Origin of the sequence: Sinomonas albida, from assembly GCF_004919045.1 — a bacterium.
Lineage (GTDB): Bacteria > Actinomycetota > Actinomycetes > Actinomycetales > Micrococcaceae > Sinomonas > Sinomonas albida.
On record NZ_SWDW01000006.1, the window covers coordinates 1 to 57,671 of the forward strand.

The 57,671-nt window shown below is 70.3% G+C and carries 50 protein-coding genes (1 of these 50 running past the window's edge); 8 read left to right on the forward strand and 42 right to left on the reverse strand.

Features of this window, described 5'->3' with window-relative positions; genetic code table 11:
• Positions 1-251: 251 nt before the first annotated feature.
• The 5 genes from E6A26_RS07220 to E6A26_RS07240 form a co-directional block, all read right to left on the reverse strand.
• The gene (locus tag E6A26_RS07220) at positions 252-1,715 is read right to left on the reverse strand and encodes an LCP family protein (RefSeq protein WP_234865185.1); all 1,464 of its coding nucleotides are present in this window, start codon (positions 1,713-1,715) and stop codon (positions 252-254) included.
• A 71-nt stretch (positions 1,716-1,786) separates the two neighbouring features.
• Complete coding sequence (gene era, locus E6A26_RS07225; protein ID WP_136610528.1) at positions 1,787-2,761, reverse strand: GTPase Era; 975 nt, start codon at positions 2,759-2,761, stop codon at positions 1,787-1,789.
• Positions 2,754-4,073 (reverse strand): hemolysin family protein, encoded by a 1,320-nt coding sequence (locus E6A26_RS07230; RefSeq protein WP_136610529.1) that lies wholly within the window; start codon positions 4,071-4,073, stop codon positions 2,754-2,756. The genes era and E6A26_RS07230 overlap by 8 nt, the downstream gene beginning before the upstream one ends.
• Positions 4,070-4,543: an rRNA maturation RNase YbeY gene (gene ybeY, locus E6A26_RS07235; RefSeq protein WP_136610530.1), complete on the reverse strand. Its 474-nt coding sequence runs from the start codon at positions 4,541-4,543 to the stop codon at positions 4,070-4,072. Before ybeY ends, E6A26_RS07230 begins: the two co-directional genes overlap by 4 nt.
• On the reverse strand, positions 4,540-5,616 hold the full coding sequence (locus E6A26_RS07240) for a PhoH family protein (protein WP_234865186.1): 1,077 nt from the start codon (positions 5,614-5,616) through the stop codon (positions 4,540-4,542). The genes ybeY and E6A26_RS07240 overlap by 4 nt, the downstream gene beginning before the upstream one ends.
• 214 nt (positions 5,617-5,830) lie before the next feature.
• Here E6A26_RS07240 and E6A26_RS07245 point away from each other — a divergent pair, with 214 nt between their 5' ends.
• On the forward strand, positions 5,831-6,772 hold the full coding sequence (locus E6A26_RS07245; protein WP_136610531.1) for a GerMN domain-containing protein: 942 nt from the start codon (positions 5,831-5,833) through the stop codon (positions 6,770-6,772).
• A gap of 52 nt (positions 6,773-6,824) precedes the next feature.
• Here the strand turns inward: E6A26_RS07245 and E6A26_RS07250 are convergent, their stop codons facing one another.
• Genes E6A26_RS07250 through hrcA form a run of 3 tightly spaced genes read right to left on the reverse strand, consistent with a single transcriptional unit; the run spans position 6,825 to position 9,773 of the window.
• Positions 6,825-7,607, reverse strand: a complete 783-nt coding sequence (locus tag E6A26_RS07250; protein ID WP_136610532.1) for a 16S rRNA (uracil(1498)-N(3))-methyltransferase — start codon at positions 7,605-7,607, stop codon at positions 6,825-6,827.
• A gap of 1 nt (position 7,608) precedes the next feature.
• Entirely contained in the window at positions 7,609-8,739 is a 1,131-nt protein-coding gene (dnaJ, locus tag E6A26_RS07255; RefSeq protein WP_136610533.1) for a molecular chaperone DnaJ, read from the reverse strand.
• Positions 8,740-8,759: 20 nt separating this feature from the next.
• Positions 8,760-9,773 carry a heat-inducible transcriptional repressor HrcA gene (gene hrcA / locus E6A26_RS07260; RefSeq protein WP_136610534.1) on the reverse strand — a complete coding sequence of 338 codons (1,014 nt, stop codon included), beginning with the start codon at positions 9,771-9,773 and terminating at the stop codon, positions 8,760-8,762.
• A 221-nt stretch (positions 9,774-9,994) separates the two neighbouring features.
• Here hrcA and E6A26_RS07265 point away from each other — a divergent pair, with 221 nt between their 5' ends.
• On the forward strand, positions 9,995-10,837 hold the full coding sequence (locus E6A26_RS07265) for a DUF3097 domain-containing protein (protein ID WP_136610535.1): 843 nt from the start codon (positions 9,995-9,997) through the stop codon (positions 10,835-10,837).
• 105 nt (positions 10,838-10,942) lie between these two features.
• On the forward strand, positions 10,943-11,293 hold the full coding sequence (locus E6A26_RS07270; RefSeq protein WP_234865218.1) for a DUF4870 domain-containing protein: 351 nt from the start codon (positions 10,943-10,945) through the stop codon (positions 11,291-11,293).
• 16 nt (positions 11,294-11,309) lie between these two features.
• On the opposite strand, the gene hemW is transcribed toward E6A26_RS07270, so the two are convergent.
• A complete protein-coding gene (gene hemW, locus E6A26_RS07275; RefSeq protein ID WP_136610537.1) occupies positions 11,310-12,569 on the reverse strand; it encodes a radical SAM family heme chaperone HemW in 1,260 nt (419 codons plus the stop codon).
• A 62-nt stretch (positions 12,570-12,631) separates the two neighbouring features.
• The gene (gene lepA / locus E6A26_RS07280) at positions 12,632-14,485 is read right to left on the reverse strand and encodes a translation elongation factor 4 (RefSeq protein ID WP_211129015.1); all 1,854 of its coding nucleotides are present in this window, start codon (positions 14,483-14,485) and stop codon (positions 12,632-12,634) included.
• 306 nt (positions 14,486-14,791) lie between these two features.
• On the opposite strand from lepA, the gene rpsT reads away from it, so the two are divergent.
• The gene (gene rpsT / locus E6A26_RS07285) at positions 14,792-15,052 is read left to right on the forward strand and encodes a 30S ribosomal protein S20 (protein ID WP_136610539.1); all 261 of its coding nucleotides are present in this window, start codon (positions 14,792-14,794) and stop codon (positions 15,050-15,052) included.
• Positions 15,053-15,240: 188 nt separating this feature from the next.
• Here the strand turns inward: rpsT and E6A26_RS07290 are convergent, their stop codons facing one another.
• The 9 genes from E6A26_RS07290 to E6A26_RS07330 form a co-directional block, all read right to left on the reverse strand.
• Positions 15,241-15,723: a PKD domain-containing protein gene (locus E6A26_RS07290; protein ID WP_234865188.1), complete on the reverse strand. Its 483-nt coding sequence runs from the start codon at positions 15,721-15,723 to the stop codon at positions 15,241-15,243.
• Between the two features lie 383 nt (positions 15,724-16,106).
• Entirely contained in the window at positions 16,107-16,787 is a 681-nt protein-coding gene (locus tag E6A26_RS17890) for a DUF6318 family protein (RefSeq protein ID WP_234865190.1), read from the reverse strand.
• A 293-nt stretch (positions 16,788-17,080) separates the two neighbouring features.
• On the reverse strand, positions 17,081-18,103 hold the full coding sequence (holA, locus tag E6A26_RS07300) for a DNA polymerase III subunit delta (RefSeq protein WP_136610541.1): 1,023 nt from the start codon (positions 18,101-18,103) through the stop codon (positions 17,081-17,083).
• A gap of 28 nt (positions 18,104-18,131) precedes the next feature.
• Positions 18,132-20,006, reverse strand: a complete 1,875-nt coding sequence (locus E6A26_RS07305) for a ComEC/Rec2 family competence protein (protein WP_136610542.1) — start codon at positions 20,004-20,006, stop codon at positions 18,132-18,134.
• Complete coding sequence (locus tag E6A26_RS07310; RefSeq protein WP_136610543.1) at positions 20,003-20,824, reverse strand: ComEA family DNA-binding protein; 822 nt, start codon at positions 20,822-20,824, stop codon at positions 20,003-20,005. The genes E6A26_RS07305 and E6A26_RS07310 overlap by 4 nt, the downstream gene beginning before the upstream one ends.
• Positions 20,825-20,936: 112 nt before the next feature.
• Entirely contained in the window at positions 20,937-21,851 is a 915-nt protein-coding gene (locus E6A26_RS07315; protein ID WP_234865192.1) for a DegV family protein, read from the reverse strand.
• A gap of 64 nt (positions 21,852-21,915) precedes the next feature.
• Positions 21,916-24,441 (reverse strand): leucine--tRNA ligase, encoded by a 2,526-nt coding sequence (leuS, locus tag E6A26_RS07320; RefSeq protein WP_234865194.1) that lies wholly within the window; start codon positions 24,439-24,441, stop codon positions 21,916-21,918.
• Positions 24,442-24,629: 188 nt separating this feature from the next.
• Complete coding sequence (glpK, locus tag E6A26_RS07325; RefSeq protein WP_136610545.1) at positions 24,630-26,165, reverse strand: glycerol kinase GlpK; 1,536 nt, start codon at positions 26,163-26,165, stop codon at positions 24,630-24,632.
• A gap of 83 nt (positions 26,166-26,248) precedes the next feature.
• Positions 26,249-28,018 carry a glycerol-3-phosphate dehydrogenase/oxidase gene (locus E6A26_RS07330; protein ID WP_136610546.1) on the reverse strand — a complete coding sequence of 590 codons (1,770 nt, stop codon included), beginning with the start codon at positions 28,016-28,018 and terminating at the stop codon, positions 26,249-26,251.
• Positions 28,019-28,178: 160 nt separating this feature from the next.
• Here E6A26_RS07330 and E6A26_RS07335 point away from each other — a divergent pair, with 160 nt between their 5' ends.
• The 3 genes from E6A26_RS07335 (at position 28,179) to E6A26_RS07345 (ending at position 31,282) form a co-directional block, all read left to right on the forward strand.
• A complete protein-coding gene (locus E6A26_RS07335) occupies positions 28,179-29,132 on the forward strand; it encodes a sugar-binding transcriptional regulator (protein ID WP_136610711.1) in 954 nt (317 codons plus the stop codon).
• Positions 29,133-29,228: 96 nt separating this feature from the next.
• On the forward strand, positions 29,229-30,149 hold the full coding sequence (locus E6A26_RS07340; RefSeq protein ID WP_136610547.1) for an alpha/beta fold hydrolase: 921 nt from the start codon (positions 29,229-29,231) through the stop codon (positions 30,147-30,149).
• Complete coding sequence (locus E6A26_RS07345; RefSeq protein WP_136610548.1) at positions 30,146-31,282, forward strand: glycosyltransferase family 4 protein; 1,137 nt, start codon at positions 30,146-30,148, stop codon at positions 31,280-31,282. Before E6A26_RS07340 ends, E6A26_RS07345 begins: the two co-directional genes overlap by 4 nt.
• Here the strand turns inward: E6A26_RS07345 and E6A26_RS07350 are convergent.
• The 13 genes from E6A26_RS07350 to pyrR form a co-directional block, all read right to left on the reverse strand.
• Positions 31,254-33,410, reverse strand: coding sequence for a primosomal protein N' (locus E6A26_RS07350; RefSeq protein WP_136610549.1), 2,157 nt, complete (start codon positions 33,408-33,410; stop codon positions 31,254-31,256). The genes E6A26_RS07345 and E6A26_RS07350 overlap by 29 nt on opposite strands.
• Positions 33,410-34,642 carry a methionine adenosyltransferase gene (gene metK, locus E6A26_RS07355; RefSeq protein ID WP_136610550.1) on the reverse strand — a complete coding sequence of 411 codons (1,233 nt, stop codon included), beginning with the start codon at positions 34,640-34,642 and terminating at the stop codon, positions 33,410-33,412. The genes E6A26_RS07350 and metK overlap by 1 nt, the downstream gene beginning before the upstream one ends.
• Positions 34,643-34,720: 78 nt before the next feature.
• Positions 34,721-35,962 carry a bifunctional phosphopantothenoylcysteine decarboxylase/phosphopantothenate--cysteine ligase CoaBC gene (coaBC, locus tag E6A26_RS07360; RefSeq protein WP_136610551.1) on the reverse strand — a complete coding sequence of 414 codons (1,242 nt, stop codon included), beginning with the start codon at positions 35,960-35,962 and terminating at the stop codon, positions 34,721-34,723.
• A 30-nt stretch (positions 35,963-35,992) separates the two neighbouring features.
• Entirely contained in the window at positions 35,993-36,265 is a 273-nt protein-coding gene (gene rpoZ, locus E6A26_RS07365) for a DNA-directed RNA polymerase subunit omega (RefSeq protein ID WP_136610552.1), read from the reverse strand.
• 40 nt (positions 36,266-36,305) lie between these two features.
• Positions 36,306-36,935: a guanylate kinase gene (gene gmk / locus E6A26_RS07370; protein WP_136610553.1), complete on the reverse strand. Its 630-nt coding sequence runs from the start codon at positions 36,933-36,935 to the stop codon at positions 36,306-36,308.
• Positions 36,936-37,001: 66 nt separating this feature from the next.
• Entirely contained in the window at positions 37,002-37,319 is a 318-nt protein-coding gene (gene mihF, locus E6A26_RS07375; RefSeq protein ID WP_136610554.1) for an integration host factor, actinobacterial type, read from the reverse strand.
• A gap of 125 nt (positions 37,320-37,444) precedes the next feature.
• Positions 37,445-38,320 carry an orotidine-5'-phosphate decarboxylase gene (pyrF, locus tag E6A26_RS07380; RefSeq protein WP_268815222.1) on the reverse strand — a complete coding sequence of 292 codons (876 nt, stop codon included), beginning with the start codon at positions 38,318-38,320 and terminating at the stop codon, positions 37,445-37,447.
• A complete protein-coding gene (carB, locus tag E6A26_RS07385; RefSeq protein WP_136610555.1) occupies positions 38,313-41,636 on the reverse strand; it encodes a carbamoyl-phosphate synthase large subunit in 3,324 nt (1,107 codons plus the stop codon). Before carB ends, pyrF begins: the two co-directional genes overlap by 8 nt.
• Positions 41,636-42,808, reverse strand: a complete 1,173-nt coding sequence (carA, locus tag E6A26_RS07390) for a glutamine-hydrolyzing carbamoyl-phosphate synthase small subunit (RefSeq protein ID WP_136610713.1) — start codon at positions 42,806-42,808, stop codon at positions 41,636-41,638. Before carA ends, carB begins: the two co-directional genes overlap by 1 nt.
• 54 nt (positions 42,809-42,862) lie before the next feature.
• On the reverse strand, positions 42,863-43,396 hold the full coding sequence (locus E6A26_RS07395) for a PH-like domain-containing protein (protein ID WP_136610556.1): 534 nt from the start codon (positions 43,394-43,396) through the stop codon (positions 42,863-42,865).
• On the reverse strand, positions 43,396-44,730 hold the full coding sequence (locus E6A26_RS07400; protein ID WP_211129017.1) for a dihydroorotase: 1,335 nt from the start codon (positions 44,728-44,730) through the stop codon (positions 43,396-43,398). The genes E6A26_RS07395 and E6A26_RS07400 overlap by 1 nt, the downstream gene beginning before the upstream one ends.
• A complete protein-coding gene (locus E6A26_RS07405; protein WP_136610557.1) occupies positions 44,727-45,698 on the reverse strand; it encodes an aspartate carbamoyltransferase catalytic subunit in 972 nt (323 codons plus the stop codon). The genes E6A26_RS07400 and E6A26_RS07405 overlap by 4 nt, the downstream gene beginning before the upstream one ends.
• On the reverse strand, positions 45,695-46,339 hold the full coding sequence (gene pyrR, locus E6A26_RS07410; RefSeq protein WP_136610558.1) for a bifunctional pyr operon transcriptional regulator/uracil phosphoribosyltransferase PyrR: 645 nt from the start codon (positions 46,337-46,339) through the stop codon (positions 45,695-45,697). Before pyrR ends, E6A26_RS07405 begins: the two co-directional genes overlap by 4 nt.
• Before the next feature lie 118 nt (positions 46,340-46,457).
• Here pyrR and E6A26_RS07415 point away from each other — a divergent pair, with 118 nt between their 5' ends.
• The gene (locus E6A26_RS07415) at positions 46,458-47,636 is read left to right on the forward strand and encodes a PrsW family intramembrane metalloprotease (RefSeq protein WP_136610559.1); all 1,179 of its coding nucleotides are present in this window, start codon (positions 46,458-46,460) and stop codon (positions 47,634-47,636) included.
• Positions 47,637-47,692: 56 nt separating this feature from the next.
• Here the strand turns inward: E6A26_RS07415 and nusB are convergent, their stop codons facing one another.
• From nusB to alaS, 10 genes are all read right to left on the reverse strand, one after another.
• A complete protein-coding gene (gene nusB / locus E6A26_RS07420; RefSeq protein ID WP_136610560.1) occupies positions 47,693-48,103 on the reverse strand; it encodes a transcription antitermination factor NusB in 411 nt (136 codons plus the stop codon).
• Complete coding sequence (gene efp / locus E6A26_RS07425; protein WP_136610561.1) at positions 48,103-48,666, reverse strand: elongation factor P; 564 nt, start codon at positions 48,664-48,666, stop codon at positions 48,103-48,105. Before efp ends, nusB begins: the two co-directional genes overlap by 1 nt.
• A gap of 131 nt (positions 48,667-48,797) precedes the next feature.
• Positions 48,798-49,307 (reverse strand): tetratricopeptide repeat protein, encoded by a 510-nt coding sequence (locus E6A26_RS07430; protein ID WP_136610562.1) that lies wholly within the window; start codon positions 49,305-49,307, stop codon positions 48,798-48,800.
• On the reverse strand, positions 49,304-50,431 hold the full coding sequence (gene aroB / locus E6A26_RS07435) for a 3-dehydroquinate synthase (RefSeq protein ID WP_136610563.1): 1,128 nt from the start codon (positions 50,429-50,431) through the stop codon (positions 49,304-49,306). Before aroB ends, E6A26_RS07430 begins: the two co-directional genes overlap by 4 nt.
• A complete protein-coding gene (locus E6A26_RS07440) occupies positions 50,428-50,928 on the reverse strand; it encodes a shikimate kinase (protein ID WP_211129019.1) in 501 nt (166 codons plus the stop codon). Before E6A26_RS07440 ends, aroB begins: the two co-directional genes overlap by 4 nt.
• A 53-nt stretch (positions 50,929-50,981) precedes the next feature.
• Positions 50,982-52,181 carry a chorismate synthase gene (gene aroC, locus E6A26_RS07445; RefSeq protein ID WP_136610565.1) on the reverse strand — a complete coding sequence of 400 codons (1,200 nt, stop codon included), beginning with the start codon at positions 52,179-52,181 and terminating at the stop codon, positions 50,982-50,984.
• Positions 52,182-52,207: 26 nt separating this feature from the next.
• Positions 52,208-53,080, reverse strand: coding sequence for a shikimate dehydrogenase (locus E6A26_RS07450; RefSeq protein WP_136610566.1), 873 nt, complete (start codon positions 53,078-53,080; stop codon positions 52,208-52,210).
• On the reverse strand, positions 53,077-55,224 hold the full coding sequence (gene mltG, locus E6A26_RS07455; protein WP_136610567.1) for an endolytic transglycosylase MltG: 2,148 nt from the start codon (positions 55,222-55,224) through the stop codon (positions 53,077-53,079). Before mltG ends, E6A26_RS07450 begins: the two co-directional genes overlap by 4 nt.
• 5 nt (positions 55,225-55,229) lie before the next feature.
• On the reverse strand, positions 55,230-55,787 hold the full coding sequence (gene ruvX, locus E6A26_RS07460; protein WP_136610568.1) for a Holliday junction resolvase RuvX: 558 nt from the start codon (positions 55,785-55,787) through the stop codon (positions 55,230-55,232).
• A 9-nt stretch (positions 55,788-55,796) separates the two neighbouring features.
• Positions 55,797-57,671, reverse strand: partial view of an alanine--tRNA ligase gene (gene alaS / locus E6A26_RS07465; RefSeq protein ID WP_136610569.1) — the 3' portion only. Its footprint extends 804 nt past the window's final position; the window shows 1,875 of its 2,679 coding nt (coding positions 805-2,679); its start codon lies beyond the right edge, outside the window; the stop codon is at positions 55,797-55,799.

Below are 57,671 nucleotides of genomic sequence, written 5' to 3' on the forward strand. Positions count from 1 at the left end.
CTTCGTCCCTCGCAGCGGCCTCCGCCGCCCGAGCCCAGAAACCGAAGTGCCTACAACGTCCTGAGACATCAAGTGTCAACAACGTCCTGAGACAGGAAGTGTCCACGAGGTCCTGAGACATCACACGTCTGAGGCGGGGAGTTTCTGTACCCGAGACGTCTGAGGCGGGGAGTTTCTGTACCCGAGACGTCTGAGGCGGGGAGTTTCTGTACCCGAGACGTCTGAGGCGGGGAGTTTCTGTACCCGAGACGTCAGTGGCCGAAGGCCGCCTGGCACGTGCTGTCCGCGGCGGTCTGGGCGACGACGGTGTCCGGCACCTTGGGCGTGTAGTGCGTGCCGGACGTGAAGTCCTGGCCCACGTACACCTGAACGCCATTGATGTTGGCCGGGTGGACCTGCGACGACGGGATCCCAAGGGACGCCGCGACGTCGTTCGCCACGTCCGCGAAGTTCGCGCCGTAGTAGACGTTCGTCGTCGCGACCTGTGCTGCCGTGAACTGGCCCGTCTTCGAGAAGCCTTGGCCCGCGAGGAACTGGGTCAGCTCGGTGGCCCTGCCGGTGAGGCCCGATCCGTTCGCGACCGCGACGGGCTGGAGCGCCTTGTTGTAGGTCGGCGGGGCACTCGTGGGCGCGGCGGCCGCGCTTCCGCTCGACGTCGGGGTGGGCGCGGCGGCCGCGGGCGCGGTCAGGTCGCGGTTGTCGCGGAGTCCCTGGAACAGGGCGCCGGCGTCAGGCTCCTTGAGCTGAACGCGGTTCGGATCCGCGACATAGGGTTCCCACGGCACCGTGACAAACGCGACCTTGCCCAGATCGACGTTCTTGAGACGACCGGCGATGGTCAGCATGCTCTGGGGGTTCGCGAGCCCGCTGTCCACTGTGAGGTTCTTCGTGATCGTGTCCGCGATGGAGAGCAGCTTGGGCACGTCAGTGAGCGTGCCGTCCGACTTCACCTTGCGGGCCAGCGACGCGAGGAACTCCTGCTGCGACTTGATGCGGGAGAGGTCGCTGCCGTCACCCACGCCGTGGCGGCTGCGGAGGAACGCGAGTGCCATCTCTCCCTGGATCGTGGACGTTCCGGCGGGAAGCTTGAGGCCGGACAGCGGGTCATCGATGGCCGCGTTGACGCAGACCTGCACGCCGCCGATCGTGTTGGAGAGGTCCTTCACAGCGTTGAAGTCCGCCACCATGAAGTGATCGATCTTGAGGCCGGTGAGCTGGTTGATCGTGTCGACGGCACAGCCCGGGCCGGCCTCCGCCATCGCCGAGTTGATCTGGCCGACCGCCTGGGCCGGGTAGTCCTTGTTGGCCTGCGGGTCGTGGCACTTGGGGATCGGCACCATGAGGTCGCGGGGGAAGCTCGTCATCGACACGACCTTGTTGTCGGCCGAGATGTTGAGCAGCATCATGACGTCCGAGTTGCCATACCCGGAACTGTCGGCCTGCGAGCCGTACGCCGCGTCCGCGCCAGAGCGCGTATCGGTGCCGATGATCAGAATCTGGAGGGAGTCGGTTGCGTCATTCGTCGCGTCCGCCGTCGAATTGCCAGCACTCAGAGGAGCCTGGTGGATGTTCGACTGAAGCCGCCAAGTCCAGTAGCCTGCGAAGGCGATGACACCGACGATCGCGAGGGCCACGATTCCGCCGAGGATCTTGACCCACAACGCGATGTGGCCGTGCGTTCGGGCATGACGGGGTACGCCCCCTGTAATGTCCAAATCATGCCCTCCGTAAGGTAATGGTCCCAACTATTTTACAGGGGCATCTGAGAGTCTCCTGTGCGGGCGCGTCAGAAGCCGAGTCGGCCCAGCTGCTTCGGGTCGCGCTGCCAGTCCTTCGCGACCTTGACGTGGAGGTCGAGGTAGATCCGGGTACCGAGCAGCGCTTCGATGCCGTGGCGGGCCCGCGAGCCCACGTCGCGCAACCGCTCGCCGCCCCGACCGATGATGATCGCCTTCTGGGAAGGGCGTTCGACGTAGAGGTTCACGCGCACGTCGAGCAGCGGATTGTCCTCGGGCCGATCCTCGCGCGGCACGATCTCCTCGACGACGACGGCGAGCGAATGGGGAAGCTCGTCGCGCACCCCTTCGAGGGCGGCTTCGCGCACGAGCTCCGCGACCATGACCGCCTCGGGCTCGTCCGTGAGCTCGCCATCGGGATAGAGGGGCGGCGACGGCGGCATATGGCCCACGAGCACGTCCGCGACCGTCTCGACCTGATAGCCGTCCTGCGCGGAGACCGGCACAATGTCCGCGAAGCCCTCTCCCCCGAGGACTTCGCGGCCGAGCGCCGTCACGGCGAGCAACTGCTCGGCGAGTCCCGCGCGGTCGACCAGGTCGGCCTTCGTCACCAGGGCGACGATCGGCTTGCGCCCGACGGCGGCGAGCTGGGTCGCGATGAACCGGTCGCCCGGGCCAATGCGCTCGTTCGCGGGGATGCAGAAACCGATGGCGTCGACCTCGGACAGCGTCTCGGCAACGAGGTCGTTGAGCCGCTGCCCCAGGAGGGTTCGCGGTCGGTGCAGCCCAGGGGTGTCGACGAGGATCAGCTGGGAGTCCGCGCGGTGCACGATGCCCCGGATCGTATGGCGCGTGGTCTGAGGCTTGGCCGAGGTGATCGCGACCTTCTGGCCGACGAGCGCGTTCGTGAGCGTCGACTTGCCGGCGTTGGGACGGCCCACGAGGACCGCGAATCCCGCACGGAAGCCTCCCTCCGCCCCCTGCTGTGGCTTGCCTTCTCCAAGGCCGCGATCTTGCTCAGCCATGCTGTCTCCCTGTCGTCTCGTGGTGATTTCGCTCGGGTCCCGGCGCGCCGCCGTCGCCCGGTGGGTCTGCCTTCTGGGCGAGGAGGTGGCTCACGCGCTTGCGGCGCCCCTCGAGCCGCTCGGCTGTGAGGCGGATGCCGTCAATTTCCGCGGTGCTGCCCACGATGGGCACTCGGCCGATCGCCTTCGCGAGGAGGCCGCCGGCCGTGTCCACCTCGTCGTCCTCGATGTCCTCGTCGAAAAGCTCGCCGAGATCGTCGAGGCTCATGCGGGCGCGGATCCGGAAGACGCCCTCCGCGACCTCGATCACTTCGTCGTCGTCTTCGTCGTACTCGTCGGCGATCTCGCCCACAAGCTCCTCGATGAGGTCCTCGAGCGTGACGAGTCCAGCGGTGCCGCCGTATTCGTCGACCACAATCGCGAGGTGGATCGACTCTCGCTGGAGCTCCTTCAGCAGCTCGTTCACGGGTTTGGACTCGGGGACGAAGCGCGGTTCGCGCAGGTGCGACTCGACCGGCTCCTCGGCGGCCTCGGGGCTCTGGTGGACCCGCGCCGCGACGTCCTTGAGATAGAGAACTCCACGCACGTCGTCGAGGTTCTCGACGTAGACCGGAACGCGCGAACAGCCCGACCGAAGGAACATCGACATGGCCTGCTGCAGGGTCGAGCCCGCCTCGATCGCGATGATGTCGGTGCGGGGCACCATGACGGCGCGCACCCGCGTCTCGCCGAGTTCGAAGACGGACTGCAGCAGATCCGCCTGACCGTCCTCGAAGTCCTCGGAGTCGCTCGCCCTCTCGACGAACTCGCGCAGCTCGTCGGTCGAATAGATCGCGTCCTCCTCCGTCGGATCCGTGCCGGTCGCAGCGCTGCCGATCGACACAAGCCAGCCCGGAATCGGCCCGAGGATGCGGCGCAGCCATGTGGTGAAGGGCGCAGTGCCCGCGGCGACGGCGAGGGCGTGCCGACGGCCGAGCTGACGCGGAGAGACCCCGACCAGAAGGAAGCCGATGAGGGCCATGACGACTGTCGCGGCGAGTCCCGCGAGCCACACGTTGTCGAGCCAGCTCTGCATGAGGACTGCGACGGCCACGGCCGAGGCGGTCTCGAACCAGATACGCCAGAACCGAAGAGCCCGCACGTGGGGCACGGGCGAGGCGAGGATCACGGCGAGAGACTGGGCATGCCCCTGCTCGATGTACTCCTCGGCATCATGGCGCGGAAGGAAGGAGAGGGCGGCCTCAGCGGCCGTCAGGAGTGCTGCAAGCGCCGTGAACGCCAGCGCCATGGCCAGCAGGACGGCAATGGTCACGCCATCGTCTCTTTCGGGGCCGGCCTGCCGAGGAACTCCGTGAGCAGCTCGCGCTGGAGGCCGAACATCTCGTCGCGGTCCTCAGGCTCGCTGTGATCGAACCCGAGGAGGTGGAGCATGCCGTGCGTCGCGAGCAGCAGCATCTCATCCGCCGTCGAATGTCCGCCGCGCGCGGCCTGTTCGGCCGCGACCTGGGGGCAGATCGCGATGTCGCCCAGCATGCCCTGAGGCGTGGGGCGACCCGGAGTGCCGGGGGTGAGCTCGTCCATGGGAACCGAGAGCACGTCGGTGGGGCCCGGCTCGTCCATGAGTTCGAGGTGCAGCCGCTCCATGGCGGCCTCGTCCACGAGGAGCACAGAGAGCTCGGTCTGGGGGTGCAGCCACAGGCGGTCGAAGATGAAGCGGCCCAGGCGGACGAGCGCCTCCTCGTCGACGGCTACCCCGGACTCGTTGTTGACTTCGATGCTCACGGCTCAAGCTTAGTCGGAGCGGTGCGCTCGGACCCGGCGGCGTGGCGCCGATCGGCGCGGAGCCTGGCCTGTCCGGTCCGGGCCCGCTGACGGTCGTCCCACCGGCCGTACGCGTTGACGATGTCGGACACGAGCCGATGCCGCACCACGTCGGTCGCGTCGAGCATCGAGAAGCTCACGTCCTCGATCCCATCGAGGATCTCGCGGACGATGCGCAGGCCGGACGAGGTCCCCGACGGGAGGTCCACCTGGGTGATATCCCCGGTCACCACCATCTTCGAGCCGAAACCGAGTCGCGTGAGGAACATCTTCATCTGCTCCGGCGTGGTGTTCTGCGCCTCGTCGAGGATGATGAACGCGTCGTTGAGCGTCCGGCCGCGCATGTAGGCGAGCGGCGCGACCTCGATGGTCCCTGCCGCCATGAGGCGCGGAATCGCCTCGGGATCGATCATGTCGTGGAGCGCGTCGTAGAGCGGGCGGAGATACGGATCGATCTTGTCGTTGAGCGTTCCGGGGAGGAAACCGAGCCGCTCACCCGCCTCGACCGCGGGCCGAGTGAGGATGATCCGGCTCACGTCCTTGTGCTGGAGGGCCTGGACTGCCTTCGCCATCGCGAGATACGTCTTGCCCGTGCCGGCAGGACCGATGCCGAAGATCACCGTGTTCGCGTCGATCGCGTCGACGTAGCCCTTCTGGTTCGCGGTCTTGGGACGGATCGTGCGGCCGCGGCTCGTGAGGATGTTGTGCGTGAGCACGTCCGACGGGCTCGAGACCGTCTGTTCGCGCAGCATCGCGACAAGCTGCGCGAGCGAGGCCGGCGTAACCGGCGTGCCCCGCTCGGCGAGGGCCGTGATCTCCTCGAAGAGCCGCTTGATCTGGGGGGCCTCCGCGGGCGGGCCGACGATCGTGAGCTCGTTGCCGCGCGCATGGATCGACACAGACGGGAACTGCTCTTCGACGTAGCGGAGGGCCTCATCATGTGGGCCGAGGATGTGCACCATGTCCTCGCCTGAAGCGAAGCGGAGTACCTCGGTCCTGGCTGTGGGCGTCGTGTGCGGGAACTCCGCTGTCAAAAGCCTCTTCTCTCCTCATTCGGAACCTGTCGAACCATGCTACCGCTAGGTATCAATCACGCATCACTTGGGCAACGAAACCCGCAGCGGCAGCCGCACGCGCGGGTGCCTGTGTCAAGCTGGACTCTGCTCGGGGAGGCGCCGGCGGGGTCCGCGCGCAGCCCTGCCTTGTGGGTGCTCCCGGACGCCCAAACCACCATCCCGGAGGACAGTCATGGCTTTCCGCACCGCGAGCCCGGCGCGACGCAGGCGAACTGCGCTTGCGGGCTTTGCCGCGCTCGCCGTCGTCCTCTCCGGCTGCACCGCGAGCGGCCAGCCCGCGCCGAGCCTCGCGGCGGGCGCCTCCCCCGCGATCTCGAGCGGCGGGGCCACGGCGTCGGTGCCCCTCGAGACGTCGCAGACGTCCACGAAGTCGCCGGTCTACTGGCTCGGCCGGGCGCGGGACGGCGTGTACCTGTACCGCGAATTCCGTGACGCGAGCAGCACTGAGAACCCGGTCGTGAAGGCCCTCCGCCTCATGATGTCGGTCAAGCCGCTCGACCCGAACCTCTTCAGCCCGTGGCAGTCCCCGAAGAAGCTGGCCGCCTCCATCTCGGGGCACAACGTCATCACGGTCGACGTCTCCTCGGACGCGTTCAACAGCACCGTCGACGAGCAGACCGCCCAGCTCGCCGTCCAACAGCTCGTCTACACGGCCACAGCCGCCGCTGCGAGTGCGGGAGTCATCGACTCGGGGCAGCCGGTCGAGGTCATGCTGCTCGTCGATGGGCGCACCGACCAGCTCGCGTTCAACCGGGTCAAGCTCGGCCAGCTCATGCAGCGGGATCCGGCCATGGTCGCGCCCATGTGGATCATCGACCCCCAGTCCGGGCTGGAGTCCGACCACGGACAGCTCGCCGTCTACGGCCGGAGCACGAGCCCGGGCTCTGACGTGTACTGGCAGGTCTCCCGCGCGGACGTCAAGACCGACAAGGCCACGCCGTACCTGAGCGGCCACGTGCTCTCGAGCGCGGCCGACGCGACCGTGGGCCAGTTCCGCTTCACCGTGAATCTCCCGGCGGGCAAGTACGTCCTGCGGATCTTCCCCAGCGACCCCGGCCCCGGCGACTCGACGGCCCTGGCGTGGGACTCGAAGGAATTCACCGTCACCCCCTGAGCTCCCCTGCGTCAGGCACTGCCCGTCCGGGCCGCCTGCCCAGCCGCAGGGCCTACGGCGCCGTGCGCGCCGGCCAGCGGCCCAACCGGTCCCCCGCTATCGCGAGTGCGGCGGGTCCCGCGGTCGACGAGCGAAGCACGTGCGGCGCGAGGAGTGCGAGACGCGCACCAGCGGACGTGAAGCGATCGATCTCGGCCGGCGAGATGCCGCCCTCGGGCCCCACGACGAACAAGACCTCGCCGTCGTGCGGCGTCTGCCGGGCAGCGAAGGTGTCAAGGAGCGCTCCGAGGGGCTCGGTCGCGTCCTCGTGGAGGACGATCGCGAGGGCGGCCCGCCCGATGCGCGCGGCGAGGGCTGCGCCGTCGGACGCCTCGTCGACGTCCGGCACCCAGGCGCGCCGGGACTGCTTGGCCGCGGCAGCTACGAGCGAGCGCCACTTCGCGAGGGACTTCTCGCCACGCTCCCCCTTCCAGCGGACGATCGAGCGCTCCGCCTGCCACGGCACCACGACGTCGACGCCGAGTTCGGTCGCCGCCTCGGCAGCGAGCTCGTCCCGGTCCCCCTTGGCGAGCGCCTGGACGAGGACCAGGCGGTACGCGGGGCGGGGTTCGCGTTCGACGGCGTCGAGCACCACGGCGAGCACGTCCCCTTCCGCGCGCTCCACCGCGCCGCGAGCCCGCGTGCCCCTGCCGTCGACGAGGTCCACGGGCTCGCCCGCCGCGAGCCGACGAACCGTCGCGGCGTGCCTGCCTTCGGGCCCGGTCACCGTCGCGATGCTGCCCACGCCGAGTCCGTCGAGCGTCCCGGCTGGGACGAAGAACACCGGGTTGGACACGTCAGAGATTCCCGAACTTGTCGCGCAGCTTCGCGAACACTCCCCCGCCCGTGCCCACGAGCTTGCCCTCGGCCACGTGCTCGCCGCGGAGCTTCGCGAGCTGTCGGAGCAGCTCCTCCTGCTCGGGATCGAGCTTGGTGGGAACCTCGACGTTGATATGGACAAGGAGGTCGCCGCGGCCCGCGCCGCGCAGGCGGGCGACGCCGAGGTGCGCGAGCGTGACGACGTCTCCGGACTGCGTGCCGGGGCGGAGCGTGACGGACTGCTCCCCGTCGAACGTCTCGAACGTGAGCTCCGTGCCGAGCGCCGCCGCCGTCATGGGGACGCTCAGCGTCGCGTGGAGCTGGTCGCCGTCGCGCGTGAAGGTGGCGTGCGCGGCCACGCGGATCTCGACGTACAGGTCTCCGGACGGACCGCCCGCAGTGCCAGCCTCGCCCTGGCCCGCGAGCTGGATCCTGGTCCCGGTCGAAACCCCCGCGGGGATCTTGACGGTGAGAGAGCGCCGGCTGCGCACGCGGCCGTCGCCGCCGCACTCGTTGCACGGGCTCGGGATCTCGGTGCCGAAGCCGTTGCAGGTGGGGCACGTGGCAGTCGTCATGACCTGGCCGAGGATCGAGCGGACCGCGCGCTGCACGTGGCCGGAGCCCCCGCACACGGTGCAGCGGATTGGCTCGGTGCCGGGCTCGCAGCACGAGCCGTCGCAGCGCGTGCACAGCACGGCGGTGTCGACTTCGATCTTCTTGTTGACGCCGAACACCGCGTCCTTGAGCTCAATCCGGACGGCGATAAGCGCGTCCTGGCCCCGGCGGACGCGGGTCGCGGGCCCAGCCTGGGCGCCCCCGCCGCCGAAGAACGTCTCGAAGATGTCCTGGAACGCGAAGCCGGCGCCGTTGTAGGCGCCCGAGTAGCCGTTGTCCGTCCCGTTCTCGTTGCCGGTCGTGTCGTAGATGCGGCGCTTGTCGGGGTCGGAGAGTACCTCGTAGGCGTGCGTGACCGCCTTGAAGCGATCGGAGGCCTCCTCGCCCGGATTGACGTCCGGGTGGTACTTGCGGGCCAGCTTCCGGTAGGCCTTCTTGATCTCCTCGCCGCTCGCATCCGGGGACACGCCGAGGGTTTCGTAGTGGCTGCTCACTGTCTTCTTTCTCTTCAGGTTCAGCTTCCGGCGAGAATCTTGGAGAGGTACCGTGCCACGGCACGCACGGCGGCCATGGTCGCCGGGTAGTCCATGCGGGTCGGGCCAAGAATGCCGATCTTGGCATCGTCACGCCCGTAGCCCGTGGCCACGACCGAGGTCTCCAAGAGCGAATCCGCCGCCGTCTCGTGGCCGATCGCGACTGCCACGCCACGTGGATCGCTCGCCATCTCGGAGAGGAGGCGCAGGAGGACGACCTGCTCCTCGAGGGCCTCGAGGACGGGCGAGATGCTGAGGAGGAAATCGCTGTTGGACCGCGCGAGGTAGGCGGTCCCGGCGGTGACGATCCTTTCCTCCCGGGAGGACGCGGCGAGCGTCCCGAGGGCGGCCGCGAGCTCGGTTGCGACGGCCTTGTCCTGCGGCATGAGCGTGTCCATGACACGGGCAAGGTTCGCGCCGAGCTGACCCACGGGCTGGCCTGCGGCGGCCGCGAGGAAGCTCTGGCGCAGGAACGCGAGGCGGTCGTGGTCCAGATCCTCGCCCACGGTCACCACGCGCTGCTCGACGGTGCCGCTATCCGCGATGAGCACGAGCAGGACCTGGCGCGGCGCGAGGCCCACGGCCTCGATGTGCCGCACGCGGGCCCGCCCGAGCTGCGGATACTGGACGACGGCGACCTGGTTCGTGAGGTGGGAAAGGAGACGTACCGTGCGCTCGAGGACGTCGTCGAGATCGTCGGCCCCTTCGAGGAGGGACTGGATCGCGTGCCGCTCGGCCGCCGAGAGCGGCCGGACGGTTGAGAGCTGGTCCACGAACACCCGGTAGCCCTTGTCGGTGGGCACTCGTCCCGCGCTCGTGTGCGGGGCTGCGATGAGGCCCTCGTCCTCGAGCGCGGCCATGTCGTTGCGGATGGTCGCGCTCGACACCCCGAGACGGTGACGCTCGACGAGTGCCTTCGAGCCCACGGGCTCACGGTAGTGGACGTAGTCCTCGACGATGGCCCTGAGCACCTCGAGCTTGCGCGGCTCGTTCATTCCACCTCCCCTGAGGACGACATCGGCAGCGCTGCGTGCCGGCTTCCGAGCGAATTCTTAGCACTCTCTCTCCCCAAGTGCTAGATCTATTATGCTCCCCGCCCGGGAGCAACCCAGCATACGGGACACGCCGCGGCCTCGCGGGCCGTGCCCGACCGCCCACGTAGCATGGAGCGGATCCGCTCGGCGACAAGCTCTGCAGCAAGGAGGGTTCGGACCTCATGTCCTATGACCAGTGGGGGCCGATGGACCTCGCAGCCCCGAAGAAGACCGCTCCCCCGGACGTGCCCATCGAATTGGGCATGGTCCTCGAAGACTCCCAGAGCGGCTGGGTCGGTGCCGTCACGCGCGTTGAGAAGTCCGGCGGCATGCACGTGTTCAGCCTCGAGGACCGCCGCGGGCGCTCGCGTTCGTTCGAGCTCGGATTCGGCTTCCTGCTAGAGGGCCGGCCGATCCGGCTCACGCCCCCCGCAGCCCGGAAGGCGCCGTCGGGCCCCAAGCGCACCGCCTCGGGTTCCGTCGCCGTCGAAGGCTCCCGAGCGCGCGTCGCCCGGGCGAGCCGCATCTGGGTCGAAGGCAAGCACGACGCCGAGCTCGTCGAGCGGGTGTGGGGAGACGACCTGCGCGTCGAAGGGATCGTTGTCGAGCCGCTGCACGGCGTCGACGATCTCGCTGCCGCCGTCGCCGACTTCCAGCCCGGCCCCGAGCGCCGGCTCGGCATCCTCGTGGACCACCTCGTGGCCGGTTCGAAGGAGAGCCGGATCGCGGAGCGTGCCCTGGCCGTGCCCGGCGCCTCGGGCAACGTTCTCATCGTCGGGCACCCGTACGTCGACGTGTGGCAGGCCATCAGGCCCCAGACTCTCGGCATCCCCGCGTGGCCGGTGGTACCGCGCGGGACCGATTGGAAGACCGGCATCCTCCGCGCCTTCGGCTGGCCCCACGAGACGGCCGAGGACATCGGCCTGGGCTGGCAGAAGCTCCTCGGCGCGGTAAGGAGCTACGCGGATCTCGAACCAGCCCTCCTCGGCAGGGTTGAAGAGGTCATCGATTTTCTGACGGTGTAATTCGGTATTCTTGGAGCAGCCCTGAGACCTTCGACCCCGCAAGGACGTGCTGTGCCCCAGAACTGGCAGGACCACGAAGAGCCCCATTCGAGGAGGCTCGGCAACGTGGGCGGCAGCGAGCAGTTCACGGCTAGCGAGGACCGCCAGTGGGCCACGCTCGCGCACTTCGGCGGAATCCTCGGATGCCTCCCGTCGCTGCTCGTCTACCTTTCCTTCAAAGACCGTGGGCCGTTTACCGCCCAGGAGTCCAAGGAGGCGCTCAACTTCACGCTCCCGCCGACGCTCGCAGCCCTGTTCCTGAACCTGCTTTCGTTCATCCCGGTGGTCGGCAGCTTCTTTGCGGTCCTGGCGACGCTCGTGTGGGTTGCCCTCGCCGTGATGTCCGTCGCGGCCGGCATCGAGGTCAACCGCGGCCAGCCCTTCCGCTACAGGTTCAACCTCCGCTGGATCAAGTAGCCGCCGGCTCTCGCAGCTAGGGCATGAGCCGGCGCACGACCGCATCCGCGAGTAGGCGTCCCGCGAGGGTCAGCACGAGGGTTCCATGCAGGGCCGCGGGGCCTTCCACGAGCCCTTCGGCGATGAGCCCCGCGACCTCGCGGCGCGCCTCGGGCGCGAGCAGGGCGACCGGCAGCCCGTCGGCGAGCCGCAGCTCGAGAATGATCCGCTCCTCGAGCCGCGTCGCGGCGTCGAGCGTCTCCCGTCCCGCTGCCGGCGACTCCCCTTGCGCGAGGCGCGCCGCATAGGCGCGCGGATGCTTGACGTTCCACCAGCGCACTCCGCCGACGTGCGAATGCGCCCCCGGGCCGACACCCCACCAGTCGCCCCCGCGCCAGTAGGCGAGGTTGTGGCGGCACTCGAAGCGCCGGCTTGCGCCGCCGTCGTCCGCTGCTCCCCCGGCGCCGCGCGCCCAATTGCTCACCTCGTACCAATGGAAGCCCGCTTCTCCCAGCGCGGCGTCGGCGAGCTCGTATTTGGCGGCGTGGTCGTCGTCGTCCACGTTCGGTACCTGGCCGCGACGGATCTGGGCGGCTAGCTTGGTGCCTTCCTCGACGATGAGGGCGTAGGCGCTCACGTGGTCGGGCTCGCATTCGAGCGCGGCGTCGAGCGACGTGCGCCAGTCGTCCATGCTCTCGCCCGGTGTTCCGTAGATGAGGTCGAGGCTCACGTCGAGGCCGGCGTCCCGCGCCCAGCGCACGGCCTCGGGGACTCGGCTCGGTGTGTGGGTGCGATCCAAGACCTTGAGAACGTGCGGAACGGCGGACTGCATGCCGAAGGAGACGCGCGTGCATCCGGCCTCCCTCAGTGCGGCAAGGGAGTCCGGGGTGACGGAGTCCGGATTCGCCTCGGTAGTCACTTCGGCGCCCGGCTCAAGGCCCCATTCGGCGACGGCGGCGCCGAGGATCGCGGCGAGGTCGCCCGCCGGGAGCAGCGTGGGCGTGCCCCCGCCGAAGAACACCGTGGACAGACGACGGCGAGGCACGCCCGAGGCGTCGAGCGCGCGGGCCGCGAGCCGCGCCTCGGCGACGGCGGTCTGCGCGTACTCGGCCTGCGACGCCCCGCCGCCGAGCTCGGCCGCGGTGTAGGTGTTGAAGTCGCAATAGCCGCAGCGGACCGAGCAGAACGGGATGTGGGCGTAGAGCGAGAAGCCCCGCGCCTCGGCGCCGATGGACGCCTGGGGCGGCAGGACGCCGTCGGCCGGTGCGGGGTCTCCGAGTGGAAGTGTGCTGGGCACCTACTCCACCGCCGTCCCGAGTGCGCCCGTCTTCCGAGAGGCGGGCGCCAAGGACACCTTCACTACTTCTTCGCCTTGTCCTTCGATTCGTCGGTCGTGAGGGCCGCGATGAACGCCTCCTGGGGGACCTCGACGCGGCCCACCATCTTCATGCGCTTCTTGCCCTCCTTCTGCTTCTCGAGCAGCTTGCGCTTACGCGTGATGTCGCCGCCGTAGCACTTCGCGAGGACGTCCTTGCGGATGGCCCGGATGTTCTCGCGGGCAATGATCCGCGAGCCGATCGCCGCCTGGATCGGCACCTCGAACTGCTGGCGCGGGATGAGCTCGCGCAGCTTCGACGTCATCATCACACCGTAGGAATAAGCCTTGTCGCGGTGGGTGATCGCGCTGAAGGCGTCGACCGTCTCGCCCTGGAGCAGGATGTCCACCTTGACGAGGTCCGCCGCCTGCTCGCCGTCCGCCTTCCAGTCGAGGGAGGCGTAGCCGCGCGTCTTCGACTTGAGCTGGTCGAAGAAGTCGAACACGATCTCGGCGAGCGGGATCCAGTAGCGGAGCTCGACGCGGTCCTCGGAGAGGTAGTCCATGCCCTTCATCTGGCCGCGGCGGCCCTGGCACAGATCCATGATGGCGCCCACGAATTCGTTGGGCGCAAGGATGGTCGCGGACACCATCGGCTCGCGGACTTCCTTGACCTTGCCCACCGGGAACTCGCTCGGGTTCGTGACCGTCACGACCGACTTGTCCTCGAGCGTGACCTCGTAGATGACGTTCGGGGCGGTCGAGATGAGGTCGAGGTTGAACTCGCGCTCGAGGCGCTCGCGCACGATCTCGAGGTGGAGGAGGCCCAGGAAGCCCACGCGGAAGCCGAAGCCGAGGGCCGCCGACGTCTCGGGCTCGTACACGAGCGCCGCGTCGTTGAGCTTGAGCTTGTCGAGTGCATCGCGGAGGTCCGGGTAGTCGGAGCCGTCAAGCGGGTAGAGCCCCGAGAAGACCATGGGCTTCGGGTCCTGGTACCCGCCGAGGGACTGCGCCGCCGGGCGGGAGAGGTTCGTGATCGTGTCGCCGACCTTGGACTGGCGGACATCCTTCACACCGGTGATGAGGTAGCCCACCTCGCCGACGCCGAGACCCTTGCTCGGGGCCGGTTCGGGCGAGATGACGCCGATCTCGAGGAGCTCGTGGCTCGCCTTCGTCGACATCATCTGGATGCGCTCGCGCGGCGAGAGCGAGCCGTCGACCACCCGGACGTACGTGACGACGCCGCGGTACGTGTCGTAGACCGAGTCGAAGATCATGGCGCGCGCCGGCGCGTTCGCGTCGCCCACCGGCGCGGGGATGTCCCGCACGATGCGGTCGAGAAGCCCCTCGACACCCACGCCCGTCTTGCCTGAGACCCGCAGCACGTCCTGAGGGTCGCCACCGATGAGGTTGGCGAGCTCCTCGGCGTACTTCTCTGGCTGCGCCGCGGGGAGGTCGATCTTGTTGAGGACCGGGATGATGTGGAGGTCGTTCTCCATCGCGAGATACAGATTCGCGAGCGTCTGGGCCTCGATGCCCTGGGCGGCGTCCACGAGCAGCACGGCACCCTCACAGGCCGCGAGAGAGCGTGAGACCTCGTACGTGAAGTCGACGTGGCCTGGCGTGTCGATCATGTTGAGCGCGTAGGAGACGTCGTCGAGCTCCCACGGCATGCGCACCGCCTGGGACTTGATCGTGATGCCACGCTCGCGCTCGATGTCCATGCGGTCGAGGTACTGGGCCTTCATGTCCCGCGACTGGACGACGCCGGTGAACTGCAGCATCCGGTCGGCCAGAGTGGACTTGCCGTGGTCGATGTGCGCGATGATGCAGAAGTTGCGGATGATCGACGGATCGGTCGCGGCGGGCACCGGGGCGGTGCGGGCCATTGGAGACACCCTGTACGTCCTCTACTGCTGTCTGATGATTGCTACGGTGTAACGAGCACGCCTGCGGCGATTGCTGACTTCCCAGTCTCCCACGGATCTGCGCATCCCGCCGAGCGCTCCCCGTACAACGACTGCGGCGCGCCGCGGGGCCGGCCCGGGCACGGTCTCGCCATTCCTGCTAATATGGTCTGCTGTGTGTCCGTGCAGGTCGACGGGCACTGATGGTCGGTCGCCAAAGGCATCCCCACGCCGCTCAGTCGAGGCCGACTTGAAAGCCCTCTAGACCCTGTCAGCAAAACAAGAAAGTTCACACACGTGGCGAACATCAAGTCTCAGAAGAAGCGCATTCTCACCAACGAGAAGGCCCGGCAGCGCAACATGGCCGTGAAGTCCGAGCTCAAGACGCTCATCCGCGCCGTCAAGACGGCGGTCGAGGCGGCGGACAAGGATCGCGCTACGGCCGCGCTCGAGCGCGCCAGCAAGAAGCTGGACAAGGCTGTGAGCAAGGGCGTTATCCACAAGAACCAGGCGGCGAACCGCAAGTCGGGCATCGCCAAGAAGGTCAACGCGCTCTGACCACACGTCAGACTCTCAGAAGGGGCCGGCATCCACGGGATGCCGGCCCCTTCTGTTTTGGGGGCCTTCTGTTTTGGGGGCCTTCTGTTCTGGGGGCCGCTCGCGGGCCCGGTTGCCGGCTGCTTTGGTGGTTCGCCCCACCGAGTCTGGCTGGCTGGCCCTTAAAATGCCTCAGAGATTCCCAGGGCTCAGCAGCCTTGTCCGTTGGGGTTGATGTTGCAGTCATCGGCGTAGAGGCGGACTTCTGAGCGCCAGACGGACAGGTCCCTCGGCACGGACGTCACCGCGGCAGTGCCTGCGATTGGTTGGAGGGGGCCGCCGTCGACCGAGAACCGGCCCGCGAAGACCGTCGTCAGGGACGCGGTGACGTCCCCGGTGCTGCGGTAGACATGGCTCGTCTCCGTTCTCTCCCCCAGCTGTGCCGGCGGCACCGGCCCACCCGGGACCGCCGTGCTCAAGGCCGTGCCGTCACCGTACGACCACCGGTACTCCACGGGGGCCACCCGCACTTGGACCCTCCGCCCGGCGATCGTGAGCTCGAAGGACTGCTCCGCCGGCTCGGCGTACAGGTTCGTCTCCGCGCCCTTGAGCGTGTGCCGCCCCGGCTGAGCTCCTAGCAACGGGGCCACGATCGGAAGCTCTCGCAGCTGCCGCTCCGTCACCGCCACCACCAGGCCCCCACCTGGACGCTCGGGCGGCTCACCTGGATAGAGGCAGCTTGAGTTCAGCCTCTCCGCCTCCCCACCAGCCCGCTGCCGGTACCAGCTCACGAGCATTCCCTCAGGCTTTTCGGTGCAGGCAGCCGCCGCTGCAGCGCACGACCGGGAATCACCGAAGCCCACCTGATCCGAAAGACACGCATGCGTGTACGAATACGTATATGGATCGCTCACGCCTTCAGGTAAGGGCGGATACGAGACATGGACGCGACCTTCAGATTTCGTGTGCACTTGCACGGACTCGTCGGTCCATTCGCTTTCGACACTGCCTTTCTCAATGTGCGGAAGCTCTGGTCCGGCAGCCAAGACCAGCGCGAAAGCTAGACCTAGCGCGTTCATGCTCGCCCAGCTTCAGCGGCGAACCATCTCCCATCGGCAAATCGCGCGAAGATGACCTGAGAGCCTTCCGCCCGGCCGCCCGCCCGATCCTCCGCGATCGAACCATCCTTTGCATAGGTCACAGATCGCGACTCGTCGAGGAAGAAGTACCCAATGACATTTTTGTCCGGATCGAGCGACATGTTGGCCTCAAATCCTTGGACGTCTCTTCGCGGCCCGGAGCTCCAACCGCCGCCTGAATGAATCCGGGTAGCCTTTTCGATCTGAAATTGACACATCTTGCAAGTCTCCAGTGACGCTTCTCGCAGTGGTGAGACGTTGCCAGACTCCCGCGCATAGGTAATCGTGTCGAACCAGTACTGCGTGAAGGCCGCGAACCCCTCCTTGGTGTTCGTTTTCGCTGCCTCGGGCAGCTCGGGCTTCGGGGCATTTCTGGCTGGGCCGTTGGAGCTAGCGGCGGTTGGACGCGGATCCGGAGCGGACGGCGAGCTGGCCGGCGAAGCCGGGCTCGGGGCCTCGGACTGTGCCGCGTCGGCGGGCACGGAACTGCACGCGCTCAACGTCAGGCAGGTGGCAACAAGGCACGCCAGCACCGCGGGCACCGAACACGAAACGCGAACCCCCAGGCGACGAAGCACTGTGGGCAAAGAGCGATGGATAGTGCGATTGAGCGCCATTGACGTCCCCCAAAGTCGTCGGTGCTGAATCCGCGCCTAAGACCGTGATATTCCGTGGCGCGGCATTCCTACCCTAAACACGACTCGAAGGGCCTCAGTCCGCCTTAGCGAAAACTCAGTGGCCGCGGAGCTGGTTTCTACGTGGCCGTTCAGTGCGCGGATCGGACAGCGTCGGCAGGGCGGCACGCCAGCACGGCAGCACGCGGACTCGCAGCGCAGACCGGGTGCCTGTAACCCGACTGCGCTGGCCTGACGCCAGCACTGCGGTGTGGACCGGTTCGGCTCCGGGCGCCTCAGCGGGCGCGGGCGGAGACGCTCACCACTGCGAGGGCGCGTTCGACGGCGTAGCCCGGGTCGCGTGAAAGCCCCTTCACCTCGGCGTCCGCCTCGGCCACGGCTCGGATCGCCGCGGCCAGGCTCTGGGGCGTCCATCCCCGGATGTCCCGCTGGGCCTGTTCGACGAGCCACGGCTGCAGGCCGAGCGTGCGCGCGATGCTCTGTGCCGACCCGTGCTCGCCGGCGACCTTCGCAAGCGTGCGCAGCTTGGACGCAATGGCCGCCACAATCGGCACCGGATCGACACCCGTCTCAATCGCGTGGCGGAAGGTCGAAAGGGCTTGGGCGCTGCGTCCGGAAAGCGCGGCGTCGGCGACCTTGAAGGCCGTAGCCTCGACGCGGCCTCCGAAGTACTTTTCGACCGTCGCGACGTCGACAGTCGATGTGGCATCCAGCTGAAGCTGGCTGCACGCTGCGCCGAGTTCGGCCAGGCTGCTCCCCACAGCGGCCACGAGAGCATCAACGGCGTCCCGATCTATTCGGCGGCCCGACCCTTTGAACTCGGCCGCGACGAAGGCTACCTTGTCGGCGTCCTTCTTGAGCGGCTGGCACTCGACGACCGGGGCGCCGGAGGCTTTGACTGCGTCGAGGAGCTTCTTCCCGCGCGCCCCGCCAGCGTGCCGCAGCACGAGCACGATCTCGGGATCCGGGGCAGCGATGTAGGCGAGGGCATCCTTGAGGAAGTCCTCGTTCATCGACTCGAGGCCATGGATCTCGATGAGCTTGCTCTCGCCGAACAGCGACGGCGAGGCGGCGAGGAGGATCTCCCCCGCACCGTAGGACGCCGCCTCGAGACGCGAGACTTCGAGGGCAGGCTCGGCGGCCCTCGCCTCGCGCCGAATCCGGTCCAGCGCCCTCGCGGCGAGGTAGTCCTCCGGTCCAGTGACGAGGACCACGGGCGCCGGCCCGGCACTCCTGAAGTCGACCGTGTTTGCCGCGCCTGCGCCCGCTCGCGCTCCCGGCCCGGAGCGTGCCGCCATCACCGTACCGACCTGAGCGCCGTCTGATTCACCCGTCCACCTTTTCACGTGGGCGGCCGGCCGCCAAGCGCAGCGCCCGGCCCGCGAGAGCGGTGGCGCCACGGCGGACCCGCGGGTCGCCCGCGGCAAGGACCGCCGCGCCATTGAGGGCCGACACGAATCCCATGGCGACCATACCGGGTGGGCCCTCGGGCCACTCGAGGCCCGCACTCGGAAGGGCCGCAGTCATGTGGGCAATGAGGGCCAGAAGCTCCGCGGGCGGCCCTGCCACGGCGATGGCCATGGATGCGACGGGAGGCGCCACGGAGGCTGCAGCGAGCGCGAGTGTCGAGGCGATCGTGATGAGCGGTACAAGCGGCGCCGCCACGAGGTTCGCCGCCAGCGACCACGTCTGGAACTGAGGCTGGACGAGCACGAGGACGGGTCCGCACAGAAGCTGGGCTGAGAGCGGGACCGCGACAGCGAGCGAGAGCCAGTCCGGCAGATGCGCGCGGAGCGCCGCGGCCAGCCGAGGGGCGATGAGGATGATGCCGAGTGTCGCGAGGACGGACAACAGGAAGCCGAGGCTCAGCGAGAGTGCGGGGTCGGCGAGCAGGATGACCACGACAGCGAGACTGAGGGCGGAGCAGCCCGGGCCGGGACGACCCGTCGCGAGCGCGAGCAGGCCTACCGACCCCATCGCGGCCGCCCGGAGAACGCTCGGCTCGGGACCGACGACGGCGACAAACGCCACGAGTGTGACGGCGCACCCAGCGACAACGGCCCATCGTGGACACCGCGCGAGCCGCAGGCCAAGAGTTGCGCAGCCGAGCACTATTGCGAAATTGGCCCCGCTGACGGCAGTCAGATGCCCGAGGCCCGCGGTGCGCATGTCCTCCTCGAGCTGCGGGTCGAGGCGGCTTCGATCCCCCGTCGCGAGGGCCGGCACGAGGCCTGCGGCGTCCGCGGGTAGCCGCCCGGCCAGTTGCCGCAACGCCTCACGGGCGCGCGCGGGACCGGACGCCGATGGGGACACGCCGACCGCCCTCGGCGGCCCCGCGAGGGTCACGAACGGCTCCTCACCAGGTGCCGCAGCACGGACGCGTACGGGAGCCTGGACGATCTCTCCCACGCTGAGCCGGGATAGCGCCTCACCGCCGGTCACAATGATGCGCACCGAGGCCGAGAACCGAAGGCCCGCTCGAGTGCCTTCGAGGAGCCTCGCGCTGGCCGTGAATCGCGCCTCTTGGGAGTCACGCCCGCTCGGACGCTGGCGATGCGGTTCGGCAAGGACCTCGACGACGGCCACAGTGGCGCCGCCTTCGGCGATGAGTTCTGCTACCGGGCCGGCTGCATCGTGGGCGAGCCTCGCGGAGGATGCCGAGAGTCCGGCGCCCCATGCGACGGACAGGGCCCCCGAGAGACAGAGGACACCGAGCGTTCCGTCGATCGTGCGCCTTCCCGCTCGTGCCCGTCCTCCTCGCGACTCGCTGCGGTCGAGGGGCCGCCGAGCGTGCCGCCGAGTTGCCCTGGCGAAGGCCCACCATCCGGTGGCGCCCCCGAGCCCTCCGAGCCCGACGACTGCGGCTACGAGCGCGGTGTCGCCGGCCGAGAGTCCCATGCTCGGCCCGGACTCTGCCCATGCCGCTCCGGCCCACAGCGCAGCAGCGAGCGGTACGAGGCGGAGGTCCCGCCAAGGCCGCGGGGCCGGCCTCGCCTCTGCCGCCTTGTTCGACCGACGCTGAGCCCTCTGGTCCGAGAGCCGGTCAAGGCGGTGTCGGACGGCGATCAGCCCCCTGCCCGCCACCGCCGCGTGCGGGGGCGCCGGGCCCGAGCTCCCCTCGCCCACGGGCCCGTGGGGACCCCGCGCGCTCGCCGTCGCGGAGTCGGCGTATCGCCGCCACGCCTGGCGCCGCTCGCTCATACAGTCACGTTGGGCCGCAGGGAGTCGAGCATTCGAGTCCCGATCCCCGGCACCGCGTCGAGGGCGTCAACCGTAGCGAAGCGCCCGTGCTGGTTCCGATAGTCGACGATGCGCTGGGCCAGCACAGGCCCGACTCGCGGGAGCCCGGCCAGCTCGTCGACGCCCGCGCGGTTCACATTGACCTTGCCCGCGGCACCACCTCGCCCAGGGGAAGCGCTCGGGCTGGGCGTTGCCACCGCCTCCTCGGTTGGATCGGCCCGACGCGGCACAACGAGCCGCGCGCCGTCGACAAGGGGAGCGGCGAGATTGAGCCGATCCGGTTCCGCCCCGGCGGCCGGACCGCCCGCGGCGGCGATCGCGTCGTTGACGCGCATCCCTTCGGGCAGTCTGTACACCCCCGGGGCACCCACCGCGCCGGTCACGTGCACCACGAGCTGCCGCCCGCCGTCGTCCGTTGCCGGGGACGGCGAGCTGGATGCCGTCGGGGACCCTTGGGCACGCGCGTCCGGCTCGAGCGCGTCGACGCTCCGCACGCTGGGCGGGTCGGACGCGACCGACCACCACCACAGGCCCCCACACGCCATGAGCAGCGCGGCGACCACGGCCGTCAGACCCGCGGAGAGTGCCCAGCGCCGTCTGGGGCCGGGTTCCGGGCCCTCCTCGGGCCCGGCGTCGGGCTCGACCACCCCCTCTGCCCGCCTGATCCGGGCCGGTCCGAGCTCGAGGAGGCCCTCGGTGCACTCGGCGGGGCCGCCGTCCCCGCCCGCATAACGATCCCAGCGCCGGGCCGGGTGCGTGGTTCGAGCTCGACGTCCCATGGGCTCAACGCTGACACGCTGGAGGGGCCCAGACCACCGCCTCGGTGCCGCATGTGCGCTCAGCCCAGGGAGATCGGCTGTGGAGGAGCAGCAAGCGCCGCGAGTCCGCGGCCTACCGGGCTTCGCGCAGGGGGCCCGCGACGACGACCGCGAGAACTCCCGGCCCCGTGTGCGCGGCGAGGACCGCGGGCAGCGGAGAGACGATCACGTCAGTGTCGCCGCCGAGCTCGCGGGACAGCTCGTGGGCGAGGCCGTCAGCCTCGGCGCGGTCGCCGAAATAGTGCACGGCGAGTTGGGGATTCACGCGCCGCCGGGCGTCCTCCACAGAGAGCTCGCGCAGGCGTGGAAGCGCCCGCGCGCTCGTGCGGATCCGTTCGATGGGAACGATCTGTCCGTCCCGGATCGCAAGGAGCGGCTTGATGGCAAGGACGGTGCCGACCCATGCCGCGGCGGCTCCGATCCGGCCCCCGCGACGCAGCTGCTCGAGGCTCGGCAGGAAGAATCGCACCTCGGAACCCGCGAGGGCTTCGTGCACCGCGGCAACGACGCCGTCGCCGTCCAGGCCCGCCGCGGCGGCGGCCGCCGCGGCCTGGACGGCGAAGCCCTCGGCGAGCCCTGCGGTCCGGGTGTCGACCACGTGGACGGGCACGTCGACGAGCTCCGAGGCGAGCCGCGCGGCGTCGGCCGTACCCGAGAGCGCCCCCGAGAGATGCACCGACACGATACTTTCGTAGCCGGCTTCGGCCAGCTGGCGGAAGACACGCTCGAACACTCCCGGGGCGGGCCGCGACGTCCTCACCGGCCTGCCAGCGGCAAGCGCGATGCCGAGCGCGGCGACCGCCTCGGGTCCGTCGGCGAAGATCTCGTCGCCGGCCATGATCGAGAGAGGCACGACCGCGAACCCGCCGCGTGCGTCCGCGGCTCTGGTCCATTCCGGGAGCAGGCCGGCCGCGCTGTCGGTCACGACCGCCGTCCGGACCGCTTGGGCGTCCGCTCCGCGCGGCAGGAGGCGGCCAAGGCGCTCCACCCGCAAGCGGTCCCTCAGCCAGCCAGCCGGCGAACGCTCTGCCACGCCCACGACCCGCCCGTGGCTACGCCGGGACGATGTTCACGAGCTTCGGCGCGCGCACGATGACCGTGCGGATGCCCCTGCCGTCCAGGATGCGCTGGACGTTGGGCGAGGCGAGCGCCAGCTCGCGGAGCGCGTCCTCGGTGACGTCGGGCGAGACCTCGATCCTGTCGCGCACCTTGCCCTGCACCTGGACGACGGCGGTGACCGTCTCCTCGACGAGGAGCGAGGGATCGTGGGCCGGCCACGACGCGTTGGCTACCGACGGCTCGTGGCCCAGCGCAGCCCACAGGTCCTCGGCCGTGTACGGCGCGACGAGGCTCAGGATGATCGCCACCGCCTCGACGGCCTCGCGGACTGCCGGATCGGCGCCGCCCGGTCCGTTGTCGATCGCCTTGCGGGTGGCGTTGACGAGCTCCATGGCCTTCGCGACGACGACGTTGAACTTGTGCGCCTCGACGAGCTCGGACGCGTCGGCGAGGGTGCGATGGGTGACTGAGCGCAGGCCCCGATCACCCGTTGCCGGGTCGACGCCCGGCTCGCTCGTCACGTCCTGGCCGAGCCGCCACGCGCGGGCGAGGAACTTGGCCGAGCCGGACGGCGAGACGTCGGCCCAGTCGACGTCGTCCTCGGGCGGCGACGCGAAGACCATGGTGAGACGCACCGCATCGACGCCGAACTTGTCGAGCTGCTCGCTCAGGTCCACGCCGTTCCCGAGGGACTTGCTCATGGCCTTGCCGCCGTTGAGCACCTGGCCCTGGTTCATGAGGGACGCGAACGGCTCCTCGAAGTCGATGAGCCCCATGTCCTTCATGACCTTGGTGAAGAACCGGCTGTAGAGGAGGTGCAGAATCGCGTGCTCGACGCCGCCCACGTACTGCGCGACGGGCATCCAGCGCTTGGCCGCATCGGTGTCGAAGGGACCCTCGGTGTAATCCGGCGAGAGATAGCGGAGGTAGTACCACGACGAGTCGACGAACGTGTCCATCGTGTCCGTGTCCCGCTTCGCCGGGCCGCCGCACGAAGGGCACTCCACGTTGACCCAATGCTCGGCCGCCGCGAGCGGCGACGTGCCCTTCGGCGCGAGCTGCTCGCCGCGCAGGTCGTCGGGGAGGCGCACCGGCAGCTCGCCGTCCGGCACGGGCACCTCGCCGCACACCTCGCAGTGGATGATCGGGATCGGCGCGCCCCAGAACCGCTGGCGCGAGAGGAGCCAGTCGCGGAGGCGGTAATTGACGGTGCCTGATCCGCTCCCGGCCGCCTCGACGATCTCGATGGCCTTGGCGATGCCCTCCGCCTTCGTCAGCCCGTCGAGCGGGCCCGAGTTCACGATCGTGCCCTCTCCCGACGTCGCGACGCCGCTCTCCGCCGGATACTCCTCGCCCGTCTCGAGCACGGGGCGCACGGGGAGCCCGAAGGCGCGCGCGAAGTCGAGGTCGCGCTGGTCGTGGGCAGGGACTGCCATGATGGCGCCCGTGCCGTAGTCGGCCAGGACGTAGTCGGCGGCCCAGACCGGGAGGCGCTCGCCGCTCAGGGGGTTGACGGCGTATCGGCCCAGGAACACGCCGGTCTTCTCACGGTCGGTGTTCTGGCGCTCGATCTCGGACAGCGCCTTGACGCGGTCTTGGTACTCCGCGAGTGCGCCGGCCTGCTCGGGGGTCACGAGTTCCGCAGCGAGGTCGGCGTCCGCCGCGACGACGAAGAAGGTGGCGCCGTAGAGCGTGTCGGGGCGCGTCGTGAACACCGTCACCGTGCGCTCGGGCTGGGACCCCGCAGAGCCGCTCGCCGTCGCGTCGATGACGAAGTCGACGTGCGCGCCCTCGGAGCGGCCGATCCAATTGCGCTGCATCGCGAGCACGCGCTCAGGCCAGTGGCCTTCGAGCCCCGCCATGTCCTCGAGCAGACGGTCCGCATAATCGGTGATCTTGAAGTACCACTGGTTGAGGGCCTTCTTGGTCACGGGCGTGCCGCAGCGTTCGCACGCGCCGTTGACCACCTGCTCGTTGGCGAGCACTGTCTGGTCCTTGGGGCACCAGTTCACCGGGTGATTCTTCCGGTACGCGAGGCCGCGCTCGTAGAAGCGCAGGAACAGCCATTGGGTCCATCGGTAGTAGTCGGGGTCCGACGTATGCAGGCGGCGCGACCAGTCGAGGCTCAGGGCGTAGCGCTTGAACGACGCTGCCTGCGTGTCGATGTTGGCGTACGTCCACTCCGAGGGGTGCGCGTTGCGCTTGATCGCGGCGTTCTCCGCGGGGAGACCGAATGAGTCCCAGCCGATCGGGTGCAGCACGTCATAGCCCTTGAGGCGCCAGTAGCGGGCCACGACGTCGCCCATCGCGAACGCCTCGGCGTGGCCCATGTGGAGATCGCCCGAGGGGTAGGGGAACATGTCGAGGACGTAGCGGCGCTCGCGGCTTCCGTCGTCCTGGGGCGTGAACACGCCCAGCTCGTCCCACACCGACGGCCATTTGGCCTCGATCGCGGCAAAGCTGTAGGCCGACTCCGACACGCCCGCAGTCGTCTGCTCCGCGCCCTGCTCTTCGCTCACCGTGCTTCTCTCCACTGTCTGCATTCCTCTCGCGGCCGCCGCGGCGACTGCCGCCATAGCAGGTACCTGCCTCCTGACACACAAAAGCCCCTCACAGGGAGGGGCTGCCGCTCGTGACGAGCGGCTAGGGAAGGAGGAGCACACCATGCATACGGATATCGTAGCGCAGGCGCCGCGCCGGACCGGGTCTAACGCACATCCTCGTCGACCCAGCCCATCGACTTGCTGACGGCCTTCTTCCACAGACGGAGCTGGCGCTCCCGCTCCTGGCCGTCCATCGAGGGTGACCAGCGCCGCCCCTCGCCCCAGTTCTCGGACAGCTCGCCGAGATCCGCCCAGAAGCCCACCGCGAGCCCTGCGGCGTAGGCGGCGCCCAGCGCGGTCGTCTCGATGACCTTCGGGCGCACCACGTCAACACCGAGGATGTCCGCCTGGAACTGCATGAGCGCGTCGTTGGCGACCATGCCGCCGTCGACCTTGAGCTCGCTCAGGGGGACGCCGGAATCCGCGTTGACCGCGTCGAGGACCTCTCGGGTCTGGAACGCCGTGGCCTCGAGCGCGGCCCGCGCGATGTGGCCCTTGTTGACGAAGCGGGTCAGGCCCACGACGGCGCCGCGTGCATCAGCGCGCCAATACGGGGCGAAGAGCCCCGAGAACGCGGGCACGATGTACACGCCGCCGTTGTCCTCGACGGAGAGCGCGAGGTTCTCGACTTGGGGCGCTGACTCGATGAGCCCCAGATTGTCGCGCAGCCACTGGATGAGCGAGCCCGCAACGGCGATAGACCCCTCGAGCGCGTAGTGCGGCGCGGCCTCGCCGAGGCGATAGCCGACGGTGGTGAGCAGCCCGTTCTTGGAGCGGACGATCTCCTCCCCCGTGTTGAAGATGAGGAAGCAGCCGGTGCCGTACGTGTTCTTCGCCTCCCCGGTGGCGAACGCGGCCTGCCCGAACGTCGCGGCCTGTTGGTCGCCCAGGATGCCCGCCACGGGCACGCCGGCGAGCGGCAGGGATTCGTGCACCGTCCCGTAGACCTCCGAGGAGGACCTGATCTCGGGCAGCATCGACGCGGGGACCCCGAAGGCGTTCAGGATCTCCTGATCCCACGCGAGCGTCTGAAGGTCCATGAACAGCGTCCTGGACGCGTTCGTGACGTCGGTGACGTGCACTCCCCCGTCCGTCCCACCGGTCAGGTTCCAGAGGAGCCAGGCGTCCGTGTTGCCGAAGAGCAGGTCGCCGGCCTCGGCCCGCTCCCGCGCGCCCTCGACGTGATCGAGGATCCACGCGACCTTGGTGCCAGAGAAGTAGGTCGCGAGCGGGAGGCCCACCGTGGCCTTGAAGCGGTCGACGCCGCCCTCCGCCGCGAGCTTGTCGACGATGGGCTGCGTGCGGGTGTCCTGCCAGACGATCGCGTTGTGGACCGGTTCGCCCGTGGTCTTGTCCCAGACGACTGCGGTCTCGCGCTGATTCGTGATGCCGACCGCGCAGATGTCCTCCCGCGTGAGGCCGGACTCAGACAGCGCCTCCGCCACGACCTTCCGCGCGTTGTCCCAGATCTCGCGGGGATCGTGTTCCACCCAACCCGCCTGGGGCAGAAGCTGCTCGTGCTCGAGCTGGCCGATCGAGACGATCGAGCCGCCGTGGTCGAACACGATGGCGCGCGTGCTCGTGGTCCCCTGGTCGATCGCGAGGACGTAGCGGGGGCGGCGGGCTTCCGGCTCAGACATTCACTGCTCCTTTGGAATGGATGCGCTGTGGGTACGATACCGAGGCTTGGGCCGTACGTGCGCCCGCCGCCGGCAGGGTGTCCTCAGCCGACGAGCTCGTCTGCCGTCACGCGGTGCGCCTCGGCGAGGGTCGTCAGCGCGAGCTCCGACTCCGCCGCGACACGTCGCTCGTCCCAGCCCAGGTGCGGCGCGAGGATCGACGCGACCTCCACGACGAGCTCGCGGGTGACGAGCCCGCGGAACGCGAGCGAAGTGCGCCGAATGAGGACGTCCACGACGTGGCCGACGTGCTCGCGCTCGGCCAGATAGGCGAGCTCTCGACGGCTCAGCTCGTGGGTGCTCCTGAGCCGGCTGTCCTCGCCCTCGCGAAGGAACGCGATGACCTCGTCCGCCCGCGTGCCGTAGCGCTCGAGCAGGACCTCGGCACGGGCGGCGTCGATGCCGAGGCCGACGTGCGCCTTGAGCCAGTCCTCCCGTGCCGCGGGGTCGGTGGGGAACCCGGCCCCGCCGCCGATCGGGAGTTCCTCGGTGTTCGTGGTGCGCTGTGCGCCGAGCTCGCCGAGCACCCGCTTCGCGAGCTGCTCGGACAGCGCGCGGAACGTGGTCCACTTCCCGCCCACGAGGCTCAGCCGCACCGGTTCTCCAGCTGATCCGCCGGTGCGCTCGATCCGGTAGTCGCGCGAGACGAAGCCCGGCGCGGTGTCACTGTGCCGTGGGAGCGGTCTGACTCCGGAGAACGTGTAGACGATCTGTTCGCGCTCCACTCGGACTCCTGGGAACACGTGGCGCATGAGCTCGAAGAAGTACTCGATCTCGGCGTCGGTGCAGACTGGCGTGAGCTCGTCCCCCGCGTGGATGTCGGTGGTCCCCACGAGCACCCGGTCGCCGATCGGATAGATGAGGACGATGCGCCCGTCCGTGTGCTCGAAGAAGATCTCGCGCCCCGCGCACGCCTGAAGCAGCTCCGGGGCGTCGAAGACGATGTGCGAGCCCTTGGTCCCGCCCATGAAGTGCGTCGCCGAGCCGAGGGCGTCGTTGGTCCGGTCGGTCCACGCCCCGGTGCAATTGACGACGACGGGTGCCGAGAAGGCGAATTCCTCACCGGTGAGCTCGTCGCGGAGCCGCACCGCGCCGTCGTCGTCCGTCCCGATGGCGCTCACGTAGTTGGCCGCGCGCGCCTTGCCGCCGTCCGCGCCCGCGGCGATCCCGTCGCGCAGGACGTCGAGCGTGAGGCGCTCGGGATTGTGCACCGAGGCGTCGAAGTACGTCGCCGTGTATTTGACGTCCGGCCGCAGCTGCGGCAGGTCGGCGAGGGCGCGCTTGCGGCCCACGAACCGGTGCCGGGGCACGACGCCGCCCTCCCGCGAGAAGGCGTCGTAGAGCGCGAGGCCGACCTTGATGAGCAGCGCGCCGCGCTCGTGCGGTTTGCCCGTGCGATGGGCGAGGAAGCGCAGCGGAGCGTTGAGGAGCCCCGAGAATGTGCTGAAGATGGGGATCGTGGTCTGGAGCGGCTTGACGTAGTGGGGCGCGATCCGCAGCAGACGATTGCGTTCGACGACGGACTCGTGGACGAGGCGGAACTCGCCGTTCTCCAGATAGCGAATTCCGCCGTGGATCATGTGGGACGACGCGCCGGACGCGCCCTGACAGTAGTCGCCCCGCTCGACCAGTGCGACGTCGATTCCTTGGAGCGCGAGGTCGCGGAAGGTGCCGACCCCGTTGATCCCGCCCCCGATGACGAGGACCTGAGCGTGGGGACGCCCGCGGAGGTCCGCGACGGTCGAACGGGCGGCGCCGGCCGTCGGGGAGCCCGCGGCGGGCTCGGCGGGGACGGGGTCGTGGGGCTGGGCCACGCAGGCCTCCTTGAATCGTTGCGACGGGCGTTACGACCATTGTTCGGAGGAGTGAGAAGAAGGATCAATACCTCTGCACATACGTGCAAAAATGGACACCATGACACCGTCTCCGGCCTGGCGGGACGCGCCTGACGACTCGATTTCCGCACACTCTCCCATGGCCCGCAAGGACCGTGACGCGCTCCTCGCCGCGCGCCTGTACTACCTGCAGGACCTCACGATGGACGCGATCGCCCGGGAGCTCCGGACCTCGCGCTCGACCGTCTCGCGGCTCCTGACGTTCGCTCGCGACACCGGCCTTGTCCAGATCCAGGTCTCGGACCCGCTCGACTCCTCGGTCGAGCTCGAGGCCGCTGTGGCGCGCCGCTACGGCGTCCGCGCCCACATCGTGCCGCACGCGGCGAACCTCAACGAGGCGGAGATGCTGGACCGCGTCGCGATGTACGCGGCGCGGACGCTGACCCCCTTCGTCGAGTCGGACCTCGTCATGGGCGTCGCCTGGGGCTCGACGCTCACGGCCATGAGCCGCTACTTGAACCGGAAGTCGACGCACGGCAGCACGGTCGTCCAGCTCAACGGCGCAGCCAACACGCAGACGATGGGGCTCGGCTACGCGAGCGAGATCGTGCGCCGCTTCGGCGCCGCCTACGACGCGGCCGTCGAAGAATTCCCCGTCCCCGCGTTCTTCGACCGGGCCGAGACGAAGCGGCTCATGTGGCGGGAGCGGAGCGTGAAGCGCGTCCTCGACGTGCAGGCCCGCATGAGGCTGGCGGTCTTCGGAGTCGGCTCGGTCCACGCGGACGTGCCGAGCCACGTCTACTCAGGCTCGTACCTCGATGAGGCGGACGTCGCGACCCTCGCATCCGAGGGGGTCGTGGGAGACATCGCGACCGTCTTCTTCCGCGAGGACGGCAGCTCGGACGGGATCGCGCTCAACGACCGCGCCACGGGACCGTCCCACCGGCACATCAGATCGGTCGAGCACAGGTTCTGCGTGGTCTCCGGTCCCTCGAAGGCGCGCAGTCTGCGCGGCGCGCTGAACGCCAGACTCGTGACGGAGCTTGTGGCCGACGAAACGACGGTGCGCGCCCTCCTCGCACTCGATGCGTGACGGCCGGCGTCCTCCGGCCAGGCGGCGCACTGCCGGACCGCGCCGAGTCTCGCCCGGTAGAGTCGGTGCCATGATCGCGCGCGACGAGGTGGACTGATGGTGGCCACGGCAGAAGACGGATTCCTCTCCCCGGCACTCGACGTCCGCGAACACCGCACCACGGTCACGGTCCTCGGGGCCGAGACGGCCGTCTTCACGTACGAGCCGGAGGCCGGGCCCGGCGCGCCCGCCCCGACGATCCTCGCCGTGCACGGGTTCCGCGGGACGCATCATGGACTCCTGCGCATCGTGGACCGCCTCGGGGATGTGCGGGTCATCATGCCCGACCTTCCCGGCTTCGGGGTCTCCTCTCCCCTCGAAACCGCACCCCATGACATCGCGGGCTACGCAGAATGGCTCGGCGCCCTTGCCGACGAACTGGCCCTCGGCCCCGACACCGTGCTGCTGGGCCACTCGTTCGGTTCGATCGTCGCGGCCCACTTCGTGGCCGAACACCCTGAGCGGTTCGCCCGGCTGATCCTCGTCAATCCCATCTCGGCCCCGGCGCTCGAGGGCCCGAAGGGCGTCCTGAGCCGCCTCGCCGTCGGCTACTACCGGGCCGGCGCGTCGCTCCCCGAGCCGGCCGGCGCCGGCCTCCTACGGCACCCCCTCATCGTGCGGCTCATGAGCGAAGCCATGGCCAAGACGCGGGATGCTGGCCTGCGGCACTTCGTCCACGGCCAGCACGCCGAGCACTTCTCGAGCTTCGCGAACCGCGACATGCTGCTTGAATCCTTCGAGGCGTCCGTCTCCCACACTGCTGCCGAGGTGGCCGACCGGCTCACGCTGCCCGTGCTCCTCATCGCGGGCGATCGCGACGAAGTCGCCCCGCTCGCCGCAGTGCGGCGCTTCCACGAGCGACTGTCCGACTCGAGGCTCACGGTGATTCCCGGCGTCGGCCACCTCATCCACTACGAGACGCCCGAGCCGGCCGCCCAGTCGATCCGCGACTTCCTCGGCGAGGAGGGCGCCAAGTGAGGCTGCTCGTCGACGCACGGTTCACGCGCACAGACCACCACGACGGCATCAGCCGATTCGGGGCGAGCCTCATCGAGGCGGTCGCGGCCCGCACCGAAACGGCCATGCTCATCAGCGACGAGCGCCAGCTCGCGCTCCTGCCGGACGTACCCCACGTCAAGGTGTCGAGCCCGCTTTCGCCCGCGGAGCTCTTCGTGGCCGGGCGCGTGAACGGGCTCGCGCCCGACGTCGTCTTCTGCCCCATGCAGACCATGGGCTCGTGGGGCCGCCGCTACCCCCTCATCCTCACGCTCCACGACCTCATCTACTACGAGCACCCGGAACCGCCGGGATTCCTCCCCGCGCCCGTGCGGCTGCTCTGGCGGCTCTACCACAAGGCCTACTGGCCGCAGCGCGCGCTCCTCAACCGGGCCGACGTCGTCGCGACCGTGAGCCACACCACAAAGTGGCTCATGTCCGAGAAGCGGCTCACGAAGCGTCCCGTCCGCATCGTCGGGAACGCGCCGCAGGGCGGTGGCGTGCCCCGGGACGCCGACGCCTCCCCGAAGCGCAGCCTCGTCTACATGGGCTCGTTCATGCCGTACAAGAACGTCGAGACGGTCATCGCAGGGATGTCCTCGCTGCCCGAATACACCCTCCACCTCCTGAGCCGCATCTCCCCTGCGCGCAGGGCGGAACTCGAGGCGATCGTCCCCGCCGGGGCGTCGGTCGAGTTCCACGGGGGCGTGAGCGATGAGGAATACGAGGCGATCCTGCGCGAGGCGACCGCCCTCGTGAGCCTCTCGCGCTCGGAGGGCTATGGCCTCCCGCTCGTCGAGGCGATGTCGCTGGGCACGCCGGTCATTGCGAGCGACATCCCGATCTTCCGCGAGGTGGGCGGCGACGGCGCACGGTTTGTCGACCCGGATTCACCAGAGGCGTTCGCCGCGGCCGTGAGGGGCCTCGAACTGCCGGGGGTGTGGGCCGACGCGTCGCGTGCCGCGGTGCGCCAGGCCGAGACGTTCAGCTGGGACCGATCCGCCGAGGCGCTGCTCGAGGCGGCGGAGGAGGCGATCGCGGTCTTCCGGGCACGTCAGAGCGGCGCGCGTGGTCTCATCTCGGCAGTCAGAGGACGTCTGCGCCGTCGAGCCTGAGCTGGACCGGCTCGGAACCCCGCCGCGTTGCGTGGGCGATCCGCGCCGCGCGCAGCGCACGGGTCGCCTCCGGACCTTCCGCCACGGGGAAGAAAATCAGGAGGCGCCACGACGCGTCGGCCGCTGCGGTGCCCGAGGGCGCCGGGAGGGCGACCGGGCCTGCCTTGCGCACGCCCGGCTTTCCGAGCAGGCCGGCCGCGGCGGAGGCGAAGCCCTCGACCGCCGAACGCGAGCCGGTCACCGCCGCGACGCGAACGGCCGGAGGCAGCGACAAGGTCCGCCGAAGCCCGAGCTCGCGTGCCGCGAAGCCTTCCGGATCCCACCTCACGAGGGCCGAGACGGCCTCGTGGTCGCCCGCCGTGATGACGACCCTCCCGCCCTTCTCTGCCGGGCGCACGAGAGCCGCCGCGTTGAGCCACCGGCGCAGGGCCTCTTCGCCCGCCCGCAGACTCTCGCGTCCCAGGAGCGAATCGCCGTCGAGCAGGAGGGCCGCAGCGTAGCCCTGGGGCGCGACGGGCTCCGCCCCGACCGTCGCGACGACAAGCGCAGGGCTTCCGGGCACCTCCGCCTTGACGTTGTCCCCCGATGACGTGACGACGACGGCTCCCGGGAAGGCGCGGCCCAGCTCCTCCGCGGTGCGCAGCGCACCGATCGACGAACGGCGCAGCTCCTTGCCGCCGCAGTGCGGGCACGTCCAGGCATTCGCGGGCGTCCCACACCAGCGGCACGCGATGCGGCGCGCGGATCCGGGCCCCGCGTTCTCGGCGAGCGGGCCCGAGCATTCGGCGCACCGCGCGGGCTCGCGGCACCGTTCGCACGCGAGCGACGGCGCGTACCCCGCGCGCGCGACCTGCACGAGCACCGGTCCCTCGACCAGGGCCTCGCGCGCGAGCTGCCACGCGGCATGCGGAAGGCGCGCCATGCGTGCGTACGGGTCGCGGGCCGTCTCGAAGCTGTCGGCCGTGCTGACGACGCGCGGAAGCCGCCGCCTGAGCACGGACCGGGCCGCGGACACGCTCTGGAGCCACCCGCTCTCGACGAGCCGCTGGGCCTCGGTGGACACGGTGTGCCCCGCGAGCAAGAGCGCGCAGCCCTCGAGCTCGGACCGCAGCAGGCAGACCTCGCGGGTGTGGAAGTACGGAGCGCGGGGCTCGGCGTGGAGGTCGTCGCCGTCGTCCCAGCACACCACGAGGCCCAGATCCCGCACGGGGGCGAGGGCCGCTCCGCGCGTCCCGACCGCCACCCGTGCCCGGCCCGCGAGGAGGTCGAGGAAGCCGCGATAGCGCTGCGAGGGGCCGTCCTCCGCCGCGAGGCGGACGATCGGATCGCCCGGGAGCGAGTCCCCGAGCGCCGCGAAGGCCCTCTCGAGATCCCGGCCGTCCGGCACGACCACGAGCGCGCCCCGTCCGGTGAGCCGCACGGCCCGGACAGCCTCGGCCACGAGGGCCGGCCAGCCGCGCGGGCCGTAGCCCTCGACCGCCTGGAGCGACGCGCGCGGGCTCCCGCCCGCACCGAGGTGCCGCAGGAACGCGGGGCCACGCTGCAGCTCGGCCCACGCGGAAGCGCCAGCCGGGCCGCCGCCGTCGTCCGTTGCGGCGCCCGTTGTCGTCGCCGCGGGCCCCGAGGCCTCGGGCTCCGGGGCCGCGCCGCCCGCGAGCTCACCGAGGTATTCGCTCTCGACGCGCGCCGCGCGCGGCGGCACGGCGAAGCGGAGGACGTCGCCGAGCGCACCAGCCCACCGCTCAGCGACCGCGGCGGCGAGGCGCGCGATGGTCGGCGTGAGGACGACGGCGGGCGAGACCACCTTGAGCAGGGGCTGGAGCGCGACCCCCGAGTCGGAGGCGTCGACCCGCTCGAGCAGGAAGCCCGAGAGCTCCTGGCCGGACAGGCGCACCCGCACGCGCACTCCGGGCTGGGCGGCCGCGGACAGCTCCTCGGGGACGAGGTAGTCGAAGAGGCGGTCGAGCTGCGGGAGCGGCGACTCCACACAGACGCGCGCCACGGGCCGCTCGCGAGCCGGCTCGGGCTTTGCCGACGCGCGCGCTGGCCCTGGGAAGCCGAGGAGCAGCGACGGCTGCTCCGCCTCCGGCCCGGCCAACCCACCGGCACCCGACGCGTGCTGGCTCATCAGGCGCCGAAGAAGTCCTTGAGCGCCTGGACCCGGTCGAGCCGCTCCCACGTGAAGTCCGGCTCCTCCCGGCCGAAGTGGCCGTGCGCAGCGGTCTTCGCGTAGATGGGGCGCTTGAGGTCGAGCGCGTCGATGATGGCGCGCGGCCGCAGGTCGAAGACCTCGTTGATCGCGGCGCTGATGCGCAGCGGGTTGACACTCTCGGTGCCGAACGTCTCGACGTAGATGCCGACCGGGCGGGCCTGGCCGATCGCGTAGGCGATCTGGATCTCGGCGCGGCGCGCGAGCCCCGCCGCCACGACGTTCTTCGCGACCCAGCGCATCGCGTACGCGCCCGAGCGGTCCACCTTGGACGGGTCCTTGCCCGAGAAAGCGCCGCCGCCGTGCCGCGAGAAGCCGCCGTACGTGTCGACGATGATCTTGCGGCCCGTGAGGCCCGCGTCGCCGACGGGCCCGCCGATGATGAACGGCCCCGCGGGGTTGAGGATGCTCCGCACATGGTCGCTCTCGAGCTGGCTCGCCGCGAGGACCGGCGCGATCACGTGATCAGCGAGGTCGGCCCGGAGCTTGGAGAGCTGCGTCCCCTCGGAGTGCTGGCTCGAGATGACGACCGTCTCCACGGTCACCGGCTGATCTCCGTTGTAGCCGACCGTGACCTGCGTCTTGCCGTCGGGGCGCAGATACGCCAGCTCGCCGCTCTTGCGCACCTCGGTGAGGCGCTCCGAGAGCCGGTGCGCGAGCCAGATGGGCGTCGGCATGTACGTGGGCGTCTCGTCGCTCGCGTAGCCGAACATGATGCCCTGGTCCCCCGCGCCCTGGCGGTCGTATTCGTCCTCGAGCGTGCCCTCGCGGGACTCGAGCGAGTTGAACACGCCGTCGAAGATGTCCGAGGACTGCTGCCCGATCGAGACGGACACGCCGCAGCGCGCGCCGTCGAAGCCGTTGGCCGAGGAGTCGTAGCCGATCCCGAGGATCGTGTTGCGCACGATCTGCGGGATCTCGACGTATGCGTCGGTGGTGACCTCGCCCGCGACGTGTACGAGACCCGTCGTCGCCATCGTCTCGACCGCCACCTTGGACTCCGGATCAGCCGCGAGGAGAGCGTCCAGGATCGCGTCGCTGATCTGGTCGCAGATCTTGTCCGGGTGCCCTTCCGTGACGGATTCGGAGGTGAAGAGCCTCAAGGCGGTGGGGTCTGCCGGGCGTGCGGCGTCAAGGGGAGCGTGGGTCACTGCACTACTCTACTTCCTGCCCCGGAACAGGCCGGGGCGCATGTTTCGCCGCGCGAAGCGGCGGGACCACGGCCGCGGCTAGCGGGCGGCGAGCTCGCGAGCCAGGCGACGCACGACGGCGCCCGCGACCTCGTCCTTGCTTCCCGCCACATGCTCGGGCTCGCTTCCGTCCTTTGCGAGGATCGTCACACTGTTCTCGTCGAGGCCGAAGACGCGGTCCGTGCCGACCTCGTTGACCACGAGGAGCTCGCAGCCCTTGCGCTCGAGCTTCGCACGGCCGTACTCGAGGACGTCCGCGCCATCGTCGCCCGTCTCGGCCGCGAACCCGACGATCACCTGCCGGCCTCCCGCCGCGTTCCGCAGCAGGACGAGCTCGGCGAGGATGTCCGGGTTCCGGACGAGCTCGATCGGGGAGTCCGGGGCGTCGTCGCGCTTCTTGATCTTGGACGCCTGGCGGTGGGTGGGCCGGAAGTCGGCGACGGCGGCGGACATGATGAGCGCGTCGGCGCTCGGCGCCCGCTCGATCATCGCGTCGCGCAGCTCGATCGCCGTCTCGACGCGGACCACCTCGACCCCGGGTGGCGGCTCGACCTCGAGGTGGGCCGCGACGAGGGTCACGGACGCGCCGGCCTCCTGGGCCGCGCGGGCCAGGGCGACTCCTTGCTTGCCCGACGAGCGGTTTCCGAGGAAGCGCACGGGATCGATCGGTTCGCGCGTGCCGCCCGCAGAAAGCAGCACACGACGGCCGGCGAGGGGACCCTCCTCGGGCGAGCGCGCGCCGTCGTCCGTGCTGGGCCGCGCCGCCAGGGCGAGCGCGGCAGCGAAGATCTCCTCGAGCTCGGGGAGCCGGCCCGGGCCGCTGTCGCGCCCGGTCAGGCGCCCCTCGGCGGGATCCAGGACGTGCACGCCGCGCGCGCGCAGCGTCGCGACGTTCGCCTGGGTTGCGGGGTGGCGCCACATCTCGGTGTGCATGGCCGGGGCCATGAGCACCGGGCAGCGCGCCATGAGGAGTGCGTTCGTGAGCAGATCGTCCGCATGGCCCCCGGCCGCTCGGGCCAGGAGGTCCGCCGTCGCGGGCGCGACGACGATGAGCTCCGCCTCGTGCCCGAGCCGCACGTGGTTGACCGTCTCGACGGCCTCGAACACGCTCGTGCGGACGGGCTTGCCGGAGAGGGCCTCCCACGTGGCCTTGCCCACGAAGGCGAGCGCCGCCTCGGTCGGGACCGCCGTCACGTCGTGCCCGGCCTCCGTGAAGAGGCGCAGGAGCGAGGCGGCCTTGTAGGCGGCAATCCCGCCTCCGACGCCCAAGACGACGCGCAAACGACCCTCCCCGAAGTCAGCCAGTGGGCCTTAGTCCTGCTCGGCCGAATCTTCGTCCGAGCGCTTCGCGACGAGGAGCCCGTCGTTGATCTCGCGGAGCGCGATCGAAAGCGGCTTCTCATTGAGCTTCGTGTCCACGAGCGGGCCGACGTACTCGAACAGGCCCTCGTGGAGCTGTGCGTAGTAGGCGTTGATCTGGCGGGCGCGCTTGGCCCCGAAGATCACGAGCCCGTACTTCGAGTCCGACTTGGTCAGCAGATCGTCGATCGGCGGGTTGATGATTCCTTCGGGATTCGAAGTCACGACATTCTCCAATGCACTTTTGCGGGGCGGAACGGACACACTAGCGCGCGGATTCGCGCGTGTGCGGTGTCAGTCCCATGAGTGAGACAAGCTCGTCTGCGGCGTGCCGGACATCGTCATTGACGACGGTGAAATCGAACTCCGGCTCGGCAGCGAGTTCTATTTTAGCCGTTTCGAGGCGGCGCTGCTGTTCCTCGGGGCTTTCCGTGCCGCGTCCCACCAGTCGGCGGACCATCTCGTCCCAGCTCGGAGGGGCCAGGAAGACGAACCGAGCCTCCGGCATCGCCTCCTTCACCTGGCGGGCGCCCTGGAGGTCGATCTCGAGAAGTACGGCCTTGCCCTGCGCGATCGCGTCGTCGACCGAGGCGCGTAGCGTGCCGTAGCGGTTCGCGCCATGGACCGCGGCCCACTCGAGGAATGCGCCCTCGGCGACGAGCCGATCGAACTCCTCGTTCGACTTGAAGAAGTAGTGCACGCCTTCGCGCTCACCGGGCCGGGCGGGGCGGGTCGTCGCGGAGACGGAGAGCCAGACCTCGGGATAGTTGTCGCGGATGTACGTCGAGACCGTGCCCTTGCCCACCGCGGTGGGGCCGGCAAGCACCGTCAGGCCCGTGTGCTTGGCCGCGCCGCGCGCGTGCCCCCCGCCGGCTGCGCTCGTTGTGCTGTCCACGCGTGTACCCGTGCTCCTTGCTCTATCGAGGGCGTGCGCCTCCGAGGCGGCACGCGGGCGCCCCAGTTACTGCGCCTCGAGAAAATCTATCAGCGCCCGGCGCTGGTGGATGCCCAAACCCCGCAGGCGGCGGCTCGGGGCGATGCCGAGCTGGTCCAGGATGGCGAGCGAGCGCACCGGCCCGATCCCGTGGAAAGACTCGAGCATCTCCGTGACCTTGAGGCGCGCGAGGGCCTCGTCAGCCATTGCCTGTTCGAACAGCTCGTCGAGGCCGAGCGTGCCGGCCTTGAGCGCGGACTTGGCCTCCGCACGGCGCGCCCGCGCGGCCGTGGCCTTCGACACCGCCCGGCTGCGTTCTTCCGAGGTCAAGGGATTGAGTCCCACAGTCGCCTCCCAGCTCGACACACGCGCACCCCCACGCGGATGAGAACGAACCTAGTCCCCCGCGCCGCCGCGTGGCAATGCACCGTGTGCCCGGGAGGAACTTGCTCCCGGGCACACGCGCGTCCTCAGCCGAGCTCGGCGAGTGTGCGTTCCGTGCGTTCGCGCAGCCCCGAGCGGCTCGGCCCGCCGGCGAGGATGTCGCGGCTCGAGGTGCCGAGCACCCGAGCGTACGCGGCGCCGAACGTCGCGCGGAGCGCTGCCCCCGTAGCGCCCTGGGCGCCGAGGCCCGGGGCGAGGATGGGGCCGCCCATGGCGGCGAGGTCCAGTCCCAGACGCACGACGGCGTCTCCGACCGTCGCGCCGACCACGAGGCCGACGCTGCCGAGCGGCTCGCCCGCGTAGCGCGAGTTCTCCGCGGCGGCGGACTCGCACACGGCCCTGGCCACCGAGCGGTCGCCGCCCGTGTGCTGCACCGACGCACCCTCGGGGTTTGAGGTGAGCGCGAGGACGAACGCTCCGCGGCCCGTCGCGGCGGCCTTGTCGAGGGCCGGTCGCAGCGACTCGAACCCGAGGTACGGGCTGAGCGTCACGGCGTCGGCCGCGAGCGGCGAACCGTCGCCCAGCCACGCGTCCGCGTAGGCGGCCATCGTCGAGCCGATGTCGCCACGCTTCGCGTCCGCGATGCTCAGGACGCCGGCGGCGGCCGAGGCCGCGAGGACCTCCTCGAGGACCGCGAGCCCGCGCGCGCCGTGCCGCTCGTAGAGCGCCACCTGGGGCTTGACCGCGGCGGCCAGATCGGCGACCGCCTCGACGACGGCGAGGGAGAAGCGGCGCAGCCCCTCGACGTCGTCCGCGAGGCCCCAGGCCGAAAGGAGCGCCGGGTGCGGGTCGATGCCCACGCACAGCGGGCCCCGCTCCCCCATCGCAGCGGCGAGCCGCGCACCGAACGGCGCGCGGCCCACCAGGCTGCTTCCCGCTGCCTCGGACACCGCCTCAGACACCGGCCGGCTCCTCCGTGGGCTGCCGAAGGCGCGTCTCGTGCTCTTGGAGGCTCGTGACGCCCCACTCGAACTGGCGCATGGCCTCAATCGCGAGGACCGCGAAGTTGAACTCCGCGACGGTCGTGATGCATGGCTTGCCGTTCGACGTCGCCGCTGCGCGGATCTCGTAGCCGTCGCCGCGGGCATCGCCGCCGGACGGGGTGTTGAACACCATGTCGATCTGGCCGTCGTTGATGAGGTCCACGATGGTGCCCTGACCGCCGTCCACGCCGGCGGGGCCGGGGCCCTCGCCGACCTTGCGCACCACCGTCGCCTGGATGCCGTTGCGCCGGAGCACCGCGGCCGTCCCGCCCGTCGAGACGATCTCGAAGCCGAGGTCCGCGAGCTTCTTGACGCCGAGGATGACCGAGCGCTTGTCCCGGTTCGCCACCGAGATGAAGGCCCGGCCGGACGTCGGGAGCGCGTTGTTGGCCGCCGCCTGGCTCTTCGCGAACGCCGTGTCGAAGTGCTTGTCGATGCCCATGACCTCGCCGGTCGAGCGCATCTCGGGGCCGAGCAGGCTGTCGACGACCGTGCCCTCGGGCGTCCGGAAGCGACTGAACGGCAGGACGGCCTCCTTGACGGCGACCGCCGCGTTGGGGCTGATCTCCGCGCCGTCGCCCGACTCCGGGAGCATCCGGTACGCGGTGCGCAGCTGGTGGATCGTCACCCCGGTGCCGATGAGCGCGGCGGCCTTCGCGAGCTGGACGCCGGTCGCCTTCGAGACGAACGGAACCGTGCGGGACGCCCGCGGGTTCGCCTCGAGGACGTAGAGGACGTCCGCCGCGAGGGCGAACTGGATGTTGATGAGCCCGCGCACGCCGACGCCCTCGGCAATCGCCGCCGTCGCCTTGCGGACGCGCTCGAGCACGTTGGTGCCGAGCGTGACCGGCGGGAGCACGCACGCCGAATCGCCCGAGTGGATCCCGGCCTCCTCGATGTGCTCCATGACGCCGCCGAGGTACAGGTCGCGGCCATCGTAGAGCGCGTCGACGTCGATCTCCACAGCGTCCTCGAGGAACCGGTCGATGAGCACCGGGTGGTCCGGGGTGATCTCCGTCGCGTTCTCGATGTAGCGGCGCAGGTTCGGCTCGTCGTAGACGATCTCCATGCCGCGGCCACCCAACACGTAGGACGGGCGGACCAGGACGGGGTAGCCGATCTCGTCGGCGATGCGCTTGGCCTCGTCGAAGGAGACGGCCGTGCCGTTCTTCGGCGAGATGAGGCCGGCGTCGTCGAGCACCTTCGCGAACGCGCCGCGGTGCTCCGCGAGGTCGATCGCCTCGGGGGACGTGCCGAGGATCGGAACGCCTGCGTCCGCGAGCTGCTGCGCGAGCTTGAGCGGGGTCTGGCCCCCGAGCTGCACGAACACGCCCATGACGCCGCCCGTGCGCTCCTCGGCGGCGATGACCTCGAGCACGTCCTCGAGCGTGAGCGGCTCGAAGTACAGGCGCGTCGAGATGTCGTAGTCGGTGGAGACCGTCTCGGGGTTGCAGTTGACCATGACCGTCTCGTAGCCCGCCTTGCGGAGGGCCATCGAGGCGTGCACGCACGAGTAGTCGAACTCGATGCCCTGGCCGATGCGGTTCGGGCCCGAGCCGAGGATCACGATCGACGGCTTCGAGTGGAGGCCGACCTCATCCTCCTCGTCGTAGGACGAGTAGTGGTACGGCGTGTACGCCGCGAACTCGGCCGCGCACGTGTCCACGGTCTTGTACACGGGTCGGACCCCGAGCGCCTGCCGCACGCCGCGCACCACGTCCTCGGAGTGGTGCGTGAGGGCGCCGATCTGCTCGTCGGAGAAGCCGTGCCGCTTCGCGAGCCGCAGCAGGTCCTCGGTGAGCACGCTCGCGGAGCGGATCTCCGCCGCCACCTCGTTGAGCAGCTGCAGCTGGTCCAGGAACCACGGGTCGATGCCGGTCGCCGCGTAGAGCTCGTCGATGCTCGCGCCGCCCAGCAGCGCGCGCTGGACCTGGCTCAGCCGGTCGGTCGTGGGCCGCTTGGACTGCTCGACGAGCTCCTGCACCTCCCATTCCGGCACCGGGGTGAAGTCGAGCTGCGCGCCGCGCTGCTCGAGCGAGCGCAGGGCCTTCTGGAGGGCCTCGGTAAAGTTGCGGCCCAGGGCCATCGCCTCGCCGACGCTCTTCATGGTCGTGGTGAGCGTCGGATCCGCGGCCGGGAACTTCTCGAACGCGAACCGCGGCACCTTGACGACGACGTAGTCCAGGGTCGGCTCGAAGCTCGCCGGCGTCTTCTGCGTGATGTCGTTCGGAATCTCGTCCAGGGTGTAGCCGAGCGAGAGCTTCGTGGCGATCTTCGCGATGGCGAAGCCCGTGGCCTTCGAGGCGAGCGCCGAGGAACGGGAGACGCGCGGGTTCATCTCGATGACGATCACGCGCCCGGTCTTCGGGTCGACGGCGAACTGGATGTTGCAGCCACCCGTGTCGACGCCGACCTCGCGGATGACCGCGATCGCGACGTCGCGCAGCTTCTGATACTCGCGGTCCGTGAGCGTGAGCGCGGGGGCCACCGTGATGGAGTCGCCTGTGTGGACGCCGACCGGGTCGAAGTTCTCGATCGAGCACACGACCACGACGTTGTCGTTCTTGTCGCGCATCATCTCGAGTTCGTACTCCTTCCAGCCGAGGATGCTCTCCTCGAGGAGCACCTCGGTGGTCGGGCTGTAGAGCAGGCCCTGGCCCACGATCCGGAGGAGGTCCTCCTCCGTGTAGGCGAAGCCCGAGCCGAGGCCGCCCATCGTGAACGAAGGGCGCACCACGAGCGGATAGCCGAGGCGCCCTGCGGCAGCCAGCGCCTCGTCGATCGTGTGCACGATCTCGCTGCGCGCCGACTCGGCGCCGCAGCGCTCGACGACGCCCTTGAACTTCTGGCGATCCTCGCCGAGCTCGATCGCGTCGATGTTCGCGCCGATGAGCTCGACGCCGTACTTCTCGAGCACGCCGTTCTTGTCGAGCGCGATCGCGGTGTTGAGCGCGGTCTGGCCGCCGAGGGTCGGGAGGATCGCGTCGGGACGTTCCTTCGCGATGATCTTCTCGACGACCTCGGGCGTGATGGGCTCGACGTAGGTCGCGTCCGCGAATTCCGGGTCGGTCATGATCGTGGCCGGGTTGGAGTTGACCAGGATGACCCTCAGGCCCTCGTCCTTGAGGACGCACAGGGCCTGGGTGCCCGAGTAGTCGAACTCGGCCGCCTGCCCGATGACGATCGGGCCTGAGCCGATGACAAGGACGCTCTTGAGATCCGTACGCTTCGGCATTAGTTCGCTCCCTCGCTCGGCGCGTCGTTCGTTGTCTGGGCGGCGCCTTCGGTCTTCTGGGCGGCCATGAGGTCGATGAACCTGTCGAACAGGTACGCGGCATCGTGCGGTCCGGCAGCGGCCTCGGGGTGGTACTGGACGGAGAACGCCGGGATGTCGAGGCACGCGAGGCCCTCGACGACCTCGTCGTTCAGGCTCACGTGGCTCACCTCGACGCGCCCGTACTGCGGCTCGGGCGCGTTCGTGGGGCCGTCGAGCGGGGCGTCCACGGCGAAGCCGTGGTTCTGCGACGTGATCTCGACCTTGCCGGTCCGGCGGTCCAGGACCGGCTGGTTGATGCCGCGATGCCCGTAGCGCAGCTTGTACGTGCCGAAGCCGAGCGCGCGGCCCAGGATCTGGTTGCCGAAGCAGATGCCGAAGTACGGGATCTTCTCGTCGAGCACGGAGCGGAGCAGGGCGACCTGGTCGTCCGCCGTGGCCGGGTCACCCGGGCCGTTCGACATGAAGAAGCCGTCCGGATTCACCGCCTTGACGTCCTCGAGCGTCGACGTGGCCGGCAGGACGTGCACGCGGACGCCGCGCTCGGCGAAGCGATGCGGCGTCATCGACTTGATGCCGAGGTCGACCGCGGCGATCGTGAAGCGGGGCTCGCCCTCCCAGCCGTGCTCGGTCGGCTCGACGGTGTAGAGGGCGTCCACGCTGACCTCCTCGGCGAGGCGTGAGCCCTCCATGGGCTCGCTCGCGAGGACCTCGTCGAGGAGCTCCTTGTCGGTCCGCTCGGCGGCGGGGCCGGAGAAGATCCCTGCCCGCATGGTCCGGTGCTCGCGGAGGTGGCGCGTGATGGCGCGCGTGTCGACGCCCTGGATGCCCACGATCCCCTGCTCGGCGAGCCCGTCGTCGAGGCTTCCCTCGGAGCGCCAGTTCGAGGCGCGACGCGCGGGGTCGCGGACCACGTAGCCGGCCACCCAGATGCGGCGCGACTCGGGGTCCTCGGCGTTGACGCCGGTGTTTCCGATGTGCGGCGCCGTCTGCACCACGATCTGGCGGTCGTAGGAGGGATCCGTGAGGGTCTCCTGGTATCCCGTCATGCCGGTCGCGAAGACCGCCTCGCCGAGGGTCGTGCCGACGGCGCCGTAGCTGCGGCCGCGGAACGCCCGCCCGTCCTCGAGCATCAGCACGGCCGGTACGTTGCCCTTCGGCGCCGACTTTTCCGATTCAGTCACTGTTCACTCTTCTTCCTGGTCCTGCGGGCGGCCGGTGTCGCCGGAACGCCCTGAACTCATGAGGTCTTCGATCGCTGCCTTGAGGGCAGTCTTGTCTTCGGGGACGCGCGTGCGGAAGGCCGTGTCCACGGCGTGGTCGCCAAGCCGCCAGCCGAGCACCACGAGCCCGTCGCGCTCGACGAACTTGCCGGCCATGCCGCTCTCGAGGCGCACCTCGTCGATGCTCCCCGCGGGGACCCACAGAGGCCCGGAACCCGCCCGCTCGAAGAGGACCCCGCCGTCGTACACGGCCGCGTCCGCCCGGGTGCGCAGGCCCAGCCCGTGGACCGCCAGCCGGTCGAGCCAATCCCCCGCCGTCGTCGTCGTGACGTATTGGCCGTCCGCGCGGAAACGCTCCGCTCCCGTGTCCGCGGGGACGGGCTGAGGCTCGGGAACGTCCGCCTGCCGTCGCTTGCGGCCGCGCCAGCCCACCCACAGCAGCACGACGAGCGCGAGCGCGAGGACGAGCATGACGATCGCCGGGACCGTCCGGTCCATCAGCGCTCCCCCGCGGAGCCCGGGTGCGGCGTGTTGAGCGCGCCGTCGAGCACCGTCGGGTGGCCGTGGAAGAACGTCGCGACGACCCGCCCGGGGAGCTCGCGCCCCGCGAACGGCGAGTTGCGTCCCTTCGTGGCCTGCGTCGCCGGATCGACGGTCCAGCGCGCGGCAGGGTCGACGAGCACGAGGTTGGCGGGCTCGCCCGCGGCGAGCGGGCGCCCCTGATCCGCGAGGCGGCCGATCCGGGCGGGCAGCTCGGACATCGCGCGGGCCACGCCGCGCCAGTCCAGCAGGCCCGTCTCGACCATCGCGTGCTGCACGACCGAGAGAGCCGTCTCGAGCCCGGTCATCCCCATCGCCGCCTGCGCCCACTCGCACTCCTTGTGCTCGCTCGGGTGCGGCGCGTGGTCCGTTCCGACCACGTCGATGGTGCCGTCCGCGAGGGCGGCACGCAGGGCCTCGACGTCCGTCTGCGTGCGCAGCGGCGGGTTGACCTTGTACACGGGGTCGTAGCTGCGCACGAGCTCGTCCGTGAGCCACAGGTGGTGCGGAGTGACCTCGGCCGTGACGTTGACGCCGCGGGACTTGGCCCAGCGCACGATCTCGACCGAGCCCGCGGTCGAGACGTGGCACACGTGCAGCCGCGAGCCCACGTGCTCCGCAAGGAGCACATCCCGCGCGATGATGCTCTCCTCGGCGACCGCCGGCCACCCCGGCAGGCCGAGCACGGCGGACACCGCACCCTCGTTCATCTGGGCGCCGGCCGTGAGCCGCGGCTCCTGCGCGTGCTGGGCGACGACGCCGTCGAACGCCTTCACGTACTCGAGCGCGCGGCGCATCAGCACGGGGTCGTGGACGCAGATCCCGTCGTCGGAGAACATTCGCACCCGCGCCGCCGAATCGGCCATTGCGCCGAGCTCGGCGAGCTGCTCGCCAGCGAGGCCGACCGTCACCGCGCCGACCGGCCGGACATCCACCCAGCCCGCGCGCCGGCCCAGGCTGTGCACCTGCTCGACGACGCCGGCCGTGTCAGCGACGGGGTTGCTGTTCGCCATCGCGTGCACCGCGGTGTACCCGCCGAGCGCCGCGGCGCGCGTTCCGGTCTCGACCGTCTCGGCGTCCTCGCGACCCGGCTCGCGGAGGTGCGTGTGCACGTCGACCAGCCCAGGGAGCGCCACGAGCCCGTCCGCCTCGACGACCGTCGCGCCGTCCGCGTCGAGCCCGGACCCGACCGCCGTGAACCGGCCGCCCTCGATGAGGAGGTCCGCCCGCTCTTCGCCGTAGAGGGAGGCCCCCCGGACGAGGTACGCGGGCCCAGCCACCAGTTCGGTCATCGTGCAGACTCCTTCGCAGACATGAGCAGGTAGAGGACGGCCATGCGGACCGAGACGCCGTTGGCGACCTGTCGGAGCACCTGGGAGCGGTCCGAGTCGGCAGCGGCGGAGGAGATCTCGAGGCCGCGCACCATCGGTCCTGGGTGCAGGATCACGGTGTCCCTGAACTCAGGCTCCGCGAAGCGCGCGAAGCGCTCGTCGCCGAGGCCCCACAGGCGCGAATACTCGGCCGTCGAGGGGAAGTAGGAGGCGTTCATGCGCTCGGCCTGCACGCGGAGCATCATGACGGCGTCCGGTGCGTCCGCGAGGGCGTCGTCGAGGTCGTAGCTCACCTCGCACGGCCACTGCTCCACCCCGATTGGCAGGAGCGTGGGCGGCGCCACGAGCGTGACCTTCGCGCCGAGCGTCGTGAGGAGCCACACGTTGGAGCGGGCGACGCGCGAATGCAGGATGTCCCCCACGATGACGACGCGCGCGCCGGCGAGGTCAAGGCCCGACGACGGCGTCCCCGCCACGCGAGCGAGGTGTCGCCGCAGCGTGAACGCGTCCAGGAGGGCCTGGGTGGGGTGCTCGTGCGTGCCGTCGCCGGCGTTGACGACGGCGGCGTCAATCCAGTCCGTGGTCGCGAGCCGGTGCGGGGCGCCCGACGCCGAGTGACGGATGACGACGGCGTCCGCGCCGATCGCTTCCAAGGTCTGCGCGGTGTCCTTGAGCGACTCGCCCTTCGACACGGACGAGCCCTTCGCGGCGAAGTTGATGACGTCCGCGGAGAGGCGCTTCGCGGCGGCCTCGAACGAGATCCGGGTCCGCGTCGAGTCCTCGAAGAAGAGGTTCACCACGGTCCGGCCGCGCAGAGCGGGGAGCTTCTTGACCTCGCGGTCGTTGACGGCCGCCATCTCCTCCGCCGTGTCGAGGATCTGAATGGCGTCCGCGAGCGAGAGGTCCTGGGTCGAGAGGAGGTGCCTCACCGGGCCGCCTCCCCGTCCACGCCGCCGGCCGGGGCCTCGATCGCGACGTGGTCCTCCGAGAAGCCCTCGCCGCCGTCGACCTCGCCGAGGCGCACGCGCACCTTCTCCGCGGCCGAGGTCGGGAGGTTCTTGCCCACGTGGTCGGCGCGGATGGGCAGCTCGCGATGGCCGCGGTCCACCAGGACGGCGAGCCTCACGACGCGCGGCCGGCCGAGGTCCACGAGCGCATCGAGGGCGGCGCGGATGGTGCGGCCCGAGTACAGAACGTCGTCGACGAGGACCACGACCTTGTCGTCGATCCCCTGGCGTGGCAGGAGCGTCCTTGCCGGGGGGCGCGTGGGCTGGCGCGAGAGGTCGTCGCGGAACATCGTGATGTCGAGCTGGCCCACGATCTGATCGGCATCGACGCCCGGATCGGCGGCGGCGAGCTTGCGGGCCAGGCGGAGCGCGAGCGGGTAGCCGCGACGCGGAATACCGAGGAGGACGATGTCCTGCGGGCCCCTGTTGGCCTCGAGGATTTCATGCGCGATGCGCGTGAGGGCGCGGTCGATATCCGCTGCGCTCAGGACGACGCGGCCCCCGGCCGAGTGCGCCGGAGCTGCGGTCCCGGGCGTTCCCTTGTCTGCAGCAGCTTGTGCCAAGGCAGACCCCTTTCCCCGCCTCACGGGACGGAATTAAAAAGGATGTGACGGCTGAACCGCCTTCAAAACTATCACAGGGTGAGCCGGGGCCCCTGGCCCGGCCGCTAGCCTAAGAGCCATGACGAGCCATCATGCGCCGCCCCCGGCGGATCCTCGGCCCGAACCGACGCGACATCAGGTAGGTGCCGTCCCGCCGCCCCCGCTCATCCACCGCGCCCACGTGCCGGGACTCACGGCCCTCCTCCTCGCGGGAGGCATCCTCGTGCTCGCCGGCCTCCTCCTCGTGATCCCGTTCCTGTTCGCGAACACGGGAAGCGGCGGGCTCGCCGTCGGCTTCGTCCTCTCCCTCGTGCCGCTCGCCATCGTGCTCGGGGCGGTCGCCGTCGTCGACCGCTGGGAGCCGGAGCCGAAGCGCCTGCTCGTCTTCGCCCTCGCGTGGGGTGCGGTGGTCGCCGTGGCGACGACGACGCTCGTCCAGCCCCTGTTCCTCCAAACGTTCGGCCCGCGCGACGCGGATCCCGGCGACATGCGTGTCTTCCTGGCCACGGTCGAGGCGCCGTTCGTCGAGGAGACGGCGAAGGGGCTCGCACTCCTGATCCTGTTCCTCGCGGCGCGGAAGTACTTCGACGGCCCGGTGGACGGCGTGGTCTACGGCATGACCGTCGCGGCGGGCTTCGCGTTCACGGAGAACATCCTCTACTTCGGCCGCGCGTACGCCGGCGGCCCCGGATCCACCGAGACCCTCGTGGTGATGTTCATGCTGCGGGGCATCTTCTCCCCCTTCGCGCACGCGATGTTCACGGGCTCCCTCGGTGCGGTGATGGGCTTCGCTGCCCGGCGGTGGAACGCCGGCCTCGGCATCGTCGCGTTCGTGGTGGGCCTGGTCCCGGCCATCCTTCTGCATCACCTGTGGAACAGCAGCGGCGACCAATTCCTGATCGTGTACGCGGCCGTCGAGGTGCCGCTGTTCGGCGCGGCCATCGCGGGCGTGTACCTCCTGCGCAGGGCCGACGCGCGGCTGACTCACCGGCGGCTCGCCGAATACGCGGCCGCGGGATGGTTCACGCCGCTCGAGGTCGACATGCTCGCAACGCCGCGCGGCCGCAAGGCGGGGCTCCGCTGGGCGGCCTCGCGGGGGCGTCGCACCGAGATGCGCGCGTTCATCCGCGTGGCCACGGAGCTCGCGTACACGCGCCAACGCGCCGTCAGCGGGCGCGACCTCGTGGGCTACGTCCAAGCCGAGGAAGGGCTCCTGCACGAAGCGGGCCGGCTCAGGTCCACTATCGTGGCGCCCTGAACCGGCCCGCTTGCGCGCCCAGCACGCTGTGCGCTTCGAACGCTCCCGCCTGGGATTCAGGCCAGAAGCGTCGGCTTGAGATTCTGCAGCGTGCCGAGGAGGCCGTTGACGAACGTCGGCGAGTCCTCGGTCGACATGGTGCGGGCCAGCGCAACGGCCTCGCTCACCGCCACGCCGTCCGGGATGTCGTCGTTGAAGAGCAGCTCCCACGTGCCGATGCGCAGGATGATGCGGTCCACGGCCGGCATGCGCTCAAGCGTCCAGCCGCGCGCGTACGTGGTGAGGATCTCGTCGATCTGAGGCTGCTTCGCAACCACGCCCGAGACGATCTCCTCCGTGTACGGATTGATCTGCTGGTCCGTGCTCTCGAGGCGCCGCTGGATGACGTCAGACGGCGCGACCGAGCGCTGCTCAGCCTCGAAGAGGATGTCGAGGGCCCGGCTCCGGGCCTTGCCGCGGGCGCTCACTAGTCGTTGACACGTCCCAGGTAGTTGCCCTCGCGCGTATCGACCTTGACCTTGGTGCCGCTCTCGACGAACAGCGGGACCTGGATCTCGTAGCCCGTCTCGAGCGTGGCCGGCTTCGTGCCCGCGGAGGAGCGGTCGCCCTGGAGGCCGGGCTCCGTGTACGTGATCTCGAGGACCACGCTCGGCGGGAGCTCGATGTAGAGCGGCGCGCCCTCGTGCAGCGCGATGAGCACCGTCTGGTTCTCGAGCATGAAGTTCGCGGCGTCGCCCACGGCTTCGGCGGCGATGTGGATCTGGTCGTAGTCCTCCGTGTCCATGAACACGAAGTCGGTGCCGTCCTTGTAGAGGTACTGGTAGTCGCGGCGGTCCACGGTCGCGGTGTCGATCTTCGTGCCCGCGTTGAACGTGCGGTCAACGACCTTGCCCGACTTCACGTTGCGAAGCTTCGTGCGGACGAACGCGCCGCCCTTGCCCGGCTTGACGTGCTGGAACTCGATGACGTTCCACAGCTGTCCGTCGAGGTTGAGGACGGTCCCGTTCTTGATGTCGTTGGTCGTAGCCACGTATCCCTCTCTTGTCCGTTCGCCGCGCAGCGGCCACCTCGAGGAGGGGCGCGCGGAAATCCGGGGACTATTCTACCTGTGCGGGCCACCCGCTTCCGAGCGGCACCGATCGTGCCCCGCGAGGGTCCCGATCAGGCGGTGCCGAAGCGCTCTTCGCGCGCCCGTCCGAGCGCCACCGTGCTCGAATAGATGAGGCTCGCGTCCGCCGCTGCGGCCACGCGCAGCTCAAGGGCCTTCGTGAACGCGTCCTCGGCCGCGGCGAACTGGCCGCGGCTGAACTGGATCTTGCCGAGGTACTGGCGCACCACGGCCTCGCGCGGCGTGCCCTTGACCTCGGCGAGGATCTGCCGCGCGCGCTCGAGAGCCCGGTCGTTGCGGTTGCCGAGCCGCAGCACGTCGAGTTCGAGCACCTTGAGCTGGAAGGACTCGGGGTCGCGGTAGCGCGCCTCGACGATGATCTCGGCGGCCTCGTTGACGTGCCCGCGAGCGAGCTCGACGACGGCGCGGTCCTCGAGCGAGCCCCCCGCCTCCAGCGCGGCGTGGCAGCGCTCCTCGTCCACGACGACCGCGTTGAGCGTCTCGGGGTCGACGGCGATCCCCGGGAACCCTGCGTCAGGCCACTCGCGCCGGTCGATCATCATGCCGGGATTCCTTCGGCGATTTCCTGATAGGCCGCGAACAGGAGCGACGTGTCCGGGACCTCGAGGATGCCTGGCTTCGCAACGCCGTCCAGCACCACGAAGCGCAGGAGGTCACCGCGGGACTTCTTGTCCCGCCGCATGCCGTCGAGGAGGGCCTGCCAGCGGTCGCCGCGGTAGGAGGTCGGCAGCCCGAGCCGCTCTAGGATGCTACGGTGCCTGTCTGCCACGGCGTCCTCGAGTCGACCCACGCTGCGGGCGAGCTCAGCGGCGAACATCATGCCCACGCTCACGGCCGCCCCATGGCGCCATTGGTAGCGTTCGGCGAGCTCGATGGCGTGGCCGAGCGTGTGGCCGTAGTTCAGGATCTCGCGCCGGCCGCTCTCCTTGAGGTCGGTCGAGACGACCTCGGCCTTGACCGCGATGGCGCGCTCGATCAGCTCCCTGAGCGTGGCCGATCCCGGGTCGGTCGCGCCGTCGGCGTCCCGCTCGACGAGCTCGAGGATCTCGGGGTCCGCGATGAATCCGCACTTGACCACCTCGGCGAGCCCGGACACCAGCTCGTTCCTGGGCAGCGTCGAGAGCGCGTCGAGGTCGGCGAGCACGGCGGCCGGAGGGTGGAAGGCACCGACGAGGTTCTTGCCCTCTGCCGTGTTGATCCCGGTCTTGCCGCCCACGGCGGCGTCGACCATGCCGAGGAGGCTCGTGGGCAGATGCACCACGCGCACGCCGCGGAGCCACGTCGCCGCGACAAAGCCCGCGACGTCCGTCACGGCGCCGCCGCCCACGGAGACGATCGCGTCGGAACGCGTGAAGTCGTTCTGCCCCAGGACCTGCCAGCAGAACGCCGCAACCTGGATGTGCTTGCCCTCCTCCGCGTCCGGGATCTCCGCCGTGAGGGCCGTGAAGCCGTCTGCGGCGAGGGAGTCGCGCACGGCGTCGCCCGTTGCCCGCAGTGCCCGCGGATGGACCACCAGGACGCGCTTCACGCGCTCCCCGAGGATCGGGCCGAGTCGGGTCAGCAGCCCGCGGCCCACCACGACGTCGTAGTTCTCCTGCGGCTGGGCGCCCGTGATCTTGATGACCGTGGCGTCGCCGTCGGGACGGGATTCATTCTCGACGCTCACGCGTCAGCTCCTTTGCGCTGGAGTGTCAATCGGCCCGCAACGTCGCGGGCCACGTCTTCCGCGGCTGCGCCCGCGGCATGGATCCGCAGGGTGGCCACCGATTCGTACACGGGACGGCGTCGCTCCATGAGCTCTCTCCAGCTCCGCTCCGCCTCTCCGTGGAGCAGCGGGCGGTCCTCGCTTCCCACGAGGCGGGGTGCGACGTCTTCCCAGCGCACCTCAAGGTACACGACGTCCGAGCCGGAGAGCAGCTCGCGCGTGTCGGCGCGCAGCACGGCCCCTCCCCCGAGCGCGAGCACGAGTCCGTGCGGGTGCGCCTCGCCCAGCGCCGTGGCGACGGCGCGCGCCTCGAGCTCGCGGAAGCCTTCCTCGCCGCGGGACGCGAAGATGTCCGGAATCGGGCCGTACTCCGAGACCACGCGCACATCGGTGTCCACGAAGTCGGCGCCGAGCAGCCGAGCGAGGGCCGCCCCGACCGACGACTTCCCCGAGGCCATGGGGCCCATGAGAACCACCGTGCATCCCGAACGGGGGCGCGGCGCGGGAGAGGTCATCGCGCGACCGAGTCCATCGCCGCGGGGATGTTCTCGACGAACGCTTCGAGGTTGCGCTTGGTCTCCGCCACCGAGTCGCCGCCGAACTTCTCGAGCACCGCCTGGGCGAGCACGAGCGCCACCATGGCCTCGGCCACGACGCCCGCGGCCGGCACGGCACACACGTCCGAGCGCTGGTGGTGGGCCTTCGCCGCCTCGCCCGTCGCAACGTCGATCGTGCCGAGCGCGCGCGGCACGGTCGCGATGGGCTTCATCGCGGCGCGGACCCGCAGCACGTCGCCGATGCTCATGCCGCCCTCGATCCCGCCCGCGCGGTTCGTGGAGCGCACGATCCTGCCGGACGGATCCCGGACGATCTCATCGTGGGCCTGCGAGCCGCGCCGGGCTGCGGTGCGGAAGCCGTCTCCGACCTCGACGCCCTTGATGGCCTGGATGCCCATGAGCGCGCCGGCCAGGCGCGCGTCGAGCCGACGGTCCCAGTGGACGTAGCTCCCGAGTCCGGGGGGAAGGCCGTACGCGAGGACCTCGACCACCCCGCCGAGGGTCTCGCCCTCCTTGTGGGCCTCGTCGACCTCCGCGACCATCGCCGCGGACGTCTCGGCGTGGAAGCAGCGCAGCGGATCGGCGTCGAGCGCGTCGACGTCGGAAGGAAGCGGGAGCTGCGCGTCCTCAGGGGCCGCGACCCCCGCGATCTGGGTCGTGTGGCTCACGAGCTCGACACCGAGCTGACGGAGGAAGTTGGACGCGACCGTGCCGAGCGCCACGCGCGCTGCGGTCTCGCGCGCCGAGGCACGCTCGAGGACCGGCCGGGCCTCGTCGAAGCCGTACTTCTGCATGCCCGTGAAGTCGGCGTGGCCAGGTCGCGGGCGCGTGAGCGGGGCGTTGCGGGCGAGGCCTTCGAGCTCCGCCGCGTCCACGGGGTCCGCCGACATGACCTGCTCCCACTTGGGCCATTCGGTGTTGCCGACCTCGATGGCCACCGGACCGCCCTGGGTCAGCCCGTGGCGCACGCCGCCGACGAGCGTCACCTCGTCCTGCTCGAACTTCATGCGGGCGCCGCGGCCATAGCCGAGCCGGCGCCGTGCGAGGGCGCGGCGTACGTCCTCGCTGTTCAGCTCGACGCCAGCGGGAAGGCCCTCGACAATGCCCACGAGTGCCGGCCCATGCGACTCCCCGGCGGTCAACCAACGCAACATGCCATCCATCCTGCCACGCGGGCACGCTAGCGCGTGCGTCGCGGGAGCCCGACTGAGTCACACATCACATCTATGACTTCGCGTGTGCGGGCGTCCTCGCGGCCCGTGAACAGGACGATCTGCTCGACGGCCTGGTACACGAGCATCTCGAGCCCGTGCAGGACGGTTCCGCCCCTGCCCGCCCAGGCCGCGGCCAGCGCGCTGGGCCACGGATCGTAGGCGGCGTCGAGCAGGACCCGATGGCCGCCGTCGTCCGCGGGAAGGATCCCCAGCTCCGCACCCAGCCCGTCCGCGGCGCGCGGCGGGAGCGTGCTGATGGCGACGTCCGCCGCCGCGAGGGTCCGCGCTCCGCCCGCGATCGCCTCGACGGCGACGTCGAGCCCGAGCCGCTCGGCGAGGCGCACGGCCTCCCCCGCCCGCTCCGGGCTGCGCACGAGGAACCGCACCGCAGGGGCGCCCAGCTCCGCGATCGCCGCGACCGCGGCGAGCGCCGTGTTGCCGCCGCCGACGACGACGGGGCTCACCGCGCGCTCGACGCCCGCGTGCCGGAGAGCCTCGACAATGCCCGCGACGTCCGTGTTGTGGCCCACGAGCGCGAGGCCGTCCGCACGGTCGAAGACGACCGTGTTGAGCGCGCCGAGCGAGACGGCGTGCCCCGACAGACTGTCGACGTGGGCCACGAACGCGCCCTTGAGCGGCATCGTGACGGAGAGGCCGCACCAGCCGGGCTCGTCCCGGACCCGCCCGACGAAGTCGGCGAGCTGGTCCGGGACGAGATCGAACGATCCGTACTCGATGTCCTCGCCAAGCAGCGCGTACGCGGCCCGGTGCAGCGCGGGCGAGCGCGAGTGGCCGATCGGGTGGCCGAGAACGGCCGCCCGTCGCCGGCCTTCGCTCACTGGCACTTCCCGGCGTTCGCGTTGCACCACTGCTGGTACTGAGCCACGTACGTCTGGTGCTCGGCGTACGTCTTCGCGAACTTCGTTTCGCCCGTGTCGAGGTTGACCGTCACCCAGAACAGGTAGTCGTTCTGCGTCGGGTGGGCCGCAGCGGCCACGGCCTTCGCGCCCGGCGAGCCGATCGGCCCCGGCGGGAGACCCGTGTGCACGTACGTGTTGTACGGGTTGCTGGCGTCCTGCTTCTGGGCGTCAGTGAGCTGGACCGTCTTCGTCCCGAGCCCGTACGTGACCGTCGCATCGGACTGGATGAGCCCGTTGGTCTGGTCGTTCGGCTTGAGGCGGTTGTTGATCGCGCCCGCCACGTTGCCGTAGTCGGCCTGCCCGCCCTCGGCCTGGACGATGCTCGCGACCGTCAGCACGTCGTACTGCTTCGCGGGATCGGTGACGCCGGCCTGCTTGAGCTCGTCCGTGGTCGTGGTGACAAGCTTCGTGATGATGTCCTTCGCCGACGTCCCGACCGGGAGCTTGTATTCGCCGGGCGCGAGGTAGCCCTCGAGGCTCTTTGCCTGCGCCGGGAGCCCGAACTGGCCCGGTTGGGAATTGAGCGTGTCGAGGTCCTTGCGGTTGATGCCGGAGGCCTTCGCGATCGCGTCGAGCGAGTCTCCGATCCGCATTCCCGCACTGAGCGCGAAGTAGATGACCTTGCCGCCGCTTTCCTGGGCGAGGATGGCCGCCGCGTCGGACGCCTTCATCTGCTTCTTGAACGTGAAGTCGCCCGGGTGGAGGCTCGCGTTCGTGGCACCGAACGCCTTGAGGAAGGTGTCCACGTCCGCGATGACGCCCTGCTGCTGCATGTCCTGGGCCACGGCACGCGGGCCGGAGCCAGGCTGGACCGTCCCGACGACCTGGCCCGAGCCCGGGCCCGGGTAGTCCGTGACCTTGTCCATGCCGAGGATCGGCCGGAGGACGGCCGCGCCGACGAAGCTCGCGCCGACAATGAGGACGAGCGCGACGCCCATCGCGAGCAGGGCCTTGAACTGGCGGGACCACTTGGGCTTCGCCTTGACGACCTCCGCCGAGGCGAAGACGGCCTCGTGGACGGTCGAATCGTCCGGCATCGCGTGCTCGATGCCGGCGTGCGGGACGGCATCTTCCGCGGGGGCGTCGTGCGCGAGCCCGTCGTGCGCCAGTCCGTCATGCCCGTATCCGCCGGCGGCCGCGGCCGCGGGGGCTGCCTCGGCGACGCCCAGGCCGGCATCGTGGCCGAGCCCATGATGGCCCAGCGCGGAGTCGCTGTGGTGACCGCCACCGGGTCCTCGGCGCGCGGCGTCCCAGGACGCATCGCCGTCGGCCGGTTCCTCCGAAGGGACCGAGCCGCCGCCGTCGGCTGCTGCCCGGACGGCCTCCGCACGGCGGAGCACAGAGGGACCCGCAGCCGCTGCGGCGGGCGCTGCGCCCGCGAAGACCGCGGCGCTCCCCGCCGAGACCCGCTGGCCCGGCGTCGTCGGGACGATGGGGTTCTTCGAGGTCGAGGGCTTGGCCTGGGGCTTGGGCGTCTGCGGGTTCCCCGCTGCGTTTGAGTTCGGGACGCCGCCCGCGGCACGCTGCTCGGCCTCGTAGACGGGTGCTCCGCCCGTGGAAAGGTGGCTCGAGGAGGCGGGAACCGGGGCCGGCCAGTCGGCGAGCGTCCGCCCGCTGCGGGGGCGGGAGCGCGGCGTCACCGGCTTGCCCGCCTCGGTCGGCGCCGACGACGACGGCGTGGGCGCGGCCGGCGTGGGCGACGACGGCGTGGTCGCGGCCGGCGGAAGTGAGTAGGGCGCCGTCGCAGGAGGCGCCGAAGCGGCCGGACCGGAAGCAGCGCGAGGTGGCTGCGCCGGTGCGGCGGGGGTGTCAGGCGACGGGCCGTCGGAGGGCTGCGCGAAGGGAAGCGGTGCATCCGCGCCCTGGGCTGTGGCCTCGGGCGTCGGGACGGTCTCCGACGGGCGGCGATCTGAGGCCGTGGGCGCCGACTCAGCCGGTGTGCGGCCTGTCCCGGAGCGCAACCGCTGCTGGGCCTCGGTCTCGGCACGTTCCTTCGACCTGAGCTCGCGACGAGTCAGGGGCCGTTGGTCCGTGGACCGGAAATCCGTGTCCTGAGGGTCCATCCTGGCTACGTACTCCTGTTCGGATCGTCTCGGCGGATCCCCCCACCACGCTCCGCCGCGGGCGGTACAAGTTCGCCAACGGTGCCGACACCGCTCTTGAGCAGGCTCAGGGCGTGCTCGAGGATGCCGACGGCGGCTACCTGGTCTACCACTTTACGGTGGTCCCGGGTCGAGAGGCCAGCCGAGCGCAGGTTGCGATGCGCCTCGACGGTGCTGAACCGCTCGTCCACAAGCCTTACTTCGCACTCGGCTCCCCCCGTGGCGAGGGCGGTCGCGAGAATCCCCGCGAACGCCCGAGCCATGGCCGCGGAGGCCGTTTCCGCGCCGTTCAGGCTCCGCGGGAGTCCCACGAATACCTGCACGGCACCCCGCTCGAGGGCCTCGTTGACCACGAGGCAGACGTCGCGGTTCGTCTTGGCGTCCCGGTCGAGGGTGCAGACCGGGCTCGCGAGGATCCCGTCCGCGTCGCAGGCGGCAAGGCCCACGCGGACAGTGCCGACGTCCACTCCGAGTCGGACCCCCCGACGGAATGCGGCCTTCTGGTCTGCAGTCGCGTGCGTCATCAGCCTGCCTCAGCGAGCCGCCACGGCCGAAGCCACGGCGCCCAGTGCCTCGACGACCTTGGTCGGGTCGGTCCCGCCGCCCTGGGCAATGTCGTCCTTGCCGCCGCCCCCGCCGCCGAGGACTCCGGCCGCGATGCGCACGAGCGCTCCGGCCTTGACCCCGGCGGTGCGGGCCGCCTCGTTGGTGGCGACGAGCACGGCGGGCCTGCCGTTCGCGACGCCGGCCACCGCGACCGCGGCGGCCTCGGCTCCGAGGCGCCCGCGGAGGTCGAGCGCAAGGCTGCGGAGCTCGTCCGCGGAGCCGATCTGCCCGGCGTCGTGCGTGATGAGGCGCACCCCGGCGACGTCCTTCGCGGAGCCCACGAGCGCGGCCGCGGCCGCGGCCAGCTTCTCCTTGCGAAGCCGCTCGAGCTCCTTCTCAGCGTTCTTGAGCTTGGTGAGCGTTGCCCCGATGCGGTCGGCGAGCTGCCCCGAGGGAACCTTGAACATCTCCGTCAGCTCGGACACGAGCGCACGCTCGGCCGCCTGATGGCGGAAGGCGTCGAGGCCCACGAATGCCTCGACGCGGCGGTTCCCGGAGCCAACGGACTGCTCTCCGAGCAGTGTCAGCGAACCGATGAGCGCGGTCGTGTCGACGTGCGTGCCGCCGCACAGCTCCATGGACCATGGGCCGTTGATCTCGACGACGCGGACCCGCGAGCCGTAGTTCTCCCCGAAGAGCGCCATCGCGCCGGCGGCCTTGGCCTCCGCAAGCGGCATCTCCGCCGTGTTGACCGCGAAGTTGTCGCGGATCGCGAGGTTTGCGACCTCCTCGATCTCGCTCTTGGACGCGCCGCTGAGCTGCTCGCCCCACGCGAAGTCGAAGCGAAGATAGCCGGCCTTGTTGAAGGAGCCGCGCTGAACGGCCTCCGGACCGAGGATCTGGCGCAGCGCCGCGTGGACGAGGTGGGTCGCCGTGTGGGCCTGCTCGGCGGCGTGCCGCCGCTCGCGGTCGACGGCGGTGCGCACGAACGCGTTCTCCGCGAGCTCGCCCTCACGCACGATCGCCTTGTGGACGCTCAGGCCCTTGAGCGGGCGCTGCACATCGAGCACCTCGATGACGAAGCCATCGCCCGTCATGAGGCCGGTGTCGGCGGCCTGGCCGCCCGCCTCGGCGTAGAACGGGGTCTCCTCGAGCACAATCTCGACCTCGGAGCCTGCCCGCGCGCGGTCGATCCGGGCGCCCTTGGCGAGGAGGCCGCGGATCCGCGACTCGCCGTCGAGCTCGCTGTAGCCCGTGAACACGGTCGGGCCGTCGGCGAGCAGCTCCTGGAACGCCGTGAGATCGGCGTGGCCGCTCTTCTTCTCCTTGGCGTCGGCCCGCGCGCGCTGGCGCTGGTCGTTCATGAGCGCGCGGAAGCCTGCCTCGTCGACCGCAACCCCGGCTTCCTCCGCCATCTCAAGCGTCAGGTCGATGGGGAAGCCGTACGTGTCGTGGAGCGTGAACGCTTCCTCGCCGGAGAGGGGCTGGCCCGCCGACTTCGAGACCTTGACTGCCTCGTCGAGCCGCGCGGTGCCTGCGGCGATCGTGCGGAGGAAAGCCTTCTCCTCGCCGTAGGCGATGCGGCTGATGCGGTCGAAGTCCTTCTCGACCTGGGGGTACACACCCTTCATCGCGTCGCGGGACGCAGGGAGCAGCGCGGGCAGGACCGGCTTCTCGACACCCAGGAGGCGCATGGCGCGCACTGCGCGGCGGATCAGGCGGCGCAGCACGTAGCCGCGGCCCTCGTTCGACGGCGTGACGCCGTCCGCGATGAGCATGAGCGCGGAGCGGACGTGGTCGGCGACGACGCGCATGCGCACGTCGTCAGCGTGGTGCGGGTCCGCGTCGGTCTCGGCGGACGT

Excerpts from the sequence above, each read along its gene's own strand:
- carB (WP_136610555.1), bottom strand. The coding sequence starts at position 41,636 with ATGCCGAAGCGTACGGATCTCAAGAGCGTCCTTGTCATCGGCTCAGGC.
- E6A26_RS07340 (WP_136610547.1), top strand. The coding sequence starts at position 29,229 with ATGGTGGCCACGGCAGAAGACGGATTCCTCTCCCCGGCACTCGACGTC.
- E6A26_RS07335 (WP_136610711.1), top strand. The coding sequence starts at position 28,179 with ATGGCCCGCAAGGACCGTGACGCGCTCCTCGCCGCGCGCCTGTACTAC.
- glpK (WP_136610545.1), bottom strand. The coding sequence starts at position 26,165 with ATGTCTGAGCCGGAAGCCCGCCGCCCCCGCTACGTCCTCGCGATCGAC.
- carA (WP_136610713.1), bottom strand. The coding sequence starts at position 42,808 with ATGCTCGAGGACGGGCGGGCGTTCCGCGGCCGCAGCTACGGCGCCGTC.
- holA (WP_136610541.1), bottom strand. The coding sequence starts at position 18,103 with ATGGCGGCACGCTCCGGGCCGGGAGCGCGAGCGGGCGCAGGCGCGGCA.
- E6A26_RS07310 (WP_136610543.1), bottom strand. The coding sequence starts at position 20,824 with ATGGGACGTCGAGCTCGAACCACGCACCCGGCCCGGCGCTGGGATCGT.
- E6A26_RS07305 (WP_136610542.1), bottom strand. The coding sequence starts at position 20,006 with ATGAGCGAGCGGCGCCAGGCGTGGCGGCGATACGCCGACTCCGCGACG.
- E6A26_RS07395 (WP_136610556.1), bottom strand. The coding sequence starts at position 43,396 with ATGGACCGGACGGTCCCGGCGATCGTCATGCTCGTCCTCGCGCTCGCG.
- aroC (WP_136610565.1), bottom strand. The coding sequence starts at position 52,181 with ATGTTGCGTTGGTTGACCGCCGGGGAGTCGCATGGGCCGGCACTCGTG.
- E6A26_RS07350 (WP_136610549.1), bottom strand. The coding sequence starts at position 33,410 with ATGAGCCAGCACGCGTCGGGTGCCGGTGGGTTGGCCGGGCCGGAGGCG.
- E6A26_RS07265 (WP_136610535.1), top strand. The coding sequence starts at position 9,995 with ATGTCCTATGACCAGTGGGGGCCGATGGACCTCGCAGCCCCGAAGAAG.
- mltG (WP_136610567.1), bottom strand. The coding sequence starts at position 55,224 with ATGGACCCTCAGGACACGGATTTCCGGTCCACGGACCAACGGCCCCTG.
- E6A26_RS07440 (WP_211129019.1), bottom strand. The coding sequence starts at position 50,928 with ATGGCCTCGGGGAAGTCGTCGGTCGGGGCGGCCCTCGCTCGGCTGCTC.
- E6A26_RS07245 (WP_136610531.1), top strand. The coding sequence starts at position 5,831 with ATGGCTTTCCGCACCGCGAGCCCGGCGCGACGCAGGCGAACTGCGCTT.
- E6A26_RS07415 (WP_136610559.1), top strand. The coding sequence starts at position 46,458 with ATGACGAGCCATCATGCGCCGCCCCCGGCGGATCCTCGGCCCGAACCG.
- E6A26_RS07400 (WP_211129017.1), bottom strand. The coding sequence starts at position 44,730 with ATGACCGAACTGGTGGCTGGGCCCGCGTACCTCGTCCGGGGGGCCTCC.
- era (WP_136610528.1), bottom strand. The coding sequence starts at position 2,761 with ATGGCTGAGCAAGATCGCGGCCTTGGAGAAGGCAAGCCACAGCAGGGG.
- E6A26_RS17890 (WP_234865190.1), bottom strand. The coding sequence starts at position 16,787 with ATGGCGCTCAATCGCACTATCCATCGCTCTTTGCCCACAGTGCTTCGT.
- E6A26_RS07430 (WP_136610562.1), bottom strand. The coding sequence starts at position 49,307 with ATGATGATCGACCGGCGCGAGTGGCCTGACGCAGGGTTCCCGGGGATC.
- ruvX (WP_136610568.1), bottom strand. The coding sequence starts at position 55,787 with ATGACGCACGCGACTGCAGACCAGAAGGCCGCATTCCGTCGGGGGGTC.
- hrcA (WP_136610534.1), bottom strand. The coding sequence starts at position 9,773 with ATGAACGAGCCGCGCAAGCTCGAGGTGCTCAGGGCCATCGTCGAGGAC.